We start from the raw sequence: 57,671 nt of genomic DNA, 5'->3' as shown, positions 1-57,671 counted from the left end.
CCGATTATGTGATCCCGGGTGTTCCGTTAATCATTGAAACAGCAGGCCATGTAATTAAAACCTATTTTTTTGACGTTATGAACACCTTGTCAGTAACCGTGCTGGGCCAGTGCATGTCGATTATCATGGCCTTTACCGTGGGGATTGCCGGCCGGAAGTCATCCTGGATCGGTTCTTTTATTAAGGTGACGGCCTATAATATACAGGCATATCCAATTGTTGCCCTGGCCCCAATTATTTTCATTCTTCTGGGGGATGGATTTCTTCCAAGGCTTTTGATTGCGTCCATGATCTGCTATTTTCCACTTCTTTTATCCGTGCTGGGTATCATGGCAACCCCGGTAGAAGATATTGAACATTTTTATATTGTCACAGGCCGGATGAGGTGGCAGCTTGAGGTAAAAATAAGAGCATTTGAAAATTTAAGCAAGCTGACGACCGTTATATCGGGAAGCGCAACCCTTGCCATGGCCGGAACCATTGTGGCGGAATTCATTGCTGCCAATGCCGGGATCGGGTACAGTATCAAGATTGCTCTGTATCAAAGCGATCTGGCTAAAATTCTGATCGCGTTATTTATGATCGGCATAATTATATCCATATACCAGGGAATGTTGGAAACAATGGGAGAACAAATTAAAACCAAATGGTCTATTTCAAAAAAAGGAGAGGTCTTATGAAAAAAAGCCATTTCATAGTACTGGTGCTTTTATTGTTTCTGATCTCTGCAACATCCGTACATGCAAAGCAAATCAAATTGAATTACAGGCTTAAATGGCTGTTTAACGCCAGTGTTGCAGGGGACATTTATGCTGATGCCAAAGGCTATTTTGCTGATGCCGGTTTAACCGTCAAGGTCAAGGAGGGAAGTCCTGAAAAAAACGCCATTAACGAATTGGAACTGGGACATGCCGATTTTGGCGTGGCGTCCGCAGACCAAGTGATTCGTGCCATTGACAAGGGGGCTAAAATCGTCGTTATCGCACAAATTTTCCAGGTCAATCCCATGCAATGGATTTACAGGGCGGACCAACCTGAAATCAAAACACTTGAGGATCTTAAAGGACGCAATATCGGCATCACGTTTGGCGGAAATGATGAAACCATTATGAATACCGTTTTTGCCAGGGCGGGCATTACAAAAAAAGATGTCACCATTACAGGGGTCAGGTTTGACTTTACCCCCTTTTTCAGGCAAAAAGTGGATGTCTGGCCGGTATACAGAAATTCCCAGGGAGTCATACTCAAAGATAAGCTGGACAAAGAGGGAGAAACCGTTTATTTTTTCAATCCAGCTGATTTTGGTGTAAATTTTGTGGCCAATTCCGTGATTACCTCGGAAACGATGCTGAAAAACAGGCCCGAAATGGTTGAAAAATTTTTAGAAGCTTTGCTCAAAGGCTGGGAAGCCGCCATGAATCCGGCAAACGAAGCCTCAGTTCTCCAAGAGATCAAAAAACTGGATCAGGGAACCAATGATGAAATCAGGCAACAGCAGCTTGTCGCCACAAGAACCCTGATCAAACCATCCGTATCAATCAAAATAGGCACCATTGATATCAATGCCTGGAAGCAGACCGAGCATATCATGTTCAAAGAAAAACAGATAAAAAACAAGGTCAATATTGCAACTCGTCTGATCCAAAACATTCGCAAACCAGTTGAATTTAAAAAATTTAATTAGTGAGTAATGATAATGAATCATCTCTTATGATGATCTGAACAGCATAATTTTATTTATGGTTATTTAATAAATAAGGAGTTCCATGAAAGTAGATATTGGTCCGGTAACCCGGTTGGAAGGTCATCTGAGTATCCATACAACGGTTGAAAATAATGTTATTACAGAGGCAAAAAGCATGGGAGAAATGTTCAGAGGCTTTGAAGCATTTCTCCGGGGCCGGGATCCCCTGGATGCACAGCAAATCACTCAAAGAATCTGTGGTGTCTGCTGCTATGCACATGCTGTAGCATCCTCTTATGCTCAGGAATCTGCATATAATCTTAACGTACCGCCAAACGGCCGTATTTTGCACAACCTGATACAAGGAGCAAACCATCTGTATGATTATTTGTTGCACTTTTATCAATTGTCTGCATTGGATTTTGTAGATGTTACGGCAATCCTTGAATATAAAGGATCGGATTCCGACCTTACAGTTCTCAGGGATTGGGTAAAAACAGAACTTAATTCAAAAACAGCTTTTCCGGCAGCACCCTTTTTGCCAAGACTGTCAGGGCGCTATCTTTCCGATGCACAAGTAAACATAGGGGCTTTGAAACATTATATTGAATCGCTTGAAATCCAAAAAAAGGCCAACAGGGCCTCAGCTATTTTCGGCGGCAAATTTCCACATGCCACTGCCATCTTTCCAGGCGGATGCACCCAGTCTCCAACTATTGACAATATTGCATCATACAGGTCATTAATTTTTGAAGTTCGAAATTTTATCCATCAAAAATATATCCCAGACATACTGGCTGTTGCCAAAGAATTTCCCGATTACTGGAATATCGGAAAAAGCCGGGGCGGTTTTCTGTCATATGGACTGCTGCCCCTTGGGCCGCAATTGGACAGCAAACGATTGTTTGCGCCAGGCGTCTTGTTTCAAGACAATTTTGCCCGTGTTGACTTTGATGCCATTCAGGAAGATGTAAAATATTCCAAATATTCATCCCCTTCAGGCTTAAAGGTAAGAAATGGGGAATTAACCCCATCCTCCCATAAAACAGGAGCATATTCATGGGTTAAAGCACCAAGATATCAGGAAAAAATGGTGGAGGTCGGCCCGGCAGCCAGGATATTGGTGGATTATCATCAAAACAACAACCCGGAAATCAAACAATTGGTGGATAAATTTGCCGGTTTGGCGGGCATCAAGGCCGAAAACCTGAACTCAGTACTGGGAAGACATCTGTGCCGTGCTATATCTGCCGCAGTTATTGCTGATTTTCTGCTGGAGGAGACGGAGCGTATTGATCTTAAAGGACAACACATGGCCCAATATAATCTTCCAAAATCAGGTGAAGGATTTGGTGCCACAGAAGCTTCACGGGGTGCCCTTCTCCATTATATTAAAGTTAAAGATTACAAAATAGAAAAATATGAGTGCGTTGTTCCAACCACATGGAACTGTTCGCCCAAAGATGATAATGATCAGCCCGGAGCGCTTGAGTCGGCTTTGATCGGAACCCGGGTTGAGAATCCTGATGAACAGATTGAGGCCAACAGAATTGTACATTCTTTTGATCCGTGCTTAGCCTGTGCCGTACATTAATAACCAGACAGATAATTACAACAGGCTGAAACTTTTTAATTTTTCGTTGAGGACAAATTTATGATAGATAGACGAGAATTTCTGAAAATGGCTGCATGTTTAAGTGCCTCCTTTGGTATTTCCAACTTCCCCGGAATTGTTAATGCGGCCTTGAAAAAGATCACTCCTGCAAATACTCCCCAACTTATTTACTTACAGGGCCAGTCATGCACCGGCTGTTCTATTTCCTTGCTGCAGGCAGAATCTCCTGATGCGGTTTCCATGGTGACCCAATATTCAAAACTTTCGTTTCATGCTGATCTGTCTGCCGCATCAGGCAAACAGGCTTTGAAACTCATTGAAGAATACATTTCAGGCAATGCCGGAGAATATTTTCTTGCAGTGGAAGGAGCCATCCCCTGGGCAATGCCCGAAGCTTGTGTGATAGGAGACAAGCCGTTTGCCGATTATTTGACGGCGGCTGCAAAAACCATGAACGGTGCCGTAGCAGTCGGCACATGCGCTGTACATGGCGGTATTCCTGCTGCCGAAGGAAATTTAACCGATGCCGTCAGTCTCAAAGAATTTTATAAACGAAAAGGCATTAACCCTTTGCTGATTGATATTCCGGGATGCCCGGTTCATCCTGACTGGGTATGGAAAACCATCATTCACCTTGCACAGGTAGGGTTGCCGGAGTTAATCAATGGCCGGCCCAAATTATTTTTTCAGCGCAAAGTCCATGAGCTTTGTCCAAGATATCATGATTTTCAACAGGAGATCTTTGCCGAAAAACTTGGTGATAAAGGATGTTTATTCAAGTTGGGCTGCCTTGGTCCCGACACCTATGCCGATTGTCCGACACGTTGGTGGAACGGTGGACAAACCTGGTGCATTGATGCAAATGCACCCTGTATAGGCTGTGCCTCATCTCAGTTTGCATCAAAAAAGAATTTTCCATTTTACAGATCATTTGAACAGGCGATGATAAAAAATTCGGAGGATAATAAATGAATCAGAAATTCTTTTCTCATCTCTCGGTAACTCACAGAGTTCTCTTTGTCGTACTTTTTGTTCTTTTTATTTCCCTTATTATAACTGTTTTATTGCTGAATGGATTTGTTGAAAGGCAAATGCGTCTCACATATACTGATTCGGTTCAAACACTTTTTAATGCATTTGAAGATGGCGTAAAGGGCTCTCTTGAAAGAGGGCAGATGAAAAATTTTCAAAAACTGTTGCATCATCAAAAAGAGATAAAAGGGGTGCTTGGAGTTAACCTGTATGATAAACAAGGCGACATAAACTTATCTTCAAATAATATTGCCAATGAAACACGGTTGTCTTCTGAACTGCTTGATCAGATTGATCGCTCCAAAACAGAACAGCTTATCTTTCAAACCGACTCAAGGCTTACTGTATATGCCCCGCAATGGGTGGTTCCCGATTGTATCCGGTGTCATCCTACCTGGAAAAACGGAGATATCGGAGGGGTATTGTCTCTTACATATAATCTGGATTCACTCAACAATGTTATTGACCGTCTGAAATATTTTACTGCCGGTGGATCTTTGATTCTCCTGTTTATTGTCAGTATTATCATATTTTTAGTGATGCGCAAAATGGTCAGCAATCCCATTAATAGCATCATTAACAACTTAAGCACCAGTGCAAAAAGTGTTGGTGAAGCCTCCCATATGACAGCTTCAAGCAGTGAATCTTTATCTAAAAATGCATCTCTCCAGGCATCCTCACTGGAACAAACCTCGGCATCTTTGAAAAAACTGGCTGAAATGACGCATATGAATACTGAAAATGCAGCCTTGGCTGATAATATAATGAGTGAAACAAGCCAGGTCATGATTGACTCAAATCAAACCATGGACGGCCTGAACAATGCCATGAAAAAAATTGAAGAAGCCAACAAAGAAACTGCATCGACTCTCAAGCTCATAGATGAAATAGCTTTTCAAACAAATCTGCTTGCGCTCAATGCCGCTGTTGAAGCAGCCAGGGCAGGTGAGGCCGGTGCGGGTTTTGCCGTGGTGGCGGATGAAGTCAGAAATCTGGCGTTACGGTCTTCAAAGGCAGCCAATACGATTAATGTGCTGATCAAAGGGTCTAATTCCAGGGTATCCAAAGGGGTTGAGTTTGCACAAAAAGCAGGGGAATCATTTGGCACTTCGGAAAAAAAGACCGGAGAAGCTGTTGCTTTGATAAATCAAATTGCTTGTGCATCAAAAGATCAATCCGCTGATATTTCTCAATTGTCCATTGCCGTCACTGAACTTGGAAAGGTGACTCAAAATAATTTGGGGGATTCAAACAAGGCATCTTCGGTTTCCAGTGAAATGGAATTACAGTTTAAAAAGTTAAGTCAAGATGTTGACAGCCTGATCAAATTAATAAGAGGAGAATCTGTTTTCAGGGAAGCAAATTTGAAATAAAAAACAGCATTAATGAAACTGCAAAAATGTTAAAATATGCGGATGATTTGTTTGCTTTTTGCATTAAACCGGATCATCATAAAAAATGCAGATGCAGTCAAACTGATGAGAAGGCCGTACCAGACGCCATATATACCCATATTGCATGTAAATGCCAGAAAATACCCTGAAGGAAGCCCTATCACCCAGTAAGCAACAAGGGTGATCAGTGTGGGTATTTTCATGTCGGTTATACCGCGTAAAATACCAAGCCCCACCGCCTGGGTCCCGTCGGAAATCTGGAAAAAAGCAACAATCACCAACAATGCTGCACTGATATCAATGACCTCTTTTTCGGAAATATAGAGAGTGGGCAAAAAAAAGCGGAATAATATAAAAATCAATCCGGCTGATGCCATAAAAACGGCACACAACAGTGTAGCTGAAAATCCTGCGATCCGTGTTGCGTGAATATTTTTTTGTCCCACAGCATTGCTTACCCGGATTGTGGCGGCAGAAGATATGCCCATGGCAATCATGAATGAAATGGAGGCAAGATTCAATGCAATCTGGTGGGCCGCGAGTTCAACCGTTCCCATCCAGCCGATCATGATTGATGAGGCCGTAAATGCACTGACTTCAAAAAAATACTGGAATCCTGCCGGAATACCTATGGCCAGAAGCCGCCGCATCATGGAAAAATCAATTTTCCTGTAATTCAAGGTGGGGTCAAACCTCTTCATTTTCGAAGATTTTCTGATGACAACCATCAGCACAATCGCCATGAATGTTCTGGAACTGATGGTGGCAATACCTGCACCTGTAAGGCCAAGGGACGGCATGCCAAGATGGCCGTATATAAAGATCCAGTTTGCCAGGATATTCACAATATTGGCTAACAAAGTGATAAACATGGCGGGTTTCAGATAGCTCACCCCTTCGGCAAATTGCCGATAGCTTTGAAACAGCATTAACGGTATCATGGAACCGCCCAGCACTTTCATGTAAAGAGATGCCGGACCCACAATTTCTTTTGGCTGATTTAAAAACTGAATAAATTCTGATAGAAGAATGGTGACACCGCAAAGCAGAATACCAAAAAAAACATTCACAATAAGGCCCTGTCTTAAGATAACACCGCATTGTTTGTCATTGCCTGCACCGTATGCCATTGCGGTTAAGGGGGTGACCGCCACGGTCAGTCCGAATCCGACAACCATAATCAATATAAACATGGCATTTGCAATGGATGCAGCAGCAAGAGCCTGGACACCTAATTTTCCCACCATGACGTTGTCCACAACCGACATTAACAATTGCCCTACCTGACCCACAACAATGGGCAGAGACAAAACAAGAATTTTTTTTATTTCATTTTGAAGCATGGTCTAATTCTCAAACAGCTTCAATGCTTGTTTGTCATTCATGCTCAAGGCACCATTTTTCGCGATTCATGCCGCTGATCTGTCCAATAATTTTCAAGGGTTTAGATTTCACCGATACACTTTAATTGAGTTGGATTTACAGGTCAAGCAGTTGAATAAAACTTCCAGTTGAAAGTCCATCGTCCACTGGAAGTTTTATTTTGTTTTTTTCTCTTATCAATCAGATTGGTTAAATCAGATTGGTTAAATAGATTTAAATTTCATGACTGATAATTCTCAACCCCTCCAGGGTGAGAGATTGTTCTACTTTTTCAATGGTTTTGGATAATCCTGATATCAAGGGTGCCAGGCCTCCCGTGGCAAGAACCAGGGGGGTGGACGACATTTCTTTGGTCATTCTTTCAACCATTCCGTCCACCATTGATGCATTACCGTGAATTATACCGGATTTAATACTGTCAATGGTGTCCTTGCCAATTACCTTTTCAGGGGCCTTGAATATTTCCACCCTGGGCAATCTGGACGCTTTCTGAAAAAGGGCATCGGCAGAGATCATAACCCCAGGTACAATTGCGCCGCCAAGATATTCTCCTTGCTCGGAAATAATATCAAATGTGGTGGCAGTCCCGAAATCAATAATAATGAGAGCTGTCTTATATTTGTTATAGGCAGCCACGGCATTGACGATCCGATCCGCCCCGACTTCGTTGGGGTTATTATAAAGAATAGGCATAAGTTTTTTTACGGAATCAGGATTTATCCATACAGGTGTTAAACCCAAATACCTTTCACAAAATGCATTCAGGATAGGAACGGCGGACGGAACAACCGAGGAAATAACAATTTTTTCAATTTTGGTGCGATTCACACCCTTATCTGAAAAAAGTGCGTTGGCCAGGACATTGAATTCATCTGCGGTTGCATCCCTTACGGTTCGAATCCTCCAGTCATGCTTGAGATTCTCACCGTCATAAACACCGATAACGGTATTTGTATTTCCTACGTCAATCACAAGAAGCATTGCTTTCTCCTTTATTCTATTTTTACTGTAAACACATGTGGAACCGCATCTGTCATCACCAGGCCAACCGGTATGTTAATATATGCATGCCGGGCATATACCCCTGGTTTTAAGTTCTTAAGGTCAATAAACGAATGTATTTGACCCATAATTTCGATATTATTTAAAGTTTCAAATGGACCCTTAACCCGAATCGTTATAAAAGACGGCTCAATAGTTACTCTGGATGTACAATTCCATACCTGGACAGGTATGTTTTCAATTGATTTTGAAACCAGCTGCTGCTGAATCGGAATGGTAACAATAATAATAGGATCTGACGAAGAAATAATGGATGAATTGTCCAGATCCAGAGGAATATTTTTTTTAAAATCTTCTTTGGCATTGTTAAGATCAATGGGTTTTGTCTTTAATTCCTTAATCGACAAAATCAAGGAAGCTGCACCGGTTAATTCCACACTGGCAGGTTCTGTGGCAGCATCCAGCGCCATATACCCTTTGGCAGGTTCTCCTGTGTAAGGGACCGATATTGTAAATTTTTTTTTTATTTTTTTTTCAATTTGAACACTTAAATACGAGGGATTAATCGCCAGGATTTTTATGGCCGGGTTCATGGGAATTCGTTTTTTTTCAACAGGAATCAAATACACTCCAGGTTCAATGGAATCTGAATCACCTGCCGGATCGAATTCAAGGTCAGTATACAGATCCACAGGGTAGCGTGTACTCTCCTTGTTGATACGTTCGATCAATTTCGGGTCAGCCTGGATTCTGATCTCTATTTTATCTGTATGAAAGTAGGTCAGCACCATATTGTCAGGTATATTGGAAAAATCCACAGGCAATAGAAGATCAGTCTGAACCGGGTCTGTGGTACAGCCGGAAATATCAAAAAAAACAGATATTAAAAAAAGAACAGATATTAAAAAAAGAACACGCGTGTTGCAAGATTGCTTATGCATTCCTGATCGAATCTATAATACGGGTAAAAGAGTTGACTTTTTCAACATCATGGACTCTGACAATGTGTGCCCCTTTCAGGATAGATGCTGCAACAGCCGCCAGGGTGCCATATTCGGTCTTTATATTATCCGGGCCAACCTGTACTTTTTCTTTTTGACTCAAAATATTTTGAATAAAAGACTTGCGGGACGGTCCCATGAGAACAGGATACCCCAACGCCGTAATCTTATCCAGATGGTTGAGGATGACCAGATTATGTTCAACGGTTTTTCCAAACCCAATGCCCGGATCAAGGATTATATTTTTCTTTTGTATTCCTTTTTCCATGGCATGGGCCGCTCTTGACTCAAGGTAGCGCGTTATTTCAAGCATCAAATCATCATAATTGGGGTCCACCTGCATGGTTTCCGGGGTTCCCTTCATGTGCATCAGCACCACGGGAACCCCTTGCCTGGCAGCAAGGTCGGCCATGGCAGGGTCTTTTTCAAATGCGGAGATATCATTGATTATGGCGGCTCCGGCATCCAGAGCCTCTTTGGCAACAACAGATTTCACCGTATCAATGGAAATAGGCACGTCAATTTGTTTTGCCAAAGCTTCAATGACCGGAATGACCCGGTCAAGTTCTTCTTGTTCCGATACCGGCTCGGAAAATGGCCTTGTTGATTCTCCGCCGATATCAAGGATATGTGCCCCGTCTTCAACCAGTTTGATGCCCTGAGTTACTGCTTTGTCAACAGTGTTGAAACGACCGCCGTCGGAAAAAGAATCCGGTGTGGCATTTAAGATTCCCATAATACAGGTATCAGAACCCAGTTTGAGATGAAATCGGTCAAAGTCAAGTGTGAATGGCTTCATGATACTCCCCTACTACGATTCACGTTTATCAGTGTCATCCGTATCATCCGAAGTCTTGTCATCTGCTTTGGAAGAATCCTGATTATCAGATGTTTCAGCTTCGTCATCCCTCTCAATGCCGTCCGTGCCATCTTTCCCGGAGGTCTCCTGATTTTCAGGCTCAATATGCTGTTTCGGCTGGATATAAATATTTTTTTTGCCAAAAAAATCAAACTCAGGCCGCATGGAGGCAATCATATTATCCAGCTCAGGCCCTAAAATAGTTTCTTTTTCAATGAGCAGTTCCGTCAATGCGTGGAGAATATCAATATTTTCTTCAAGGACTTTTTTCGCAGTTTTATAAGCCTTGTCAATGATCAAGGAAACCTCTGCATCAATTTTTCTGGCGGTTTCTTCTGAGTAGGCTTTGGCCTGGGTCATTTCACGACCGATAAAAATATTGTCATCATGATTCTCATAGGACAGGGGGGCCAGATTATCACTCATGCCAAATGTTCTGACCATGCTGTTGGCAAGCTTTGTGGCCTGTTTGATATCATTGGATGCACCCGTACTGATGCGTTTAAAAATAAGATCTTCCGCCACACGTCCGCCAAAGGCAATGGCAAGCTCATTTTCAAGCTGGTCCTTATATTTAAAATCCCCTTCTTCAGGAAGAAACCAGGTAACCCCGGCAGCCCTGCCCCTGGGAATAATGGTAATCTTGTTAACGGCATCTGTATTGGGCAAAAACCTTGCCACAAGGGCATGCCCGCCTTCATGATATGCAGTTGTTTTTTTGTCTTCGTCCTTGATGACCTTGGATTTTCTTTCAAGACCCATGTAAACCTTGTCTTTTGAATCTTCAAAATCTTTCATGGTCAGTTTTTCATGGTCCTGTTTGGCAGCCAGGAGTGCGGCTTCATTCACAAGGTTTTCAAGGTCTGCACCGGAAAAACCAGGGGTGCCTTTTGCCAGAATCACCGGATCCACATCATTGTCCAGGGGGGTTTTTTTCATGTGAACCCTTAAAATGCCTTCACGGCCTTTAATATCAGGCATGTCCACCACGACCTGACGGTCAAACCGCCCCGGACGAAGCAGGGCCGGGTCCAGAACATCCGCCCTGTTGGTGGCTGCCATGAGAATAACGCCTTCATTGGATTCAAACCCGTCCATTTCCACCAGCAGCTGGTTCAGGGTCTGTTCTCTTTCATCGTGGCCTCCGCCCAGGCCTGCGCCTCTCTGGCGTCCAACCGCATCAATCTCATCTATGAATATAATACAGGGAGCATTTTTTTTACCCTGGGCAAAAAGATCCCTCACCCTGGAAGCACCAACTCCCACAAACATTTCAACAAAATCAGACCCGCTGATGGTAAAAAAGGGAACCCCTGCCTCACCTGCAACAGCCCTTGATAAAAGTGTTTTTCCGGTTCCTGGATTTCCAACCAGTAAAACACCTTTTGGAATCCGTCCGCCAAGCCTTGTATATTTTGAAGGGTTTTTTAAAAAATCAACAACCTCGGTCAATTCTTCTTTGGCCTCATCAATTCCCTGGACATTGGCAAAGGTGACTTTTTCTCCCTTATCATCTATGAGTCTTGCCCGGCTTTTTCCAAAGGACATGGCTTTTCCGCCACCTGCCCCCCCCTGCATCTGGCGCATAAAAAAGATCCACACACCAATGAGTACAATCATGGGCAACCAGGATACGATAATTGACATAAACCAGGAGTTCTCAGCCGGTGGTTTTGCTTTAATGGCAACCCCTTTGGAACGCAGAAAACTGATCAGTTCTCCATCGTCCGGCGCAAAACTTTTATACCTGGCACCGCTTCCATCGGTCAGATATAAATCCCGGCCCTGGATCACCACACTCTGGACGCGTCCGTCTTCAACCATTGCAAGGAACTCTGAATACCCAACTTCCACCTGCCCGGTCTGTTGCTGATTGAAAATATTGTAAAGCATGACCATCATCAGAACAATCACCAGCCACAGGGAAATATTTTTATAAAATTGATTCAAGATTTTTCCTTTCCTTAATTCTTAAATAACCCAATCATTTTTCAGAAGCCGGTTCGGCCTGTTTTGATTTCAAGGTTCCTGCGCTTAACCGACAACTGTTTTTATCATTAAAAAACACCCTGATCCATAAACATAAATCAAAGTATACAAGCACATATTAAACATGAAATATGAATATACAAGAAAAATCTTAGCCTTAATGACCTTGTTTTTCCCTTGCTGTTCGCCTTGATTGCTTCTCTTTGTTTCCGATTTGCCTTAAGGGTTTATCTTCTTTTTTGATTATAATGCTATCCTTGTTTTTGTAAACCCTTATCTGACCGGGCAAATCCAGGCTGATGCCCGAGGGACGATCAAAGCAAAAATGTATCATATCCTCTATATGGACAAGACAAATCCGCTTTAAATCTTTTTTAACCTTCCATATTGCCTTTCTGAAGACACGGTTTAAAATCGCCGGATGAAGCTCTGACATTAAGTTTTTTGACAAGGCAACAGCATGATTGTCTGTTTTGATCAAACACCTGTTAAACTGCCTGTCGGTTTCCATGTCCCAAAAATCTTCTTCCTGTCTTAATATCCGGCTCAGCCTGTCAAGGGCATCAATGATTTCAGGATTGTATTCCGACTGGAGCCGGGGAAGCAACCGGTGGCGGATATTATTTCTTAAATAGGCCATATCCGTATTGGACGAATCAACCCTGTAAGCCTGTTTTTTATCTGTTAAAAAATCAAGGATCTGGATTTTTAAAACCCGGATCAAGGGCCGGATATATCTGTTGTTGCGTATGGCCGGGATTCCTGAAAGCCCTTTGGAGCCTGCTCCCCTTAGCAGGTTCATCAATACCAGTTCAACGTTATCGTCTTTGGTGTGACCGGTGGCAATTTTTGTATACCCATGAAGTTTGGCTGTTTGTTCAAAAAAACGGTATCTGACATCCCGGCCAGCCTCTTCAATTGATAGACGATGCTGTTTGGCATACTTTTTTACATCTGTTTGCTCACCATGAAACAACAGGTCAAGATTGTGTGCAAAACTTTTTACAAAAATTTCGTCTGCTAAAGATTCATCTTCTCGAAGCATGTGATTCATATGGGCAATGCCGATATTTAAGCTGTATTTTTTTTTAACGGCCAGCAACGACAACACCAGGGCAACGGAATCAGGGCCGCCTGATACGGCAACCAATACCTTGTCTTCCTGTTCAAGCAGGTTAAATTCATGAACAGTCTCTGCAATGATGTCAATAAATTCTTTTTTCATACACATCCTGGTGGTTGCGTCAGCATGCAAACAAAGGCATCCTGGAGTTTTCAATCAATCCTGATGCCCATGCTTTTTCAAAAAAGGTTATGATGGCGGCTTCCCCGTTTTTCCCAATATCTTTTGAAAAATCATTTACATAAAGTTCGATATGCTGTTGGATCACATCTTCATCCAGCTCCTGGGCATGAGTTTTAATATAATCATAGGCCATGGCAGGATTTAAAAAAGCATGGTCAATGCTTTGGCGAATCAGTTGTTGAATCGTGCAGACCACCTTGGGGTCCATGTCTCGCTTGACGGCAATACAGCCAAGAGGGATGGGAAGGGAGGTTTTATCTTCCCACCACTGACCCAGGTCTGCTTTTAATTCAAGCCCCATATTTTGATAAACAAACCTGCCTTCATGGATAATAACCCCGAAATCAGCTTTGTTTTCCATGACTGCGGGCATGACTTTTTCAAAAGGCATGGGCATGACCTGCATGTCTTGGCCCTTAAAGAGATCGTCCATATAAAATTTGAAAAGATGGTAAGCTGTTGTGCCAAGACCGGGCACGGCAATCACGGGCCTGGCCTTATCATCCAGGGACCTGCCGGGATTTGATATGATCAGCGGGCCGCAGCCCATGCCCAGGGCAGACCCGGTTCGCAGCAGGGCATATTTGTCCATGAGGCTGCCAAATGCGGCAAAGGACAGTTTGGTAATATCATATGCCCCTTTGGCTGCATTCTGGTTCAAAGTTTCCACATCCTCAAGCACGATGTCAAATGCGTATCCTTGAAGATCAATCAATTGTCCGGCAATAGCCTTGAAAATAAAAGTGTCGTTGGGACAGCTTGAATAGGCCAGGCTGTATGTCTTGTTTGGTTTCATTCTTTTCTTATTATCAAAACAAGCACCATAAAAGCAATTTGATTTTTAATATTGACCTAACTTTACTTTTATCTCTGCCATGATTATCGTTTCTGGACATGGGATGAATCAAAACAGCAGATCAGGAGTATATAGAGTCTTATGAAAAACAGCGGTTCAATATGTGTATCACTGATTGAGACAGAAGATGCAGATGAAAGCATCTTGGGTTCAACTTCCAAGGAGCTTGACAGGATTATAGTCAAAGGAGCCAGGGAACATAACCTTAAAACCATTGATGTGGACATCCCCAAAAAAAAGATGGTGGTGTTTACCGGGGTATCCGGGTCCGGCAAATCCAGTCTTGCATTTGACACCATTTTTGCCGAAGGTCAGCGAAGGTATGTTGAATCGCTTTCCTCCTATGCCAGACAGTTTATCGGACAGATGGAAAAACCCAAGTACGACACCATCCGGGGGCTTTCCCCCACCATTGCCATTGAACAAAAGGCGGCCAGCAAGAACCCCAGATCCACTGTGGGAACCATTACGGAAATTTACGATTACCTCAGAGTGCTGTTTGCCCGGGTCGGGACCCAGTACTGCTGTACATGCGGACAAAAGGTGGGCAGGGGCCATGCCCAGAGCATGGTGTCCCAGATCCTTTCTCTGCCCGACGCCTCAAAAATCCTGATACTTTCTCCAATTGTGGAAAACCGGAAAGGTGAACATAAAGAGCGGCTTGAAGAGCTGAAAAAACAAGGATATGCCAGGGTCAGGGTGGACGGGGTGGTGCAGGATCTTGAAAATGTCCAGACCCTTGCAAAAAATAAAAAGCACCACATAGAAGTGGTGGTGGACCGCCTCAAGGTGACCAATACCCAGGCGTTTGAGAAGCGCTTGACCGATTCGGTGGAGAACGCCCTCAAGCTGGGCAGTGGCCAGATCATTGTTCATATGCTGGGACGCGAAGACCTTAAAATGAGCGAGGCCAGATCCTGTTGCGGTATTGCATACCCGGAACTTGCTCCCCAGATTTTTTCTTTTAACTCCCCTCTTGGCATGTGCCAGGAGTGCAATGGGATTGGAACGCTTCTGTCCATGGACCCGGATAAGATTGTCCCGGACAAAAACTTGAGTATCAGGCAGGGCGCAGTTATACCTTGGAAAAATTATTTTATCAAAAATCCCCGGTATGCCAATGACAATTCCTGGGGAATGAGCCAGCTTACGGCCATGGAGCAGCAATGGGGCATCAACTTTGATATTCCCTGGAAAAAACTGCCCAAAAAAGACCGTGATCTTCTTTTGTACGGTTCCAAGAACAAAGAGATGACCGTCAACTGGAATTCACACAAGATCCAGGGTGAATTCACAAGAACCCATGAAGGATTGATCCATACCCTGATCCGGCGGTACAAAACCACTCAGTCGGAAGGACAAAAAAAATATTACGCAAAGTTTATGACGGCCAGCACCTGTCCTGCCTGCCATGGTAGACGCCTGAAAGACGAGGTTCTTAATGTCCATATCCAAGGGCAGTCAATCATGGATGTGACCGCCATGACCGTCAAACAAGCTTATGAGTTTATAAACACACTGAACATGACCGGAAACAAGAGGCTGATTGCCCAGGAACTGCTCAAAGAGATCTCGGACCGGCTGGGGTTCCTGGTAAATGTAGGTCTTGATTACCTGTCCCTTGACCGGAGCGGCCCGACTTTGTCCGGTGGCGAATCCCAAAGAATTCGGCTGGCTTCCCAGGTTGGATCGGAACTGACCGGGGTTCTCTATATTCTGGATGAACCGTCCATTGGCCTGCACCAGCGGGATAATATCAAGCTTTTGCAAACCCTTCATCATCTGCGGGATATCGGTAACACTCTGATTATTGTAGAGCATGACCAGGAAACCATGGAAGAATCAGACTGGATCGTGGATATCGGCCCGGGCGCAGGACACCTTGGCGGCCAGATTGTGGCTCAGGGAACTCCGGAACAGATCCGGCGCAACCCTGCCTCCATAACAGGTAGGTTTTTAACGGGAAAAGAACGGATCAATATCCCTAAAAAAAGAAAAAGCCCTGAAGCCAGAGGCGGCAAATGGATCTCCATTGTCAAGGCGGAAGAAAACAATTTAAAACAGATAACGGCAAATATCCCCCTGGGGCTGCTTGTTGCGGTTACAGGAGTGTCTGGTGCGGGAAAATCAACCTTGATCAATCAGATTCTGTACCCTGCCCTGGCTGTCAAGCTGCACAATTCTCAAATGACAGTGGGCCGACATGGCAAGATCAAGGGGCTGGCCCATTTGAACAAGATTATCAATATCGACCAGAAGCCAATCGGCAGAACTCCCAGGAGCAATCCTGCAACCTATACCAAGGTGTTTGATCATATCAGGGAATTTTTTGCTCTGCTGCCCGAATCCAAGGCGCGCGGGTACAAAAAGGGACGATATTCTTTTAATGTCAAAGGCGGCCGGTGCGAAGCCTGTAAAGGCGACGGATATATCAAGGTGGAAATGCATTTTCTGGCCGATGTATTTGTTCCATGTGACGTGTGTTGCGCAAAGCGATTCAACCGGGCTACACTTGAAATTGCCTATAAGGATCATTCCATTTCAGATATTCTTGACCTGTCTGTGCTGCAGGCAAGGGATTTGTTTGCAAGTCACCCGAAAATCACAAACATACTGGATACCCTGATGGATGTGGGGCTGTCCTACATTAAGCTGGGACAGGCAGCCACCACCCTTTCCGGCGGGGAAGCCCAGAGGATCAAGCTTGCCAGGGAACTTGCCAAACGGGATACCGGGGACACTCTCTATATCCTTGACGAACCCACAACAGGCCTGCATTTCCAGGACATAAGGCTGTTATTGAAGGTTTTGTCCCGCCTGACAGTCTCGGGCAACACCGTGATCATTATTGAACACAACATGGACGTTATTAAAACTGCCGACTGGATTATTGATCTTGGGCCGGAAGGGGGCAGCAGCGGGGGAGAAATCATTGCTGAAGGTCCGCCTGAAAAAATTGCACAATCCTCTAAAAGCCATACCGGCAAGTATTTGAAACAAATATTAAACAATTATAAAAGCTGAAAGAATCTCATGTCTCTTTTTAGATGGGTCATCCGCCCGTATCTGTATAGCCAGTATATGTTTCAGAAGCTTGCCCGGAAAGGCACGTTTGGTGGAGATCAGGCAATTTATATTAAAACCGCATACAAAAATACTGGTAATGGTTTGAAAGACGGATTGTTCCGTCACCATGTCAAGCAGTTCCATGAAGCCTCCTGCTCGGTGGCATCGGTTGTGTCTGTGGTGAACACCCTTCTTGACAGACAAGGCCATTTGAACGGAACACCGTTATGCCAGCAGAATTTGCTCGAATCTGTTAGAACCGCGCACTGGAAGGAGCGGATGAGTGACAACGGCTATAACGGGCGAAGAGGGCTTCCGCTCCAGACCCTGGGCCAGGTGGTCGAAACCAGCCTCAAAGTATATGGAATTTCATATCAATCACTTGAGACGGTCCAGGCAAGTCGTGATCCAATCAAGTCAAGAAAAATCAAAGACCGTCTGCGCGCCAGGCTTGAACAGTTTGAAACAGCGGGCAATTGCCTGATCATTTCCCATTTTGACCAGGGATGCTTTGTCCGGGATCTTCACATCCCCCATATTTCACCTGTGGGCGGATTTGACCCTGAATCCGGAACCGTGACCCTCCTTGATGTTGATCCGTCCCAAGAATGTCCCTACCAGGTTTCCTTTGATCTGTTTTACAAAGGATTGTCCAGCAATTATAATCCCATCTTCAGAAGATTCGGATATGGAGAAGGCGGATATGTTTTTATCCGGGTTTAAGGCTTATTGTATGAAAATACATTTTTAATGTTTTAAAATCAAACTGTTTTCATGCTTATAGTGGCAGGATAATCAGCTATAGAGAGATATGCAAAAAGATCAACATAAAATGCACTGCTGCATATTTTCTAATCTCAATATGCGATTTTTGCGATCTTAGTAGTCTAAGATTAAAGGGTTTTTGGATGTATTATGCATTACTGCATGCATAATGCACATATGCATGAAGCATTTGTTGTTTCAAACAAATTAATTTTCACGCCATCCCTGTCTTTAAAGGTTTTAAGACTAATACAACCATTCCATTAAAAAACAATCCAAGGCATATAATTTGCTTTATTAATAAAGTTGCCATTGGAGTTGATAAGACTTTCATATCAATGCCACAGCCAGACCGCATGTTTGGCGGTTTTGCCCACAGACATAATGAAAGTCGGGGGGTTTTGTTTGCAAAATTTTTTCTATAAAAAGGAGAATTCATTTGTCTGAAGAATATCTTAACAAAAAAATTTATGTAAACGGCATTCCCCGGACCATAATCGCAGATGCAAAGGCCGGCCTTGCCGAAGTAATCCGTCAGAATCTCGGGCTTACCGGCACAAAAGTGGGCTGCAACAAAGGACAATGCGGTGCATGCAATATTATTCTTAACGGTAAACTGGTACGTTCATGTATTACCAACTGGGATAGAGTTCCAAATAATTCTGTAATTGTTACTATTGAAGGTTTAGGTGATGCAAACAAGCTTCATCCCCTTCAATGGGCTTTTGCAGTGACCGGTGCCATACAATGCGGTTTCTGTACCCCGGGTTTTATTATGAGTGCAAAAGCGCTTCTGGATAAAAATCTTGAGCCGACAAGGCAGGAAGTTCGAACATGGTTTCAAAAACACCGCAATGCTTGCCGCTGCACTGGATACAAACAGATTGTTGATGCTGTCATAGATGCTGCAAAGGTTATCAGGGGCGAGCTTGAAATGAAAGAATTTTCATCTCTTTTAGGTAAAAAAGGCGAAGTATGGGGAACCTCTTATCCAAGACCCAGTGCGGTTTATAAAGCAACCGGCACCTGGGATTTTGGCGAAGATTTCAGGAATAAACTCCCTGATGACACACTTTATGGCGCAATGGTACAATCTAAACTTTCCCATGCCGTCATAAAAAAAATCGACCTGTCAAGGGCTGAAAAAATGCCCGGAGTTTATAAGGTTGTTACGGCAAAGGATGTTAAAGGCACCAATAGAATTACAGGACAGCCGACCTTTTGCCAGGATGGATTTGACCGGCCCATATTTTGTGATGAAAAAATTTTCATGTATGGCGATGTGGTTGCCCTTGTGTGTGCCGACACTCAGAAACATGCGGATGCAGCAGCCAAAGCCGTCATACTTGAGCTTGAAGAACTGCCGGCCTACATGTCCGCCATGGATGCCATTGCAGAGGATTCCATACAAATTCATCCGGGAACCCCAAACCTCTATAATGAAAAAAGAATCGCAAAAGGCGAAGAGACCGCACCCCTCATGGAAAAATCCGCCCATGTAGTGGAAGGGGATTATTATCTTCAGCGCCAGCCACACCTTGTTATGGAGCCTGATGTCGGATTTGGTTATATTGATGAAAAAGGGCGTCTGACCATTCAGTCAAAAAGTATATGGATCTATTTTCACCAGGCCCAGATGGCTCCGGGGCTTGGACTTGAGGCAAAGAATATCAGAATAATACAGAACAATTCAGGCGGGTCATTTGGATATAAATTAAGTATCACCTGCGAGGCAATCATCGGCGCTGCAGTACTGGCAACGGGAAAACCGGTATTCCTGGCCTATAACATGGCCCAGACCATCAGCTACACCCCCAATCGTTCCCCTTTTGACATGCACATGAAATTAGGTGTGGATAAAAATGGGAAAATCATCGCAATGGAGACAAAATATTATGTGGATCACGGCCCCTATTCTGAGTTCTCAGAGCGCCTCACACAGCGTGGAACACAGTTCATGGGTGCAAACTATGCAATTCCCAATATCCGCGGTATAGGCCATACCGTCTGCACAAACCAGACCTGGGGTTCTGCATTCAGGGCTTTTGGAGCGCCCCAGGCCTATACTGCAACTGAAATTTTAATGGATGAGATGGCAAAAAAGATCGGCATTGATCCCCTTGAGTTTCGCTATATGAATGTGATCCGTGAGGGAGATACCTTTCCTTTTGGGCAAAAACCGGATGTCTATGTTTACCCCCTTATGATAGAAACCATACGGCCAAAATATCAGGCTGCCCTTGAAAAAGCAGAACAAGAATCCACTGAAACGGTTAAAAAAGGCGTGGGCATTGCCCTTGGTGTGTTTGGCGCAACCCATGACGGACCGGATACAGCGGATATTATAATTGAGTTGACCCAAGAGGGCATCACACTTTACAACAACTGGGAAGACCATGGCCAGGGAGCTGATATTGGCGCGCTTGGAACGGCTCATGAAGCTTTACGGGAACTTGGGTTAAAACCCGAACAGATTAAACTTGTGATGAACGATACTGCCCTGGCTCCGAATGCGGGTGCAGCATCGGGAAGCAGTTCCCAGGTTGTAAAAGGCAATGCTATTTTAAACGGGTGTGAGATTCTGCTTGATGCCATGAAAAAAGAAGATGGAAGTTTCAGAACCTATGATCAGATGATTGCCGAAAAAATTCCGGTCCGATATACCGGGACATGGACAAACACCGGCGGCACCATGTGCGATGAAAACTGCCAGGGAAACCCATTTGGGGCATTGATGTACGGCCTGTTTATGCCGGAGGTGGCCGTGGATATTACAACGGGAAAAGTCAAGGTTGAAAAATTCACTTTTGTTTCAGATATCGGAAAAATAAATAACATTGCCAATGTGGAAGGACAGATGTACGGAGGCCTTGCCCAGGGCATCGGCCTTGCTCTGTCTGAAAATTTTGAAAATATTAAAAAGCACTCGTCTTTGAGTGGAGCGGGACTGCCTTATATTGAAGATATTCCAGATGACATGGAACTGATACACCTGGCCGTGCCCAGAAAACAAGGCGGGCCTTTCGGCTCCTCCGGTGTTGGTGAGCTTCCCCTTACAGCGCCCCATCCCGCAATTATAAATGCCATATATAATGCATGCGGCGTTCGCATTCGAAAACTTCCTGCATTACCTGAAAAGATACTCAAAAAATTAAAATCAATGTAAGCAAAGAAATTGTCCGGTTTTTTAATTTTCAACATTGAGTGTCGGTTTTGCGGCAATTTGCATTACCTGCCGGGTTGTAAGCATTAGAAGAATAAAGCTTATAACCCGTCAGAAATCAGGCAAACATTATATGCTGAAATTAATAATCTTGATTTTTTTGAAATTTTCAGTGTCATTGTTCTATAAGAAGGGTTAAAATAAATAATATTTTAAACACGAAGGAGATCAGACAGATGAAAAACAGTGGGCATGATAAAGGCAAAAGCAAGCAGGACTATTGAGTCTCATGAGAATTTTATAGAAAGGACATCGTATTATGGAACAACTTGACCAGATCATTAAAACACTTTCATTGACCATGGGTGCGGCCTGGGCAAGCGGGATCAATTTGTATGCTACAATTCTTGTGCTGGGCTTTCTGGGCTTAACAGACAATATTGTTTTGCCTCAAAAACTTGAAATTCTAATGAACCCCATGGTTATGAGTGCTGCAGGACTCATGTACTGTGTTGAATTTTTTGCAGACAAAGTTCCGGGTGTGGATACGGGATGGGATACGCTTCATACCTTTATCCGTATTCCTGCGGGTGTGCTTTTGGCAGCAGGTGCCGTGGGGGATGTAAACCCTGCGGTTGCAATGGCGGCAGCGATTATGGGCGGCGGCCTTGCAGCCGGCAGTCATGTGACCAAGTCAGGCACCCGTTTGCTGATCAACACCTCGCCGGAACCCTTCAGCAACTGGACCGCATCAATAGTTGAAGATGTCGCTGTTATTGCCGGTGTCTGGGCTGCGTTACAGCACCCCGTAATTTTCCTAGTGCTGCTGGCTGTTTTTATCTGTCTTGCTCTCTGGCTTCTTCCAAAAATCTGGAGCGGAATAAAAAAAATTTTTCGTTTTCTGGGATCTATTTTCAAAAAAAAAACAACACTTGGTACAATTTCCTCTGATGACAGAACTGCAAAAAAGTCCGGTCAGGTATAAAAACCGGAATATCCGGATGGATCTTGCGTCTTTTGCAATATTCCGATACCCATCCATATGAATGGGTCATGTGAAAAAAAAAGATAAAGAAAACAAAAATGAAAAAATGGTGTCTGATTTTAGTTGTGTGCCTTCTATGCTTTGGTCTTATAGGCTTGGCTCTTGGGGGAGTAATCTATGGTCGTTTTTCTCAATTCAATACAGTAGTACAAAAAAAATTTGAGGGCAGGTTATGGGAATTGCCGGCCTGGGTTTATGCCCGTCCCCTGGAACTATATCCTGGCATGCCCCTGGCCCCGGATCTGTTTGAAAAAGAGTTGATCCTCATGGGATACCAGCATGCCGGGAGCGTGAATGATTTGGATGCCCCGGGCAAATATGTCCGCACAGCAAACAGGTTTGAACTTTTTTGCCGGTCGTTTGATTTTGGTGATGAAAAACTTCCGGAGCGCAGGTTTAGCATTACAATTGAAAACAACCGGGTGGTGAACTTACAAACTTTCCAGGACCTTACCGACAAAACAATACAGCGCCTGGACCCGGTCATTGTCGGAGGTTTTTATCCGTCATCCATGGAAGACCGCATCCTGGTGACGCTTGACCAGACCCCGCCGTTACTGGGAAATACTATCGTTTGTGTCGAAGACAAGACCTTTTACTCCCACTACGGAATTGATCCCAAATCAATTTTCAGGGCCATGCTGGTCAATTTAAAAAACAGGCGCATGTCCCAGGGTGCCAGCACCCTTACCCAGCAATTGGCCAGGAATTTCTTTTTAACCAAAGAAAAAACCTTGATCCGCAAGATCAATGAGATGATCATGGCTGCCGCGCTGGAACTTAATTACAGCAAAGCCGATATCCTGGAAGCATACATGAACGAGGTCTACCTTGGTCAGGACGGCAACCGGGCCATTCACGGATTCGGGCTGGCCGCTGATTTTTATTTTGGAAAATCCCTGTCGGATCTGAGGCCCCATGAAATCGCTTTACTGGTCGGAATGCTGAAGGGGCCTTCGGTTTATAATCCCAGGCGATATCCTGACCGGTCCATAGACCGCCGCAATCTTATTCTGGAAATGATGGAAAAACAGGGACTTGTCTCCCAACCCCTGCTGCAACAATCTCTGGCAGCCCCTCTGGATATTATTGACAACCCTGTCCGGGGTCATTCCCCGTTTCCGTTTTACCTGGATCTGGTCAAACGGCAGTTGCTCAGGGAATACAAGGAGGCCGATCTTAAAACCATGGGCATAAGGATTTTCACCACCCTGGACCCCCAGGTTCAACTGGCCGCAGAACAGAGCGTGGCTGATTTTTTAAAACAAACCACGGACAGGGGCAACCTTGAAGCCGGTGTCGTGGTCACTTCCAGGGCCAGCAACGAAGTACAGGCCCTGGTGGGAGGAAAGGACTTCAGATACAAGGGTTTTAACCGTGCCCTGGATGCAAAACGACCCATTGGCTCCCTGATAAAACCGGCGGTATTTCTTACGGCACTGGAACGTCCCGGCACCTATACCCTTGTCACACCGATTGATGACAGCCCTGTCAAGATGCCGAACCCGGACGGCAGTTACTGGAGCCCTGAAAATTTTGATAAAACATACCACGGACAGGTTAAGCTGTATAAGGCCCTGGTTCATTCCTTTAATGTATCCACCGTAAGACTGGGCATGGAACTGGGGGTTGAATCTGTTTTAGACACGCTTGGAAAAATGGGTCTTGACCATAAAGTCCCTGTCTTTCCTTCGGTTCTTCTGGGCAGCCTTGAGATGTCACCGGTCCAGGTGGTCCAAACTTACCATACCCTTGCATCCGGCGGTTTTTTTACACCGATCAAATGCATCCGTTCTATTTACAGACCGGACGGTCAGGTACTTCAACGATATCCGCTGACCATTGAACAACGTCTTGATCCGGGAGCTGTTTTTTTATTAAACAAAATGCTTCAGGCTGTCGTAAAGGAAGGCACCGGCAAATCCCTGAAAAAATGGGTATCCGATGATCTGGGCATAGCCGGAAAAACCGGAACCACCAATGATCTTAAGGACAGCTGGTTTGCCGGTTTTTCAGGGAACCGGCTGGCGGTCGTATGGATAGGCCGAGATGATAACCGGTCTGCCGGACTTACCGGATCATCCGGGGCTTTGCAGGTTTTCGGGCGTCTCATGAGTTGGATTCCGAATGTTCCCCTGGATCTGCCGGTACCTGGAAATGTGGAGTGGGCTGTCATTGATGCCCAAACAGGTTATCTAACCCAAAAGACATGCCCCGATGCCATGGCGGTTCCTTTTCTCAAAGGGTCAACGCCAACCCTTTTGCATTCATGCACTTCAGACGCCCCCCCCCGGTATAATGATCAAGAAACAGCAAAAAAGCCAAACATTTTGATGGACTGGCTGAAAGAGATTTTTAAATGAAACAAAATCCTTGTTTTGAATGGGTACTCTGTATTTTTATGACTCTTTTTATGATTTCCTGTGCACAACATCGGGCCTTAGAACCGCCCTCAACCCTTCCGGCTGAAAATTTGCCTCAAATCGGAACCCGGCAGCCCGCGTCCCCCCGGAACACCCCCCGGCCAGCCGTTCTTTCAAAAATGATTCATACGGCTGAAAATCAACTTCGATCCAATAAACCCGAAGCTGCGTTTCAAACACTGGAACGCGCCCTTGATATTGACGGCCAGGACCCTATCATCTGGCATCTTATGGCCAAAGCTCAACAGATGCAGAACAATTTTCAGCAGGCAAAATATTTTGCCGGAAAATCCAATGCCATGGCCGCACGCATGCCTTTCCTAAAAAAAAGAAACTGGCGGATCATAGGTGATGCGCTGAAAAAACAGGGCCGGATTCAGGAAGCTGAAGCCGCCTATGAAAATGCACGGTAAAACAGGATACACAGGCACCTGAAATGTTTTTTAAATCCCCTTATTTTTCAATTCCTTTTGAAAAATAAAAAACAGTTTTTGACGGCAGTTTATTTGTTCTGAGTTTAAACATTAGATCCCTTTTAACATGTGCAATGGATATAAATCCCTGATCAGCAAAAAAGGATTTACAAAAAACTTCATTCCAGTCATTCACATAGAGAGCAGTGTAATGTATAATTTTTTTCTGCTTTTCAGGCACATAAAAATTAACCGACACAAAAAGGGCTTTTTTATTTGGGTATGCAAGCAGTTGGTCAAACCCGACAGCTGATTTTATCAGAGGATAGAAAAAATCATGGATATTTTCATACAGATTCTTAATTTCATCAAAGGTAACATAGCAGGGATTGGGAACAAGGTTAATAATAGTATTTTTTGAATACAACCCGTTTACAATCAGCCATGCCCCTATTTCTTCAATAGTTTTGGCTCTAATCAAAGTTTCTTCATTATCATGCAAAGCTTTAGGATTTTTATTGAACAAAAGCCATTCACCATTAGAGGAATCATTATTAATGAATTTCAAATAGAGCCCATAAAAATGCCTGTCACTCCTGGAAACAAGCAGTATTTTCCGCACTTTCATTGGCTGGTCTGAAAATTCGATTTTAACCTTGTGTTCCAAGACTGTCCGGTCTTCATGGGAAATCATTGAGCTTTCGCGGATGTTATGTTCAAATGATTTTTTAACTTTTTTGTATTTTTGAAGAATATATTTTTCAAGGGAGTTTGAAAGCCTGACAATATTTTTATAGGGCCACTTTCTAAAATTACCAACCTCAAAAATTTTGTTGATATCCCAATTCCATGTATCCATACATTTTAGAAACAAAATTTTTCTTAAACCAAAAACCGTATTTTCAATCTGATTTTTTTTTGCAACACCCAGTTTAAGGAAAAAACAGGTCAGTAAAAGATTGACGGAATGTTTGTCATCAATTTTTTGGTAAAACGCCACAAGATGTTTCATTAAAAAATAATAAGAATCGTTCTGCGCAAGTCTCAAATAGGAACCGGTATTCATCCATTCGTTCTTATATCGGTTGCACAATAAAAGTTCTTGGCCGGAATCAAAAATATATTTTTCCAAAAGGGCCATTTTGATAACGGATTTGAATGGACTTTTAAGCCATTTGAACATTTGCCATATTGACGCGCCAAAGTATTCACCCGGTGAAATCTCATGGATATCTCCAAGATCAACATACCTGTCCTGGGGATCATTTGTGGAAATTTTACCTCCAATATCAGCGTAATAATTAAGGCTTACGGCAGTAGGCAATACCGACCAGAGTGGAATCTTTCCGGCTAAATAAATCATGGTCCTGTAAAATTCTTCTTTTAACAGGCCGGCTTGTGCTGATCCTGAACTTTCTATGGTGGAATCTCCAAAATCATTGTTTTTAACCTTTGTTACATCCACGATAAAAAAAGTTACCTGAATATTGAATTTATCCCATGCCATTTTTTCAAGCATCAGCAGTTTTTTTTCTAATAGTTTTATTTGAGCCGGCGTTAGAACTGATTCTTGAATGCAAACCCAGTAATCAATATCCGATTCAGAAGTTTGGGCAATGGACCCTACACTGCCGATTGTAAAAAGGCCCTGGATGGCTGGTTCTGAATGCCGCCTCACGATCAGCTTTGCATTGTTCATATAACTTGTACAGACCGACTGGGCTTCAAGGGACGGCACATAATCTGAAATGCCACACGGCGTCTGCTCAGGAACAATATCGAGCAGGGGAAAATCAATGTTTTCATGGATCAGAATCGGGATAATCCTGAACAGGTCTGCCTGTTTTGGTTTGAATATGTCATAAGCCGTCAACAGGCTGAGCTTGTTCTGTTTTAGAAATTTTAATTCACCATAATGCGTAAATTCACAGAAAATCAGCAGATTAATTTGAGATAAGATCGTATCATTAATTTGGGGGATATCCTCAAATGTGAGTTGATATTTTCGTGCATTATAATCTATGGCTTCCGTCGTTGTAACGGTTCGGTTGCTGTGAGGAAAACGGGAAAACCTGGCCTTGACACCGGAAAAATCAACCTGGTTAATATTGGCTGTTGAAAACGACACCCAGGAGATTTTTGAATATGCAAAACACGAATACGACAAGTCGGTATTATTAAAAAAAGACTTTGATATAACAGCTTCTATAAAAATACCGTCTTTGATCTTGGCATTGTTAAAATTAGAATTAAAAATTGAAGCGGCATGAAAGCTGCAATTTTTAAATACCGCCCCTTCTGCATCGACATTGATCAAAACAGCGTTATCAAATGAAACATTTTCAAAGGTTGTATTTCGCATGTCGACATCATAAATCACACAGCTATTAAAAAAGGCAAAAGAAAAACACGCATCAGACAGGTCACAATTTTGAATCGTGCTTTTATTAAAAAATATGGGAGAAGATTTAAAGATTTTTTCCGACAAGTTTTGAAACGATATTTTGCCCCCTTGAAAATCAATACTCTTGGAAGATATATTTTGTTTTAAAATTCCAAGTTTCTTCTCAACCGGATCTTTAAAGAATTTATGAAACAGACGTTTGTTGTTTAATGTTTGTTTTTCATTGGAAACAGTTGAAATGACCTGTAAGAAATCCGACTCCATATTTTTTTTTTCATTTGACAACAGGGTTTTAATTTTATTGACAAATCTGATCACTTCTGTTTTCGAGATATCTTTTGAGTCAGTGGCAGCCTTTTGAAAAATTCCCACCATTCTTTCCGGCCGTTTTTTAATCATGCCGAAAACACAGGCAAGATTTATGTCAAGATTTACTCCTTTGGTATAGTGTTCTTTGTTCAGCGCAATATCCTGGATAAAAAGAAAAGACATTTTTGACAAGGTGGAAATTTCATTCTTAATAACAGGAAGCAAGGAAGGATAAAGCTCTTTGACTTTTTCCAGCAACTTGTATATTGGCAGTTTGCCGGTCGCTACCATTGCCTTGAATGCGTGCATTGTTTCATCTGCTTTGGACTGCGCAAATAATTTCAATATTGAATCAAAAAGATCTGAGTATGTCCCTATGGATGAATTTTCAACAATGTTATAAATAGCAATTCTGACATCAATTTTTTCTTCCGGGTTCAAATAAACCAGCAATATTTTTGAAGGAACCCTGTTTAACAGCATGGACAATGCTTTGAGACCCTGTATTTTTTTTGTTGACTCTTTTGAAACCATTTCTTTTTCCATTATGGTTTTAGGATTTCTCAAAGGTATTTGAATGTTTTGTAAAAAAGGGTCTGCATCCTGATGCCGGTCAAATAATGACGCATAAAATTCAACCACAGAAGATCTTGATGTAATGGAATTTAAAATATTTTTAAAGGCCTCTCCATACTTCAACCTCACTGACGGTCGAGCCTGCAGGTACTGGTCTACAAAAGCGAAGCGGTCGGTTTCCGAAACATCTGCAATACTTTTTTCCATGGAATTAAAATTAATATACCCTTTATACAATGCCTTAAAAGCAAAGCTTGGACCCTTTCCACCCAACTCCAATAATATTTTGAAAAAGGAATTCAACTCTTTGGAAGGTGTTTCAGGCGACATCCGAGCGTAAATCCTTGCACTGACAAGAGCAGATTCTTTCATACCTTCTTTATAACGGGACGGACTTGCTTGATCAGACAGAAGTATCCCAATTTTTTTCAGCAGGAATTCAAGATTGGTTACTGCATAATTTCTTATCAGGACGGAATTGGAAAAAAAACCGGCCAATACCGGAACGATTACAATTGAGGGATTGAAATATCTGGATTGTTTAATAATTTGAACCTTCTGCTTTTCATTTGAATGCTCCCATTGGGCTTCAAAATTCTCAACATCAAAATAAGTGGCAGAAGATTCCATAGAAGTGCTTTTCCTAATCAAGCTTGCCTTTTAATAAATCTCCCAGTCCGGCAAACGGATTGGTGGTGCCCCCTTTTTCAGATGACCTGTCAGACGGTTCGTCTGCATAAGCATCGGCAACCTGGTCCCGGGAATGTTCATTGTCATGGCAGTAAATGCACAACAGCTCCCAATTGCTGCCGTCCGGAGGATTATTGTCATGATTATGGTCTTTATGGTGTACGGTCAGCTCTCGCAGGCGTTTCCCTTCGAACTCGCGACCACAATGAGCGCAAATCCAGGGGTACATTTTAAGCGCACGCTCCCTATAAGTTTTTTCACGCTCAAGCCGGCTTGTTTGAACCTCTGAAATAATACGTTTGATATTGTTATCATCTTTTGACATATATGGGGTTCTCCTATTTTTTGATCCCAAATTACCTGAAAAAATATCATCAATTTTTTATTTGTCGCTCATGCTCTTCATAATGAGTTGTTCTAATTTTTTTAAGGATTTGGAAGATTTCCCGGTTATTTTCTCATTTTTGGCATTTCTCATAAGTTGCCTCAACCTCTGACGATCCAGTCCCGGACAGGCACAAATAAACTCTTCCATGACAGCCGGGTCATCCGTTAATAGCCTGTCCAGCCACCTCCGGGTCTTTTTGACAATTTCAGATTCAATGGGAAGGTCGGAATCTGTTTGCAGCAATGCATGACGGATTGGTTCCGGGTCAACATCCCGCATCAAGGTTCCGATAAATTGCCTCTGCCTTCTGCCTGCAATCTTCGATTTAATAGATCTGGCTTCTATCAGTGCATCCCGCAGATCATCGGGAAGCTCCATGCGTTCCAATTGCCGTATAGGAAGTTTGATGAGCTGTTCTCCTAGTTTCTGGAGTTTTTCAGCCTCTTTTTTTATCTGTGTTCTACTCTTGTCTTGAATATCTTTTTCCATGGTTTCCGCCGATAATAAAAGCCTGAAATATCAGGCTGTAAAATTATAAAATATAGGACAGGACATCCGTTTTTGTCAAGGAAACTACGATGGTATTGCAAGCTGCCAACAAGTAAATGGTGGATCTGTATATCATTCTCAAGCAGGCCTTGTAAGCCCATTTGAAAAGAGTTGTCAATCATTGACATATACTTTTCTTGCTCTCTTGAGTCTTTTACTGACATATCCGGCGATTTTTTTTTCATATTCTGCAACGATTTTGCGGATCAGAGGAATGTTCGGTGAATCAAGTTGAGTATTACCAATAGAGCGTACCGGGGTGACATCCACTGTCGTGCCGGTAATAAAGGCTCCCTGGATATCGGCAAGATTCCTGGTATGGACTGTTTTTTCCAACACTTCCAATCCAAGCCGGCTGCAGATTTGCATCACATGAGTTCGTGTCACACCCTTTAGTACGCTTCCGGCAGGTGAGGTGTAGAGTTTGTTGTCTTTTCCCATAAAAAAAACATTGGAGCGTGAGCCTTCAGTGATGTGCCCGGATTCATTAACGAGCAGGGCTTCATAAGCGTTTGACGACTCTCTAACCGCCTTAACCTGCTCTCTAAAAGAGCCTTTTATGGTCTTAATGTTTGGACAGATCCGTTCTCCTGAGAATAAAATGGTATGAACGCCTTCCAAACGGGCCTTGCTGTCCAAAAATTCAGCAGGGATAAAATAAACCAGAAATATTTCTTTTTCGTTCATCAAGGCTGATACCAGCTTAACGTTGCCATGGTCGCATTTGTTTTTTTCGACCAGGTCTGCAATATTATGCAGAATCTCTGCTTCTTTTTTTGGAATCCGGGTTCCGACAAGGGAGGCTGACATCACAAATCTTTCCAAATGCGCCTCGAAAAAAAGAGGTATACCCTGGCGAATCTGCATCACTTCATAGATGGCCGTGGCTGGAACCTTGTCAAAAATCGCCATATCCGCAGTGGACTGTATGGTTTGGTCTGCAACAAAAAAATTGTGAATCGCTTCTCTTTTCATAACCGTTTCTCGCTTTCAACCTATTGATTTTTTTTAATATTATTTGCCCTGACAGTGGATTGCCAAATTCATGCCAATGCTAACCCACCGTATATTGCCAGGCGGCAATCCACAATGGCATCATCAGTATGCAGATTAAATACTGTATAAACATCATGCTGCTTATGGATTGAGTGTCACCTCCATAATTTTTAACTATTAAAATCAGATTGGTTGCCGGAGGTGCTGCAGCCTGTATCATCATCAGACTGCAAAACAAGGGCATTGAAATATAAAATTTTCCATAATAAAGAATTGCAAAAACAGTTGAAGGCACCAGAACAAATTTTACAGCTGTCACAATTAAAATATCTCTTAATGGCGGCATATCTTTAAATGAAATTGATCCAATGGTGGCTCCCAGAATAAAAACAGCCAAGGGGACTGTGGCCTGGCCGAGCAAATCTATTGATGCAATTACAGATTTTGGTATAAAAGTGGAAAGATGTGTAAAAACGGCTGCAACGGAAATAAAAATAGCAACAAAAGGGGGAGTGATAAAATCCTTCCAATGAATTCTGCTCTCTTTTTTTCCTGAGATCATAACCTTTCCTATACTCCACATGACGGGAGTTAAACCCAGCACAAGAAGAAAACAATACAAAGCAAACAGATCGAACTGATCTGCAAAAAGAATCTGACCGATGGGGAGAACTATATAAACGGCATTCTGCATGCTGGACAGTATCATTAAAGGTTTCTTCTCCGGTTTCAGTTGAAAAGCAAGTCCACTGAAAGCAAGCCCGATCATAACAATTAAAATTCCCGATACAGGCAGAATCCACCAGTTTGTAAAGTTTTCAGGATGAAACCGGATTAATGTTTTAGCAATGATCAGGCAGGGAAGAAAAATATTTACAGTAACAACTGATAAAGCTTGGATCTGTGATTTTGAGATAATATTCCTTCTGACCAGAATGCCTGCGGCAAATGAAATAAGAAACAATTGAAAAATTGCACTAAAAACGGTTATTCCTGTTTGTATAAACATGTATCCGCCTGTTTGCATGTGTTTTATCACACAAAATTTATTTTGAAACTTTTGTCGGACAAATCCATAAAAGCACTCATAAAGCGCAACTGCTGTATGAGGCTATATGTTTTAAGTCTTTATGATTGTCATTCATAGTGCATATTTCCATCCAGAATGATTATTATTTGTCCGCAGTCCGTTATTATATAATATTTAAGTTGGAAAATCTTTGTTTTTAAAGCAAGTATGTCTTTGTTTCTTTTATTTAAACATCAAAATCACAACCATAACAATCTTTTTGTATGGCTGATGGTCATCTCCAATGTAATACGAGCATCAATAACGGTCTCTTTGTTATAAAATTTTAAATTTTTGTTGTTTTTTAATTTTATTTTTAATTCTATTGTTTGACAATATGAGTTCAAATCGATATATTCTATTCTAACGATTCAATAAAGAGGTTTTATGCAAAGCATTATACGAATCAAATTCAAAAAACATAAAACCTTTATTGCAGGGTTTGAAAACACCTTAAAAGAATCAGGCCCTAACAGAATCAGCAATTGACAGGCAGGAGATAATCATGAAAACGTTCATTAGAGTTATGAAAGCATTATCAGATCCTAACCGGGTTAAAATGATGAAAATGCTTCAAACACGTCCCTTATGCGTATGTGAAATAAAAGAAGCACTCGGCATTGCACAGTCCACCGCCAGCAAACATTTAAAAATTCTTGAAGATGCTGAACTGGTAAGAAGCTTTAAGGATGGTTTGTGGGTGAACTATTCTCTTTCCGACGGAAGTAAATCGCCCTATTCAGCCAGCATGATTGGAAACTTGAAACATTGGCTGGATAATGAATCGGAAATAAAGGAGTTGAATCAAATCCTGCCGGGTATTGATCGTCATGAAATTGTTGGAAAATAATTGAATATCAAAAACTATACATTTATATAGTATCGTTAAATGACCACATATAATAAAGATAGGATGGAAGAAATCATGAATTTAAAAGTTGCCAAAACCCCTTCGGCTGGGAAAAAAGAAAATATAATGATGGGTCTGAATTTGATGATGGGGGCAGCAGGTGTATACCTGTGGTGGCTTATTTACAAAGCTCTCCCCGGCTTGTCCAAATGGCTCTCATACAATCTGTTGAACATTGAACAAGGCTCCCACCTGGGCGCTTCTGTTGAATTTTTTCTTTATGACACGCCAAAAGTCATGATGCTGTTATTTTTGGTCGTTTTCGGTGTCGGAATTATCAGAAGTTTTTTTACACCGGAAAAAACCAGGGCATTTCTTTCAGGGAAAAGTGAGTTTGCCGGCAATGTTTTTGCCGCGTTATTAGGGATTATCACACCTTTTTGTTCATGTTCCGCTGTTCCGCTATTTATTGGTTTTGTTACGGCTGGAGTTCCCTTAGGCGTTACTTTTTCTTTTTTGATTGCCGCACCCATGGTCAATGAAATCGCCCTGGGACTTCTTTATGGTCTTTTAGGCTGGAAAGTGGCGGTCATCTATATGGGGACGGGTCTTTTTATCGCCATCATTGCCGGTTGGGTGATCGGCCGTTTAAAACTTGAACATCATATTGAGGATTGGGTCACTCAGGCCAATATGGCCGACATTAATATGGAAGATGAAAAAATGACCTGGAACGACCGGTTTGTATATGGATGGGATGCCGTAAAAGAGATCATCGGAAGGGTCTGGATTTATGTGATTATTGGTATTGGCGTAGGAGCCGGAATTCACGGGTTTGTCCCTGAAGGGGTGATGGCCTCAATTATGGGCAAAAGCTCCTGGTGGTCTGTTCCCCTGTCTGTTCTTATCGGTGTTCCGATGTACTCAAATGCTGCCGGCGTCATCCCGGTTGTTGAGGCACTTTTAGGCAAAGGAGCCGCCCTGGGTTCTGTCCTGGCGTTCATGATGAGTGTCATTGCACTGTCCTTACCTGAAATGGTGATTTTGCGGAAAGTATTAAAGCCTAAACTTATTGCCGTATTCATAAGTGTTGTTGCTTGCGGCATCCTTTTTGTAGGGTATTTATTTAATTTGATTTTATAAAAAATACAACTGAACAACTGCCACGGGCAGACCTGGTCTTTCGCTCAGATTTGCCCACAACAAAACATGAAAGTTGCTGTTTGGATTTTTTGAAGACTTTCATATAAAAATTGAAACAATCATAAATTTAAAAGGAGTTTTATCATGGAAATAAAAGTATTAGGTCCTGGCTGTGCCAAATGCAACAAAACTGAAAAACTGGTTCAAGAAGTGATCAAAGAAACCGGAGCAGATGCAAGTGTAGAAAAAGTCACCGATATGATGCAGATTGCTTCTTACGGTGTGTTTGGCACACCGTCGGTCATTGTGGACGGAGAGGTCAAATGCAGTGGCAAAGTGCCCAAAAAAAAGGATATCAAAACCTGGATCGGAAAATAGATCAAAAAAAATATGAAAAACATACGCAATTGCTTAACATCGTGTGTGTTTAATATGTTTTTTAAAAGAAAACAAAATTCTTTGGTAAAGGAGATAAATCATGTCCCAGGAAAACTGTGCTTGTTCAAAAGACATCATGATTTTTGCTTGCTCCGGAGCGTCCAATCTTGGGCAACTTGCGAACCAAGCCGCTGTTGAATTGACTCAGGAAGGCTTTGGAAAAATGTTTTGCCTTGCTCAAATCGGGGCAAATATTGGCAAATATGTCCAGTCCGCTAAGGTTATGGATGAAATAGTTGTCATTGACGGGTGTGAAAAAGCATGTGGAAAAACTGTTCTTGAAAATGCCTTGATGCACATGAAAAAACATATAGTGATCTCCCGGTTGGGAATTAAAGAAAAAAACAATTTTTTTAATAATCCTGATGACCTGGCGGCAGTAAAACACAAGGTAAAACTTGCTTTTCCATATCCTATTAAAGTTACTTTTCCATCGTCAACACCGCTTTCACCAGGAGACAGGGCAAAATCAAGACAGTTAGGCGGCAAGTGCTGCTGACAATTATTACCGATCCTGAAATCGAAAAAAAATAAAAATTTAAATATAGACAGCCAGGACCTTGAAAAGATTAAAGACAATGGCAGCTTTAGCTGCCACAACAAAAAACAAAAGAATCTGTAAGATAATTACAGCGATTTTACCAAAGGAAAACAAACAATGATACAGATCCCTAAACAATTGAGTCTGCTGTGTATTATTCTGATACTATGCTTTACCTTCCATACAGGTGTGTTTGCAGAAGATTTTTCAAATGTGCCTGCCAAAGGAAAAGTGACAATGATTGATCTGGGTGCAAAAACATGTATTCCATGTAAAATGATGGCTCCAATTCTTGTCAAACTTGAAAAGGCATACAAAGGCAAAGCGGATATCGTTTTCATTGATATACGAAAAAATCGTCAGCAGGCATCAAGGTTCAAAATCCGGGCGATTCCAACCCAGATTTTCTTTAATGAGCAAGGAGAAGAAGTTTACCGTCATGTGGGATTTTTAAATGAAAAATCCATAATCGAACAAATGGCACAAATGGGTATAGAAAAACCAGACCCGGCAAGCAAAGGATAATTTAATGCTGGATACGTTATTTTTAACGATTAACCAATGGATGACCGGCGGGACTGCCTTTGCCGCATTTGGATGCTTTTTATGGGGCTTGATCAGCGTGCTGTTCAGTCCATGCCACCTTGCTTCAATTCCCCTGATAGTCGGATATGTCGGTGGCCAGGAAAAAATGGTCAATCCCAGGCAGGCAGGATTGTATTCAGTCTTGTTCACATCGGGTCTTTTTCTTACAATCGCCTTGATCGGTTTTATTTGTGCCTTGCTTGGAAGAATGCTGGGCGATGTGGGAAACTATTGGCAGATTCTGATCGGTATTATTCTGATTTGGGTTGCACTGGGAATATTAGGCGTTGAAAAATGTTCAATGTCCGGAAGTCTGCTATACAAAATGAATCTGAAAGGTAGGTTTGGTGCCTTTGCACTGGGCCTTGCTTATGGCGTTCTGTCAGGATCTTGCACCTTTGGTTTCATTGCTCCTATTTTGGCTATAATCACTGTACAGGAAAAAATAGCTACTGGTGTTCTCTATATTATCCTCTTTGCATTGGGACACTGCCTTCCCATTGTCATTGCAGGAAGCTCGACAGCCGCCGTAAAGAAGCTGCTTGAAAACAGTGCATGGAACGGGATCGGAATGTGGTTTAGAAAAATTTCCGGATCAACCATAGCGGTTTTAGGAGTTTATTTTATTATCACCCCTTTTTTCAAATAACGGCCATGGCAGATTGATCTGCCACAGCAAAGCATGAAAAATATTTGATTCCAGCAGGTTAAAAATTCTTTAATATAACTGCCACGGGCAGACTTGGTCTTTCAGATTGGTTTGCCCACAACAAAGATTGAAAGTAACTGTTTTTATTTTTGAAGACTTTCATATAAAATTATTCAACATTCAAGAAACAGGAGGAAGACAGCATCATGCTTTTAAAAAAATATACTTTGGAAATATTCAAATCAAAATGTCAGGCCGATGCAAAAGGTGTGCATTGCTTTGCACACCTGGAACAGGATGTAAGTGATACTATCCCGTATCTGAACACAGTTCTCGGCGGATTTGAATACCTGTCCGATCCACCGGCGGTTACATTCAAAGCTCAAGGCAAGCTGATTACGGTCCACGGACGAAAGATTGCAGTTAATGCACTCAAAGATGAAAAAGAAGCAAGAAAAATTGTTGAGTGGCTGAAAAATGAAATCAACACTGTCTGGGAGACAAAAGATGATATTGAACCATGCTACACAGGAATGCCAAGGCCGGGTATCATTGAAATCCTGAAGCTGTTGCCAAAAACCAACTGTAGAGAATGCAATGAAGCCACATGCATGGTTTTTGCCACAAAAATCGCCGAAGGTGCCAAAGGGCCTGAGGACTGTCCCCGGTTGGGAGAAGATGAAAATAAAAAATTAACTGAATATATGAGCCAATTCAATTTAGATCTGTAAACAAACGTTGATTATAGATATTTTCAATACATTTTGATTTTCGCAGTCTTATTAACGATTTGATTTACTGTTTAAACCTTATTAAAGGAGTGTAAAAAATGTAATCTATCGAAAAAAGGAAAACTGTTATGAGCAACGAATATATTTCCATGTGGAAGGATTTGGGATTGAATCTTGAATCTCATGATGCTTTGTTGAGCGTTTTGGGAAATGCCTATACAGACATTTATCTGGCCCAGAAAGACCGCCCCGAAGGAATGGGATACTTTGATTTTGTGATGAGTGAGGTGCATGGCCTCAGGATCAAGGAACTGCTGGATGAAAAAAAACAGGGCCGTAAAATCATTGGCTCCTATTGTGTATTTGTTCCCGAAGAAATCGTTCTGGCAGCCAATGCAACCCTTGTGGGGCTGTGTTCAGGTGCGGATTTTGCCATGGAAGAAGTTGAAAAATATTTGCCGAGAAACACATGCGCCCTGATCAAATCCGCATTCGGGTTCAAGCTGGGACAGGTATGCCCCTACCTTGAGGGGGCGGACATGGTTGTGGGCGAAAACACTTGTGACGGAAAGAAAAAAGCCTATGAAACCTTGGGAAGCCTTATTGACAACCTGTATGTGATGGATCTGCCCCAGATGAAATCAGTCAATGGACGCGAACTTCTGAGATCTGAATATGATCGATTTAAGACAGCCGTTGAAAAGCTTACAGGGGTCGCCATTACCTTTGACTCTTTAAAAACCGCCATTCAAACCGTTAACGCAAAACGATCTGCTCTTCACCGTCTGTATACCTTGAGAAACAATGATCCTGCACCCATTTCAGGACTGGACGCCCTTCTGGCAAACCAGGTTTCCTTTTATGATAATCCGGTCAGATTCACGCAGTCTCTTCATAAAATCTGCGATGAACTGGAAACAAGGATAGAAGAAAAAAAGGGTGTCATGCAGGAAAAGACGCCCCGTATACTATTGTCAGGCTGCCCCATGGCCGTTCCCAATTGGAAACTGCCATGGATTGTTGAAACATCGGGCGCAGTGATTGTGGGAGAAGAATCATGCGTGGGAGAGCGGGGAACAAGAAACCTGACAGATGATTCCGGTGACACAATTGACGCCCTCATGGATGCCGTTACCGACAGGTATTTCCAGGTGGACTGCGCGATCTTTACACCCAATTCGGACCGGCTGGAAAATATTATGCAAATGGCCCAGGCCTATAATGCCGATGGGGTTATCCATTACGGACTCCAATTTTGTCAGCCATATCTGATGGAATCCATACCCGTGGAAAAAATGCTGGAAGACAAAGATATTCCATGCCTGCGCATTGAAACCGATTATGGAATGGAAGATGCCGGACAACTCAAAACACGGGTGGAAGCATTTATTGAGCTGCTTAAAGGATAAACAAAAGGAAATGGATGAATGAAATGTGCAGGAATTGATATCGGTTCGCGTACCATTGAACTGGTTGTCGTGGAAAATGGCCGGATACTTGAAACCCGGAAAACAGATACCGGGTTTGATCCGATCACTCAAGCAAAAAAAATCCTTGACGGGGTTTGTTACGACGACATCATGGCTACCGGATACGGACGAGGCCTGTTTGAAACCGTTTTTGACCATGTAAAAACCGTTACGGAAATCAAGGCACATGCAAGGGGAGTGCAGGCCTTTTTTGATACGGCAACAACCATCCTGGATATCGGCGGCCAGGACAGCAAGGCGATTGCCCTCAACAAAAAAGGACGTGTGAAAAAGTTTGAAATGAATGACCGCTGTGCCGCAGGAACCGGCAAGTTTCTGGAAATCATGGCCACAAATCTCGGGTTTGAGATCGACCGGTTTGGCCCGGCAGCGCTTTGTGCTGAAAATGCCATGAGCATCAACAGCATGTGTACGGTGTTTGCAGAATCAGAAGTCACATCACTTATTGCAAAGGGAGCAGACAGACAAGAAATTGCCCGGGGCCTTCATCTGAGCGTCGTTAAAAGGGCCTCGGCAATGATCGCAAGAGTTTCTTCCCAAGGGCCGATTGTTTTTTCAGGTGGTGTGGCGCAAAATCCATGCATACGCGAATTGATATCTGAAAATCTTGACAGGCAAGTTGTCGTCCCGGACAATCCCCAGATGATGGGGGCTTTGGGAGCAGCGCTTATACTTGAAAAGGAAAACTTCTGAATTACCTTTCAATTGTTTGGCATGAGGCGGTATACCTTCTGGTTAAATGCATTTAGCCGTTTTACGAACATCAATGCGAACTAGCCTGATTGTTCAGATCAGATATCGGTATTGAGTTTTTACACAACTAATGGCGTTGGCCTTGAATTTAAGCGTAAGTGCATAGAATAATCATATAGCACAATTTTTACTGCTGTCCAATTTTTCTATTATAGTTATAATCTCTTTACAATACCTTCACCAACTCAATTTTTGATCAAATACCAATCTATATAATGTGTTTAATTCAATCAGGACAAGCAATATATAGCATGGTATTGATTTATTCAAAAACCAGTTTGAAAATTTGGTAAAGGTATTGTCTTTAATATTCAAATATTTATTCAAAAAAAGCAGAATAAAACTACGATACCTGGGTTGCTATAGGATATTTCTATAGTTTTACCATGATATTATCAATATTATAATTTTGACTTCTATATCACTACCTTGTAATCAACACCTGGCATTGCCAATTGTTTATAATTATTATGACTGATTTTGCTAAAGGAGTAAAATGTTTATCGGAATTGATATCGGTTCAAGAACAGCCAAAGGAATTGTGTTTGATGGAAAATCAATTGTCGGCAGCTCTGTTTGCGACACTGGTATTCGTCCCAAGGATTCAGGTGAAAAAATACTCGGGCAACTCCTGAAAACAACCGGATCAAAAGAATCAGACATTAAGAAAATTGTCGGGACCGGTTATGGCAGGGTTTCTCTGACCATTGCAGATAAAACAATAACCGAGCTTTCCTGCCATGCAAAGGGCGCTCATTTTATCTGTCCTTCCGCACGCACAGTTATTGATATCGGCGGACAGGACAGCAAGGTGATCCATGTCAATGAAACCGGCGGTATGAAAGATTTTTCCATGAATGACAAATGTGCTGCAGGTACGGGCCGTTTTTTTGAAATTGCAGCAAGGGCTCTTGAAATGGATCTGGATTCATTTTGCAATATTGGTCCGGCAGTGGCGAAGTCCTGTCAAATTAATAATATGTGCGCGGTATTTGCAGAAACAGAGATCATCTCATTGCTGGCAAAGGAAATCCCTGTGGAAGAAATTGCTTCAGGAATCAACCAGGCCTTTGCAAAACGAATTGCAGGTCTGGCCAAAAGGTTGGGTGTCTCCAATGATGTTTTGTTTGTAGGGGGTGTTGCAAAAAATGAAGCTTTGAAAAAAGCGGTTTCCCATGCCCTTGATATTGAATTTTATCCGTTCACAACAGATCCCCAGCTGATGGGGGCTTTGGGCGCAGCTATTTTTGCCAGTCAACTTTAAAAAAAGGAATCAAACCAATGGAATTAAGCGTAACACAAACCATACAGGATCTGAGAACAGACCTGGCCATGGAACTTGAGATGGCAAAAGATGAAGGCAAAAAAGTTGTTGGCTGCCTATGTTCTTATACCCCCATCGAACTTATACTGGCTGCCGGTGCAATTCCGGTGGGACTGTGCGGTTCCACCCAGACTCCCATCCTTGCTGCAGAAGAAGTCCTTTCCCCTGACCAGTGTCCAAAGGTGAAAGCAACCTATGGCAGGGCAATTTCCGGAACCTGCCCTCTTTTTCCCCTGGCAGACTGCATTATATCGGAAACCACCTGTGACGGCAGGAAAAAAATGTATGAGCTTCTGGCCAGGGAAGTGCCGCTTCTGGTAATGGATCTGCCTCAAAAACCGGATGAACAAGAAGCATTGACCCACTGGATCGCTGAAGTTGACAAGGCAAAATCATTTCTTGAACATCAGCTGGATGTTGTTATTACATCAGAGAATTTGAGAGATGCCATCCAACGGGGTAATCGGAGAAGACATAGCCTTACCCGGCTGTTCATGGCAATGGGATCAACGCCGCCGCCGGTCACAGGCGTTGAGTTTATGGAAATCATGTCCAAGATCGGCCATTATGTGGATTATGACAAACATATCAACTTGTTGAGCCAGCTTTTACAAACACTTGAAAACACAGTGACAGATAAAATATCACAAGTTTCAACCAAGCGCCATAGAATTCTCTGGACAGGACTTGGCAACAGCCTGGGCTGCAGCAAGGTGCTTGAACTGGTGGAAGAAAGCGGTGGTGTGGTGGTTTGTCAGGAAGGGTGCGGTGGCATTACACGGACCGAAGATTTAATTGATGAAACAAAAGATCCCCTCCACGCGATTGCCGAACGGTATTTGCGGGTGACCTGTGCCTGTATGACCCCAAACGCTCAACGATTTAAAGATCTAAAAAGACTGATTCAAGAATTTAAAATCGATGGGGTGATTGATCTGGCCTGGCAATTTTGCCAGCCCTTTGAAATCGAATCTTACAGAGTGGGCGAGCTTGTCAAAAAAGAAATGGGACTGCCTTTTTTACATATTGTTACCGATTTTTCCCAATCTGATGTCGAACAACTCAGGGTTCGTATTGAAGGGTTTATTGAGCAGATCAGCGAGAATAAAAAATATGCCCGTCATTAAAGCAAAACATCTCAGAAAGATCTTTAATGAAAACCAAACCAATTCCCAGGTTGTTGCAATTGATGATTTCAGCCTTGATATAAAAAAGAATGAATTCGTTGCCATTGTAGGACCCAGCGGCTGCGGCAAATCAACCTTTTTACTAATGGTTGCAGGGCTTGAGAAAGCAACATCCGGGACCCTGCTGCTCCATGACAAGCCTGTGGGAAAACCGGAAGCCAGCCGGGCTATAGTTTTTCAGGAATATCTGCTGTTTCCCTGGAAAACGGTCAAGTCAAACATTGAATTCGGTCCTTCCTTACAGAAGATACCTAAAAAAGACCTTGAGAAAATAGGTCGTCATTATATTGATATGGTTGGTTTAAACGGGTTTGAAAATCGTTTTCCCCATGAGCTTTCCGGGGGAATGAAGCAGCGTGTGGCCATCGCCCGCGCCCTTGCCAATGAACCTGACATACTTTTAATGGACGAACCTTTCGGCGCACTTGATTCGCTGACACGGGAAAGCCTTCAAATGGAACTTTTAACTATCTGGCAGCAGACCACATGTACAGTTCTTTTTGTTACCCACAGCATCACCGAAGCCGTCTATCTGGCGGACAGAGTGGTGGTCATGAGCAAACGGCCTGGAAGAATAAAAGATATCATTCCAATTAATCTGGAACGCCCGCGTTACAGGGAAATGTACGTTTCTAACGAATTCAGGGAATATGAAAACATGCTGAAAGAAATTGTTTGGAAAGAAGTTGGAGACACGGTTTTATGAAACACATAAATATCAAGAAACTCATCTCCCCTATTATCCTTCTTCTCTTATGGGAATTGATTGCCAGAATCGGGTGGATACCGAACTGGTTTTTACCGGTGCCGTCAACGGTTTTACAGGTGCTGTGGGAAATGATTTTATCCGGTGAGGTTCCAAAACATACCGGCATCAGTCTTTTAAGGGGTTTTACCGGGTATGGGTTTGCCGCAGTATTTGGTATTGGTCTGGGGCTGTTGATTGCCTGGTCAAAAATTATTGAAAATATTTTTGACCCGCTCATTGAGTTGATTCGCCCCCTTTCAACATTTGCATTAATCCCGATTTTTTTTCTCTGGTTCGGCATCGGCAATACCTCAAAAATAATAATTATTTTCAAAGCCTGTTTTTTCCCCATCGTGATCAACACAATATCGGGTATTAAAGGTGTGGACAGCAAACTGATTCAGGCTGCCCGCTCCCTTGGAGCTACGGAACGGCAATTGTGGACAAAGGTATTCATTCCTTCGGCTCTTCCCATGATTATCACGGGCATGAGAATATCCACGGCTATTTCAATCATGGCCCTGGTGGGTGTAGAAATGCTGGCCGGTGATTCAGGTATAGGATTTTTGGTGATTGATGCCCAACGTACCTTTGACACTGAGCGCGTTTTTGCCGGCATTATCGTTTTATCAATTCTTGGGTTTTCTCTGGATCGAATTGCAAGGATGATCCAGTATAGAATCCTTTCCTGGCATACACAGACGTCTTTGGAGGGAGGACGAACATGACCGGGTTACCAAAAACTATTTTAAACATAAAAAACATAAAAGGAAAACAGATGATAAAGATTGTTAGATTGATTTTCCCGTTGCTGCTGATGGTATGCCTTTTATGGCCACCGATAGCCGGCTCAGAACCGATGAATCCAGACAAAGAAAATTGTCCGGATTGCCAAAAGACCGAGCCCATTAACATAGGCGATGTGCTTGTCACCGCATTTCACGGTGGTGCCGTTACAATTACGCCCACAAAAACAGTTATAGACATCGAAAAATTCAACAAAAGCGGAACTGTGGACCGTGTGGAAGATATTTTGATGCATTTGACAGGTATTGATGTATTGCGAGGGACGGCAGGCGCTGATCCACAGCAGATGATCATGATGCGTGGATTTGATGACAGCCGATTTACCATTGCCATTGACGGCAGAACAATTACTGCTCCAACGGCAGGTGCTGACACCTATGTTGACTGGTCAAGCCTGACCACGGGTGATATGAAAAAAATTGAAATCATCCGAGGTGCAGCATCAGTCCAATATGAAAATTCCCAGGGCGGTATCATCAATATCATTACCCAAAAGGGAAAGAAACAAACCACCCTTGTTCCCCAACTGACAGTCTCTTCCGAATATGCCAGATACAATACATGGGCACACCGGGCAACAGCAGACGGCGGTATTGGCGACTTAACCTATTTTTTAAACTATGGAGACAAGGAGTCGGACGGCTATTTAAGAAACAATGATTATAACGGGAACGATTATTCAGCCAGATTTGCTTATACCTTTGCATCTGATGGCATCCTGACGCTTTCCGCAAAAGGATCGAACCTTACTATGGGATATACAGTTGCCAATGATCCTGACGGCATATATTCCGACTATGACCCTTCCTACCCGGTTGTACCTGAAGATGCAGATACCCTCCGACGTTACAGGGACATGTCCTTTGCCGGGGGGGACAATTACAAAGAAAAAGAATCTCTGCATAAAGACATCAGCTTTGAACAACCATTTGGCAAAAATACCTTAAAAGTCCAATTATATGAAACAACAGGCGAGGAAAGCAGTTATTATTACACCCTTGTCAAAAACAAAGCATATGACTCGACCATCGACCCACCTGAAGATCAATATAAACTGACCCAGAAATTTTCCGGTGATGATGGCCGCAAGGAGAGACATATCGGCGGAAGGCTCCAGTATCGTATGGAGCTGTGGGATGACCACTCCCTGGTAATGGGGTATGACCAGAGACGGATGGAGGTTGACTCCATTAAGGATATCTGGCGGATGCAGGCAGGTTATCTTGAAGACAACTGGCAAATCACCTCGAAACTATCTGTGCTTCTCGGTATGCGGTATGCCCATATTCTTGAAAATACCTATCCCTATGCAGATCCAGGTACAATTGAAAAATACAGACACAAACTGACAACACAGCTTTGGTTGCCCAAATCCACACTGACCTACCAGTTCACACCAGACACATCAGCCTTTGTTTCTGTCAACAAGGACTACCATGTCCCTGGCTGTTGAGATCGATCTGCTTGGGCCAGTTTTGGCTCTGATGAAAAAGGAAATGAGATTGAAACAGAAACCAGTATGCACTACGACACAGGGCTTTTCCATAAATTAAACGAGAAGATCGATACCCGGTTGTCAATATATTACATCGCCATAGACAATTATATTGTAGCAAATTCAGGTGATTCCCACCATGCATCAAGCAGTTACGGCTACAATGTCGATAAAATTGCTTTTTACGGTTTTGAAGCGGAATTCAACGCGGCACTGTCTAAAAAGGTGACACTTTTCGGTAACTACACTTTTAGACAAATCAATTATGACCAGGAAGATATCCTGGCAGATGCCATCCTGCTGGAACTATCTCCAGAGCATAAAGCCAATCTGAGTATCCGCTACAAAATGTTTGAAAACACTCGTTTGACATCGGATATCAGGTATGTCGGGGAGCGTAAAACTGAAGGCAATGTTTACAACCTGGATGATTTCATCACGGTGGATGTGGGAATTGAACAAACCCTGTTCAAAAAAATTGCCCTGCGCGCCTATATTAGTAACCTTTTTGGAGAAAAGTACCAGGAAGTATATGGCTATCCATTGCCTGAGCAGACCTTTGGTATTCGTGTAAAAGTTACATTTTAACAATACACAGGAGTAAAAAAAAATGAAGTTGTTCTTCAGATCAAGTGTAGCCACATTCGTTCTGTTATTCATATTTTTACCGTCCCAGTTGCTTGCGGATTCGCAAGCAACTGAAAAAAGGCCGACGGTCAAATTAACCTATTGGAAAAGCATTGACGACCTTCCCTTGTATGTGGCCAAGGAAAAAGGCTATTTTGAAGAATCCGGTGTCAATGTAGAACTTCTGCACATTAAAGGAGAACAAAATGCGCTTGCCGCAGCATTGAGAGGAGATGTAAATGGCGGATATATTTCGCTTGCTTCACTGATCAAGCTGGCTGAAAAAAAAGTACCGATAAAAGTGGTAATATGGATGGGACATGCCCATAAAGGAACCAAATGCGGTATACACGTAGGTACACAGACAACGTATCAGCAATTGACTGACCTTAAAGGTATCCGCCTGGCAACCGGTGGCAGCATCAACACAAAGACCATGCTGACCCATGCTCTTTACAAGGGAAATCTAGGATTAAAAGATATCCGAACATTATGGGGAGGCACACCGGATAATCCCATGCAATATGAAGCAGCTCTCAGGTCAGGCGGTGTTGACGCATTTATTGTTTGAGACCCCCTTGCAGCCATGCTGGAATTGCATGGAGCAAGTAGGATATTAGCTTCTTTTCATGATATTGTACCCAATTGGATTTTTGCAGGCTTATATTTTTCAGACACCTTTTTAAAAAAGAATAAAGAAAGTGTAAAAAAAGTGCTGCAGGCTATTGAAAAAGCATTTGTCTTTATCAAAGAAAATGAAATTCAGGCAAGAGAGTATCTGCCAAAATATACCGGAATCAAAAGGGATATCTGCATGATAGCGGCATTAAGGGAATATGGTGCAGCAAAAGAACCCATAGAACGCATCAACTTTCAACGAAACTTGATGATTAAATACGGGTATATTAAAACAAATACCCCAATAGAACACATGATCGATTATCAATATTTATCTCAATAGGGGATTATCTTATGAAAAAGTATCTGTTTCTAATGCTGCTGGGTTTATTGTTTTTCAGCCCAGCCTCCTGCTTTGCAGGTGATGCCACCTCCCTTTTTTCAGATGGGTTCAAAAGAATCCCCAAACAAAGCACTTCCAAATTACTTTTTATACAACTATGTATGATTATTATATGTGTTTTTTTTGCTGTACCTCTGCGGGCAGAACAGAGGATCGAAAAAGATCTGGATGAAGACGGAATAGTGGATCAGGTGCTTATCTATAATGATAAGGGTACCATTATAAAGGTAGAGACAGATCAGGATCAGGATGGTTTTGCCGAACGACTTCTAATTTATACCGACGGCAACTTGGCCCGCATTGAACGGGATACTGACAAGAATCAAAAAATGGACAGCCTGGATTATATTGAAAATAACCGGCGACTGCGGCAAGAAAGGTTCGATCCTGAAGGCCGTTTGTTTCAAGTAGTCATATTTGACGAGGATGAACGTATTTTAAAAATGAAAAAAGACACCACCGGAAACCAGCAGTTTGATACACACTATCAGTTTTCAAACGGCAATCTGGTATCATCCACCAGAGATACGGACAACAATAAACAGATCAATGTCTGGACAAACTATAAGAATCAGCTGCCTGTTCAGCAACAAGAAGATAAAAATGAAGACGGGATTATGGACCGGGTATTGACCTTTGATGACCAGGGTCAGATACAAAAGATGCTAAAAGATCCCTTTGCAAAAGGTCAGTTCCAGACCATTGATTTTTTTGAAAATGGTCGGATCAAGACCCGGCATAAGGATAAGAACCAAGACTTAAAGATTGATGAGATTACCCTATTTGACAACGACAACCCCATTGAACAGCAAAAAGACAGAAATTTTGACGGCAAGTTTGATGCCATTACCCTGTTTAAAAACGGTCATTCCAAATCACAAAAAAAAGATAAAAATTTTGACGGCACCTGGGATTATTTTGCTGATTTTGATGCAAAAGGGGAACTGCTTAAAACCAGAGAAGACACCTCTGGCAATGGAAAAGTAGACCGGATACGATTTTTCAGGGCATCAGAGCCCTATAAGGTACAGACAGATACAAATGGGGATGGTTTTTTTGAAACCGTATCATTGTTGAAAAATCAAAAAATTGTAAAAAATATGATTGATAAAAATCAGGATGGGAAGACCGATGTAACAGTCTTTTTCAATAAAGATGAGGAAAAAGAAAAACTGATCAGTGATACAAATCTGGATGGTAAAAAAGATTTATGGCAGTTTTATGCCAATAATCATTTAAGCCGCCTTCTAAAAGATGAGAATCATGATGACCGGGTAGACCTGAAAGTAACCTATAAAAATGGAATCAAAGCCATATTGGAAAAGGATTCGGACTACGACTGTGTTTTTGAAATAACACAAGTTTACACAGATCCTGCCTGGACACTTATCGTTTCACACGATTTCAATGCAGATGGGAAAATGGATATTCAATCCTTTTATACTGGCAAGGTCTTGCGAAAAAAGCAAATGGATGAAGACCTGGACGGCCTTTTCGATATTGTGGAATATTATTCACAACAGGCCGCCCTTGAAAAAATAGAAGAAAAAAAAGAAGGCAAACCATGGATGATCTGGTTTTATGGTGCAAATGAAGAGTTGATTCGCGGTGAAGAAGATAAAAACCAGGATGGCAAAAGTGATGTCTGGTATCTGTATGACAAGGGGGCACTTGTTGAGGTGCAGGAAGATACCAACCATGATAGTAAGGCCGATTTGTGGGAATACTATGATGAAACACAGACTGTGGTCAAACGCCGGAAGGATCTGGATTTTGACGGCATGTCTGATTTTACGGATCAAATAAATCACGCTGAAACAGACAGCTGAAGAACTGGAGGAAGAGATGCTCGATTTTTTATCAAAAGGTGGAATGCTGGTTATACCAATCATATTTTGTTCTGTCATTGTCCTGGCAATTTTTTTTGAACGGATCATTCGATATGCAGTCAATCGCAATCGGGGGAAAAACATTGAACATCAGGTGACTCAATTGATGAAACTGGGAGATACAGACCAAGCGCTGGCCGTCTCAAAAAAAAGCCGATCGCCCATGGGCCGGGTGTTGGAAAAAGCCATTGATGCAAGAGATATGGAAAGCGACGTACTGGAATCGGTTATTGCAAATGCCACGGAAAATGAGGTCAGGGGACTGTCTTCATATCTTCAAGCCCTGGCAACTATTGGTAATATAGCACCGCTGCTCGGGCTTTTGGGTACGATTATCGGCATGATAAAGGCTTTTATGGTCATCCAGCAGATGGGGGGCAAGGTCAATGCCGCCGTGCTGGCCGGAGGGATATGGGAAGCCATGCTTACCACTGCGTTAGGATTAGCCGTGGCACTGCCCACCATGGTGGCGCATTCATATTTAATTGCCAAGGTGGACATGTATGAAGCACGGCTTCAAAACGGTTCCATCCTTTTTTTAAAAGCAATTTCAAAAAAGGTGGCGTAAGATGCCGGTGTTTAAAAAAAAAAGAGACCGATACCAGATTCAGCCGCCCATGACCTCATTGATTGATATCGTGTTTTTATTGCTCATCTATTTTATGTTGACCACCAATTTTATTGTGGAAGAGGGTATTAATATCAAACTTCCCAATGCCAAAGCCTCTGCCCCCCAAGTAAAACAGGAAATCACCATTTATATAGATAAAAGAGGAACCATCTACATGATGGAAAAAGAAATTCCTTTAGATATGCTCTATGCACAGATCAAAGAGATGATTGGCGGGGCGACAGATCGCCTGGTTGTGGTAAAAGCTGACAAGACAATTGTCTTAAATAAAGCGGTCCGGGTAATGGATATCGCAAAAGCGGCCGGTGCATCCCGGCTGTGCCTGGCTACTGAAAAAGGATTATAAATCGTGACAGCACAAGAACAAAATACATCCAATTGGCTGCTGCGCGGATTTATATGTTTGTCAATGGTGATCCATTTTTTTATTTTTCTCCACATGGCAGGTATTTATAAAAACAATGCCATGTCATATATTGAATTCACCATGCACGAGTTTTCCAAACCCAATATTCGACATATTCCAACCCCGCGGATGCGACAGAAAAATCCGGATATTTCCAAAGTTCAACAAATTAAAACCAGAAAATTGATCATCCCCCAATTTAAAATGGAAAAGGTCCAAACTCACCAGATGGACAATAGTTATGAAAAAATAAGCATGCCGGGCTTTACAGACACGATAAAAATCAGTGATATGACTATTAACAGCATTGCAGATATCAATGCCTTTCAAGAACCGGTTAAATTCACCACTGCAAAAGAATATTTTGAGATGCTGAATCTGCGTATAAACAGTGCAAAAGAATATCCGGAATATGCAAAATCCCGCCATTTAGAAGGCCGTGTTACAGTGGAATTTGTGTTGCAAAAGGACGGGGTACTGAACAATATCAAAGTTGCAAAAAGTTCCCGCCACGAGCGCCTGGATAATGCCGCCATTGAGGCTGTAAAGCGTGCATCACCCTTTCCCAGACCCCCTTCATTTTTATTCAAGACACCAATAACTCTTCAGGTTAATATTATGTTTGAAATGGCATAAAACTAAGATGCATTGATAATTATTGAAAAATAAAACAGAATAAAAATGAACTATTGTTTCAGATTGAGCTTTGAAGCAATCATTTGAACAGGTCCGGCTTCTTGCCCCGGAAATCCGGGACAAGTGGATCTAAAGCCTATAGGGTATAAAGGTTTTTTGATGCAAAGACCGGATCTGTTGTAAGATTCACCCCAAGGCGTCTGAGTCCCTCTTCATCGCCCCTGGAGGGCATATGGGTCATATGCATTTCACAGCCCCGGAACGATTTGAGCCCTTCCATGGCCAGTTGGACGGCATGGTTGCCGGTGGCGCTGATGGCAAGGGCAATCAGGGTTTCCTGGAGATCCAGGCTAAGGCTTTTTTCGCCCAGAACCTCGGTTTTCATCCGGGTCACGGAATCACAGATATTTGCCGGCATAATATTGATCTTGTTGGGAATACCGGCCAGATGCTTGATGGCCCGGACAATGGCGCTGGATGCGGCATGCATGCGGGGAGAGTTGCTGCCCGTGATAATTGTTTTATCTTTGAGTTCAATTGCAGCACCAAAGAAAACCCCGTTTATTCCCAGGCGGGGATCATTTTGGGCTTCTTGTGCTGCCTGACGGGCCGGAAGAACCACAGCCCTGTCCTCTTGTGTCAGATCAAACTCCTTCATCAGCAGTTCCGAGCGCTGGACAGTCTCCTTGTCCGTAAGGCCCAGGATGTATTCGCAACGATATCTCAAGTATCTTCTGATCAGCTCCTGTTTGGCTGCCATCCTTGCCCCCTTGTCATCGGTAATGGCAAATCCCACCCGGTTGACCCCCATGTCCGTGGGTGAGAGGTAACACGATTCATTTCCGGTGATTTTTTCAAGAATCCGCTTTAAAACAGGAAAAATATCCACATCCCGGTTGTAGTTCACTGATTTGGTGTTATAGGCTTCCAGGTGAAACGGGTCGATCATGTTGATATCCCCCAGATCTGCAGTGGCTGCTTCATAAGCCGCGTTCACCGGATGCTTTAAGGGAATGTTCCATACGGGGAAGGTTTCAAACTTGGCATAACCCGACTGGATACCGTGGCGGTGGTCATGGTAGAGCTGGGAAAGGCAGGTTGCCATCTTGCCGCTTCCCGGTCCGGGTCCGGTAACGACCACCAATGGCTTTTCAGTCTTGATGTAATCGTTTGCCCCGTATCCCTCTTTGCTGACAATTAGTCCCACATCAGTGGGATACCCTTTGGTGTAGTAATGGGTGTAAACATTGATGTTGCGCCGTTTCAGTTTGTTTTTAAAAATCACTGCCGCAGGCTGGTTTTCAAAACGGGTGATGATGACCCCCCTGACACTGATCTCCCAGCTTTTCAGGTCATCAATGATTTTCAAAATATCTGTCTCGTATGTGATACCAAAGTCGGCCCGGATTTTCTTTCGCTCAATGTCACCGGCATAGATGCAGATGAGTACCTCGGCCTGATCCCTGAGTTCATGGAGAAGACGGATTTTTATATTGGGGTCATACCCCGGCAGAACCCGTTCCGCATGATAGTCAAAGAGAAGTTTTCCCCCGAATTCAAGATAGAGTTTATTGTTAAAGCGATTAATGCGTTTCGTGATTTCAGCAGCCTGTTCCTTTAGGTAGCGTTCATTGTCAAAAATTTTCTTTTCCTGCATATTCTTCCCCTGATCAAAAAAAATCAGCATCCTTTTAAATTTTTAAGCGATTATTCCAGGTTGCCGTGTCATAATAGATGCAAAAAACTTCACACATACGCCATTTACCACAACTTGCTCTCTGTGACAAATACTGCTTTATATGCGGACTGTAAAAAAATATGAGTTTGCTCTTGTAAATTCCATTGTTTCTTACGATACTTCCAGGCATGAAAAAAAACACATATAATATTGACCATGCTTTGAAATTTAAGGGCTTGACTGTTTTGAGTTGCCTGTATTTGCCATGAAACCCAATGTGAAAATTATTTTATTTTTTCTGCTGACGGCTTTTGTTGCCGTGCTTGGAATTCTTCACACCCTTACACCGGGGCACATGATTTTTTTTCATGATACCTACCGGCGGCTGAGCTATTTTCCCATTACCATTGGTGCCATACTTTTTGGAATCCGGGGAGGTATTGTTCTGGCTGTCCTGTCCTGCATGGCCTTTGTCCCTCATCTTTACATGTTCTGGGCAAGGGGACCGCAAGCTTATTACAGCGAATTATCGGAAATTGTCTTTTACCTTGCTGCCGGGGGGGTGGTCGGGCTTATTTCAAGCCGGGAAAACAAATTAAGAGAAAAATATAAAACGCTTTCGGAAAAACTGGCCGGATCATATAAACGCCTTCATGAACAGGCATTCCAGCTTGTGAAAGCCGAACAGCAATTGGGTCAAAGCCAAAAACTTTCCATGCTTGGGCATGTATCGGCATCCCTTGCCCATGAAATCAAAAATCCCCTGGCATCCATCAAAGGGGCGGCTGAAATCCTGGCGGATGAAGTCCCCCAAGGCCATCCCAAACATAAATTTATCGAAATCATGCGCCTGGAAATTGCAAGGCTTAATAATTCAGTGGAAGATGTCCTGACATATTGCCGGGGCAGGCAGCATCAAGACAGAGGCAAAAAACAAACCGTTGAAAAGATTGTCAACCGGGTGGTTACGTTGCTTGAAGCAAACATTAAGGAAAAATTCATAGGCGTTGATATCCGTCCGAAACCCAGCATTCGTCCATTTTTGACAAACGAAGCTGCCATGATTCAAGTGTTGATGAACATTATTATTAATGCAATTGATGCTGTTGAAAAAAACGGCAGAATCCTCGTTGACATTGGCGACTATGAAAACGGCTGTCTCATCAAGATTTCCGACGACGGCCCAGGCATAGATGAAGCCATGGTTACCAAAGTGTTTGAGTCCTTTGTCTCCTTCAAGGAAGGCGGGACAGGCCTTGGACTTTCCATTTCAAAACGGATAGTTGAAAGCCTGGGTGGAAAAATCAGTGTTGAAAAATCAGAACTTGGCGGTGCAGGGTTTTTAATATTTTTACCTGAAAAAACATTTTTAAATAACGGCCATGGCTGATTGACCTGCCACAACAAAAAAATGAAAGATATCTGATTCCAAGAAGTTAGAAATTCTTTCACATAAATGAAAGTATAAAACATGTCTGATCTAATATTATTGATTGATGATGATCAAAGCTTGAGAAGGGTTACCGAATACAATCTGGGCGCAAAAGGGTTTATAGTCGTGACTGCTGCATCAGGCAAAGAGGGGCTTGAATCATTTGAGACAAACACACCTGATCTTGTGGTGACGGATGTTAAATTAGGGGACATGAGCGGGCTTGATATTCTTGCAACCATAAAAGAAAAAGCCCCTGATATACCCGTGATTATCATGACGGCATTCGGTTCCATTGAAATGGCTGTCAAGGCCATGCACAAAGGCGCGTTTAATTTTATCACCAAACCCTTTGACCGGGAAACCCTGATTCAATCTTGCAAAAAGGCATTAGAGCTTAGCAAATTACAGTCCCGGACAAAACTTTTGTCTAATGAAGTGAACCGGCTGACCGGCACACAAGGCATTGTGTCTGCAAGTTCCGTCATGAAAGAATTGTTGGAAACTGCGTCCAGGGCTGCAAACAGTGAAGCAACAATTTTGATATCCGGAGAGTCGGGCACAGGCAAAGAGGTGCTGGCAAGGCTGATACACCAGAACAGCCCCAAAAGAAACGGTCCCATGGTTGCTGTCAATTGCGCGGCCATTCCTGCCGGACTGATAGAAAGCGAGTTGTTCGGCCATGTAAAAGGGTCTTTTACCGGAGCCATAAAAGACAGAAAAGGACATTTTCAAACAGCTGCCGGCGGAACCCTTTTTCTGGATGAAATCGGCGAACTGACAACGGATATACAGGTCAAGCTGTTGCGGGCAATCCAGGAAAAAGAGGTGCAGGCCGTGGGGTCGGAACGGGTGAAGCGTGTTGATATCAGAATTATTGCCGCCACCAATCTTGATCTTAAACAACAAATTACCCAAGGCAAATTCAGGGAAGATTTATATTACAGGTTGAGCGTCATTCCGCTGTTTATTCCGCCATTAAGGGAGCGAACCGAAGACATTCCAGCCCTGGTAAAACATTTTTTAAAAAAATTTGATGCCCCACGGGATGTTGGGTTCTCTTCACAGGCCCTGGCAATATTAAAAACCTATCACTGGCCAGGAAACATAAGGGAAATGCAAAATATTATTGAAAGATGCATTATCTTACGCAAACAAAGTGTGATTGAGCCTGAAGACCTTCAATTGCTCGTTAACAAACCCTCATCTTCAGCACTTACACCGGTTATTCCTGATGAAGGAATTGCACTTGAGGATATTGAAAAAAGCTATATTTTAAAAGCCCTTGAAAAGGCAAACCAGAACCGTTCAAAAGCTGCCAGATTGTTAAAAATACCTCGGCACGTTCTGTTATACCGGCTGGAAAAATATGGCTTGTAAACTTGTAGAGTATTCTACACCTCTTTGTTGAATACTCTTTAACTTCCTTTCTTTTTAATCAACTCTTTCTTTTTATTCAACTCTTTCTTTTTTCACAATCAAATATTTATCTTGTATTTTAAAGCTATTAGAAGCTAATTCACTCAAACGCAACCTATTGGCACAACTTTTGAAATATCAAGTTAAAAATATTAAGTTGAAAATATCAACGCAAGCAGTGTCAAAAAATCAAAACAGGAGAATACTGTGAAAAAAACAAAGCATATCATTTGGGGTTCTATTGGACTCATAGGCTTGTTGCTGCTGATAACGGCAGTAGCGGTTATGGCTGAAAAACCAGAAACCCGAACCCTCAGCCGGGCGGTTTTAAAAATAGACAGTTTATCCTGCGGAGGATGCTTTTCCACGATCAGTTCAGGATTTGCACCCCTCAAAGGATATTCAGGCATGGGAACCAATTTATTCAGAAAATTGATTGCAATTGATTTTGCCGAACCATTAACAATTGAAAAAATATCCAGCAAACTTGCTCAAGTCGGATATCCTGGAAAACTCAAATATGTTGATAATATTTCACAAAAAGAATCCTTTGCATATATTGACGCAAAAAAAAACAGGGGTTCATCAAATAGTGGCAGTTGCTGCAGCAGTGGTGCAATCCCCGACAGCCGCAGCATTGACCCTGGATCATCCGGCCTGGCAGAACCACCGTCGGGCGGGTCATGCTGCACACTGCCGGATGTTTCTCAATCGACAAAAGCACTTTAATTTTTATAAAGGAAACTATAATGAAAGTATTTCAGAAAACAATCATCGCCATCACCCTTTTTTCGATCCTGCTTTTGGCAGGTTCCAACGCATATGCGCTGTTTGGGGGCAAATTTAAAACTTTGACGCCCAAAGACGGGCATCTTCAGATTCCCATCAAACAAGTGAATGACGGCAAAGCCCATTATTTTCAGACAACGGCTGATGACGGACCCGATGCTGGAACCAGGGTGAATTTTTTCCTGGTTCAAAGTATGGATGGTGTGATCCGCGCCGCCATAGATTCTTGTGATGTCTGTTACCGCTCCGGTAAAGGTTATGTTCAGAATAACAACGTCATGGTCTGCACCAACTGCGGCCGTCAGTTTGCCACTGACCGGATCAATGAGATCAAAGGCGGATGCAATCCTGCTCCTTTAACCAGGATGATCAACGGAAAAAATATTGTGATTTCCATGCAGGATATCAATGCCAATGCCTGGTATTGCAAGTTTAAGTAGGAGGCAGTGTCCATGTCATATGATCCTGAAAAATACCGGAAAAAAAGAGAAAAAGTCCTTGGCATAAAAAAAAGGGGGGTGGGATTTGGAACCCTTGCAACGCTTGTATCATTGGTTATCGTAACAGTTTTAAGCATTGTGACGATTCCCCAGGCCATATCGTACATGGCCACACGCCATCTGGATGATGCGATTTTCAAGCTGGAATCAAATCCAGCCTGGCCAAAAAGTATCATTACAGGGATAAACGCCATTGACGGGGTTAAAACTATTGCGAATGACACGCACAACACCCGCCTTGTTGTTACCTATGATCGGCGCATGGTCAAGCTTTCCAACATCACGGCATTGTTTGACCGACAGAATCTGAATGTGACGCTGCTCAACCAGGTTAACCATCGCCAGCATCAGAACACATTGAAAAAAGAGGAGAAAGACCTTGCGACTCCATGATATCTCGTTGGGAAACATTAAGCGCAGAAAAGGCAAGATGCTGTTTCTTGTGATGGGGCTTGTGATCGGTATTTCAACGGTTGTCACCCTTCTTTCCATTACCGAAAGCATGACCCTGAACATTGAAGAACGGCTCAACCAGTTTGGTGCAAATATTGTCATGGTTCCCAAAAGCGAGAACCTGTCACTCAATTACGGGGGCATTGATGTGGGCGGAGTCAATTACCAGGTTCAAGAATTTGAACAGGAAAAGCTGGCCGACATCAGAACCATAAAAAACAGCAAAAACCTTTCCATTATTGCCCCTAAAATCCTGGGGTCCGTCACGGTAAAAGATAAAACTGTTCTGTTGATTGGGGTTGTGTTTGAAGAGGAACTGGCCTTGAAAACCTGGTGGCACAAAGCAGCAGGAACATTTGCCAAAAAAGAAGATGAAATCATGCTGGGTTCCAGGGCAGCCGACCTGCTGGGGTTTAATGTGGGGGACACCGTACTTGTTTCAGGCAAATCCTTTAAATTGTCAGCGATTTTAAGGCCCACTGGGACTTCCGAGGATGATGCCGTTATTGCAAGCCTGGGCGCGGCCCAGACACTGCTGGGAAAACAAGGCAAGCTGTCAATGGTGGAGATATCGGCCTTTTGCCAGGGATGTCCCATTTCGGAAATGACATTGCAGATTGCCGAAAAATTTCCCAATGCAAAGGTTACTGCCATGAAGCAGGCCGTGATGTCCAAAATGCAGTCCATTGACATGTTTAAATCCTTCAGCCTTGGGGTATCCATTATCGTGATTCTCATCGGTTCTCTGCTGGTCATGGTCACCATGATGGGATCAGTCAACGAAAGAACCCGTGAAATCGGAATCTTCAGGGCCATTGGGTTCAGAAGGGGGCATATCATGCAGATTATTTTACTCGAAGCCCTGCTGCTGGGGATCATTGGCGGTATCCTGGGATTTGGCCTCGGGAATTTGATTGCCTGCAGCATCATTCCAATAGTGATCAAAGACGGGGGATTTGCCGGAATCAATTTGACCCTGGGAATCATCTCCATCCTCATGGCCGTGGCTTTAAGTCTTCTGGCAAGCCTTTACCCCGCATTTAAAGCCAGCAACATGGACCCTAGTCAAGCATTAAGAGCCCTTTAAAACAGAAAGGAAATCAACATGAAACAGATTAATCATTTGATCGAGATTCACGAATTAAAAAAAACATATCAAAGTGGCGACACAAATGTGGATGCCATAAAACAGATGAATTTTTTTATTGACGATCAAGAGTTTGTCACTCTCATGGGACAGTCCGGTTCAGGCAAGAGTACATTGTTGTCCATTATGGGGGGGCTCAATCATCCGACACAGGGAAAGGTTCTTGTGGATTCCCTTGACCTTTATGATTTAACCGCAGAACAGCGGGCGGATTTCAGGAGTGAATATATTGGATTTATTTTTCAGTCTTTTCAGCTTATTCCCTATCTGACTGTGCTGGAAAACGTCAAACTTCCCATGGCTGTCACGGGCCTGAAAAAAAAGA

51 protein-coding genes (2 of these 51 cut by a window edge) are annotated in these 57,671 nt (G+C 42.8%); 38 read left to right on the top strand and 13 right to left on the bottom strand.

Translation table 11 applies throughout. From position 1 onward, the window contains the following. From BLT94_RS15435 to BLT94_RS15415, 5 genes are all read left to right on the top strand, one after another. Nucleotides 1–680: the 3' portion of an ABC transporter permease gene (locus BLT94_RS15435; RefSeq protein WP_092235972.1), read on the top strand. Its footprint begins 88 nt before the window's first position; only the last 680 of its 768 coding nucleotides appear in the window; the start codon falls outside the window, past its left edge; its stop codon occupies nucleotides 678–680. Beyond that, the gene (locus BLT94_RS15430; RefSeq protein WP_092235969.1) at nucleotides 677–1,684 is read left to right on the top strand and encodes an ABC transporter substrate-binding protein; all 1,008 of its coding nucleotides are present in this window, start codon (nucleotides 677–679) and stop codon (nucleotides 1,682–1,684) included. Before BLT94_RS15435 ends, BLT94_RS15430 begins: the two co-directional genes overlap by 4 nt. An 82-nt stretch (nucleotides 1,685–1,766) precedes the next feature. Continuing rightward, a complete protein-coding gene (locus BLT94_RS15425) occupies nucleotides 1,767–3,278 on the top strand; it encodes a nickel-dependent hydrogenase large subunit (RefSeq protein ID WP_092235967.1) in 1,512 nt (503 codons plus the stop codon). Between the two features lie 60 nt (nucleotides 3,279–3,338). Continuing rightward, nucleotides 3,339–4,271, top strand: a complete 933-nt coding sequence (locus BLT94_RS15420; RefSeq protein WP_092235963.1) for a hydrogenase small subunit — start codon at nucleotides 3,339–3,341, stop codon at nucleotides 4,269–4,271. Then, nucleotides 4,268–5,704, top strand: coding sequence for a methyl-accepting chemotaxis protein (locus BLT94_RS15415; protein WP_092235960.1), 1,437 nt, complete (start codon nucleotides 4,268–4,270; stop codon nucleotides 5,702–5,704). The genes BLT94_RS15420 and BLT94_RS15415 overlap by 4 nt, the downstream gene beginning before the upstream one ends. Nucleotides 5,705–5,733: 29 nt before the next feature. Here the strand turns inward: BLT94_RS15415 and BLT94_RS15410 are convergent, their stop codons facing one another. The 7 genes from BLT94_RS15410 to BLT94_RS15380 all read right to left on the bottom strand — a co-directional run bounded on the left by BLT94_RS15410 (nucleotide 5,734) and on the right by BLT94_RS15380 (nucleotide 14,061). Then, complete coding sequence (locus BLT94_RS15410; RefSeq protein ID WP_092235958.1) at nucleotides 5,734–7,068, bottom strand: MATE family efflux transporter; 1,335 nt, start codon at nucleotides 7,066–7,068, stop codon at nucleotides 5,734–5,736. Nucleotides 7,069–7,321: 253 nt separating this feature from the next. Beyond that, nucleotides 7,322–8,089, bottom strand: coding sequence for a type III pantothenate kinase (locus BLT94_RS15405; RefSeq protein WP_092235957.1), 768 nt, complete (start codon nucleotides 8,087–8,089; stop codon nucleotides 7,322–7,324). Between the two features lie 11 nt (nucleotides 8,090–8,100). Next, the gene (locus BLT94_RS15400; protein ID WP_092235954.1) at nucleotides 8,101–9,051 is read right to left on the bottom strand and encodes a CdaR family protein; all 951 of its coding nucleotides are present in this window, start codon (nucleotides 9,049–9,051) and stop codon (nucleotides 8,101–8,103) included. After that, the gene (gene folP, locus BLT94_RS15395) at nucleotides 9,044–9,910 is read right to left on the bottom strand and encodes a dihydropteroate synthase (protein WP_092235952.1); all 867 of its coding nucleotides are present in this window, start codon (nucleotides 9,908–9,910) and stop codon (nucleotides 9,044–9,046) included. Before folP ends, BLT94_RS15400 begins: the two co-directional genes overlap by 8 nt. Nucleotides 9,911–9,922: 12 nt before the next feature. After that, nucleotides 9,923–11,920 (bottom strand): ATP-dependent zinc metalloprotease FtsH, encoded by a 1,998-nt coding sequence (gene ftsH, locus BLT94_RS15390; RefSeq protein ID WP_092235948.1) that lies wholly within the window; start codon nucleotides 11,918–11,920, stop codon nucleotides 9,923–9,925. 196 nt (nucleotides 11,921–12,116) lie between these two features. Beyond that, nucleotides 12,117–13,184 carry a tRNA lysidine(34) synthetase TilS gene (gene tilS, locus BLT94_RS15385; protein ID WP_175530371.1) on the bottom strand — a complete coding sequence of 356 codons (1,068 nt, stop codon included), beginning with the start codon at nucleotides 13,182–13,184 and terminating at the stop codon, nucleotides 12,117–12,119. Nucleotides 13,185–13,203: 19 nt separating this feature from the next. Further along, nucleotides 13,204–14,061 (bottom strand): menaquinone biosynthesis family protein, encoded by an 858-nt coding sequence (locus BLT94_RS15380; RefSeq protein ID WP_092235942.1) that lies wholly within the window; start codon nucleotides 14,059–14,061, stop codon nucleotides 13,204–13,206. Between the two features lie 141 nt (nucleotides 14,062–14,202). Here BLT94_RS15380 and uvrA point away from each other — a divergent pair, with 141 nt between their 5' ends. From uvrA to BLT94_RS15345, 6 genes are all read left to right on the top strand, one after another. After that, complete coding sequence (uvrA, locus tag BLT94_RS15375) at nucleotides 14,203–17,145, top strand: excinuclease ABC subunit UvrA (RefSeq protein ID WP_092235939.1); 2,943 nt, start codon at nucleotides 14,203–14,205, stop codon at nucleotides 17,143–17,145. A gap of 9 nt (nucleotides 17,146–17,154) precedes the next feature. Then, nucleotides 17,155–17,910, top strand: a complete 756-nt coding sequence (locus BLT94_RS15370; RefSeq protein ID WP_092235936.1) for a phytochelatin synthase family protein — start codon at nucleotides 17,155–17,157, stop codon at nucleotides 17,908–17,910. A gap of 481 nt (nucleotides 17,911–18,391) precedes the next feature. Then, entirely contained in the window at nucleotides 18,392–21,118 is a 2,727-nt protein-coding gene (locus BLT94_RS15360) for a molybdopterin-dependent aldehyde oxidoreductase (protein WP_092235933.1), read from the top strand. 316 nt (nucleotides 21,119–21,434) lie between these two features. Then, a complete protein-coding gene (locus tag BLT94_RS15355; protein WP_092235930.1) occupies nucleotides 21,435–22,100 on the top strand; it encodes a DUF4126 domain-containing protein in 666 nt (221 codons plus the stop codon). 98 nt (nucleotides 22,101–22,198) lie between these two features. Continuing rightward, nucleotides 22,199–24,523 carry a penicillin-binding protein 1B gene (mrcB, locus tag BLT94_RS15350; protein WP_092235928.1) on the top strand — a complete coding sequence of 775 codons (2,325 nt, stop codon included), beginning with the start codon at nucleotides 22,199–22,201 and terminating at the stop codon, nucleotides 24,521–24,523. Next, nucleotides 24,520–24,996 carry a tetratricopeptide repeat protein gene (locus tag BLT94_RS15345; protein ID WP_092235925.1) on the top strand — a complete coding sequence of 159 codons (477 nt, stop codon included), beginning with the start codon at nucleotides 24,520–24,522 and terminating at the stop codon, nucleotides 24,994–24,996. The genes mrcB and BLT94_RS15345 overlap by 4 nt, the downstream gene beginning before the upstream one ends. A gap of 40 nt (nucleotides 24,997–25,036) precedes the next feature. Here the strand turns inward: BLT94_RS15345 and BLT94_RS15340 are convergent, their stop codons facing one another. The 5 genes from BLT94_RS15340 to BLT94_RS15320 all read right to left on the bottom strand — a co-directional run bounded on the left by BLT94_RS15340 (nucleotide 25,037) and on the right by BLT94_RS15320 (nucleotide 31,917). Beyond that, entirely contained in the window at nucleotides 25,037–28,915 is a 3,879-nt protein-coding gene (locus BLT94_RS15340) for a class I adenylate cyclase (RefSeq protein ID WP_092235922.1), read from the bottom strand. Nucleotides 28,916–28,928: 13 nt separating this feature from the next. Continuing rightward, nucleotides 28,929–29,300 carry a YajD family HNH nuclease gene (locus BLT94_RS15335; protein WP_092235920.1) on the bottom strand — a complete coding sequence of 124 codons (372 nt, stop codon included), beginning with the start codon at nucleotides 29,298–29,300 and terminating at the stop codon, nucleotides 28,929–28,931. 57 nt (nucleotides 29,301–29,357) lie between these two features. After that, a complete protein-coding gene (gene yjgA / locus BLT94_RS15330; protein ID WP_092235917.1) occupies nucleotides 29,358–29,852 on the bottom strand; it encodes a ribosome biogenesis factor YjgA in 495 nt (164 codons plus the stop codon). A gap of 174 nt (nucleotides 29,853–30,026) precedes the next feature. Beyond that, complete coding sequence (locus BLT94_RS15325; RefSeq protein ID WP_092235913.1) at nucleotides 30,027–30,887, bottom strand: aminotransferase class IV; 861 nt, start codon at nucleotides 30,885–30,887, stop codon at nucleotides 30,027–30,029. 79 nt (nucleotides 30,888–30,966) lie between these two features. After that, on the bottom strand, nucleotides 30,967–31,917 hold the full coding sequence (locus tag BLT94_RS15320) for an AEC family transporter (RefSeq protein ID WP_092235910.1): 951 nt from the start codon (nucleotides 31,915–31,917) through the stop codon (nucleotides 30,967–30,969). A gap of 565 nt (nucleotides 31,918–32,482) precedes the next feature. Here BLT94_RS15320 and BLT94_RS15315 point away from each other — a divergent pair. From BLT94_RS15315 to BLT94_RS15215, 20 genes are all read left to right on the top strand, one after another. After that, on the top strand, nucleotides 32,483–32,827 hold the full coding sequence (locus tag BLT94_RS15315) for an ArsR/SmtB family transcription factor (RefSeq protein ID WP_092235907.1): 345 nt from the start codon (nucleotides 32,483–32,485) through the stop codon (nucleotides 32,825–32,827). A 75-nt stretch (nucleotides 32,828–32,902) separates the two neighbouring features. Then, nucleotides 32,903–33,970, top strand: a complete 1,068-nt coding sequence (locus tag BLT94_RS15310) for a permease (RefSeq protein WP_245743144.1) — start codon at nucleotides 32,903–32,905, stop codon at nucleotides 33,968–33,970. Nucleotides 33,971–34,114: 144 nt separating this feature from the next. Further along, nucleotides 34,115–34,348: a thioredoxin family protein gene (locus tag BLT94_RS15305; protein ID WP_092235902.1), complete on the top strand. Its 234-nt coding sequence runs from the start codon at nucleotides 34,115–34,117 to the stop codon at nucleotides 34,346–34,348. 100 nt (nucleotides 34,349–34,448) lie between these two features. After that, a complete protein-coding gene (locus tag BLT94_RS15300; protein WP_092235897.1) occupies nucleotides 34,449–34,907 on the top strand; it encodes a putative zinc-binding protein in 459 nt (152 codons plus the stop codon). A gap of 159 nt (nucleotides 34,908–35,066) precedes the next feature. Continuing rightward, the gene (locus BLT94_RS15295) at nucleotides 35,067–35,474 is read left to right on the top strand and encodes a thioredoxin family protein (protein ID WP_092235894.1); all 408 of its coding nucleotides are present in this window, start codon (nucleotides 35,067–35,069) and stop codon (nucleotides 35,472–35,474) included. Between the two features lie 4 nt (nucleotides 35,475–35,478). Further along, complete coding sequence (locus tag BLT94_RS15290; protein ID WP_092235891.1) at nucleotides 35,479–36,183, top strand: cytochrome c biogenesis CcdA family protein; 705 nt, start codon at nucleotides 35,479–35,481, stop codon at nucleotides 36,181–36,183. Nucleotides 36,184–36,389: 206 nt separating this feature from the next. Then, the gene (locus BLT94_RS15285) at nucleotides 36,390–36,914 is read left to right on the top strand and encodes a (Fe-S)-binding protein (RefSeq protein ID WP_014959286.1); all 525 of its coding nucleotides are present in this window, start codon (nucleotides 36,390–36,392) and stop codon (nucleotides 36,912–36,914) included. A gap of 128 nt (nucleotides 36,915–37,042) precedes the next feature. Next, the gene (locus BLT94_RS15280) at nucleotides 37,043–38,323 is read left to right on the top strand and encodes a double-cubane-cluster-containing anaerobic reductase (RefSeq protein WP_014959287.1); all 1,281 of its coding nucleotides are present in this window, start codon (nucleotides 37,043–37,045) and stop codon (nucleotides 38,321–38,323) included. Between the two features lie 18 nt (nucleotides 38,324–38,341). Beyond that, nucleotides 38,342–39,097, top strand: a complete 756-nt coding sequence (locus BLT94_RS15275; protein ID WP_014959288.1) for an acyl-CoA dehydratase activase — start codon at nucleotides 38,342–38,344, stop codon at nucleotides 39,095–39,097. Between the two features lie 556 nt (nucleotides 39,098–39,653). Next, a complete protein-coding gene (locus BLT94_RS15270; protein WP_014959289.1) occupies nucleotides 39,654–40,421 on the top strand; it encodes an acyl-CoA dehydratase activase in 768 nt (255 codons plus the stop codon). A 17-nt stretch (nucleotides 40,422–40,438) separates the two neighbouring features. Continuing rightward, nucleotides 40,439–41,608: a double-cubane-cluster-containing anaerobic reductase gene (locus BLT94_RS15265; RefSeq protein WP_092235888.1), complete on the top strand. Its 1,170-nt coding sequence runs from the start codon at nucleotides 40,439–40,441 to the stop codon at nucleotides 41,606–41,608. Continuing rightward, nucleotides 41,595–42,374 carry an ABC transporter ATP-binding protein gene (locus BLT94_RS15260; RefSeq protein WP_092235886.1) on the top strand — a complete coding sequence of 260 codons (780 nt, stop codon included), beginning with the start codon at nucleotides 41,595–41,597 and terminating at the stop codon, nucleotides 42,372–42,374. The genes BLT94_RS15265 and BLT94_RS15260 overlap by 14 nt, the downstream gene beginning before the upstream one ends. Continuing rightward, nucleotides 42,371–43,144 (top strand): ABC transporter permease, encoded by a 774-nt coding sequence (locus BLT94_RS15255; protein ID WP_014959292.1) that lies wholly within the window; start codon nucleotides 42,371–42,373, stop codon nucleotides 43,142–43,144. The genes BLT94_RS15260 and BLT94_RS15255 overlap by 4 nt, the downstream gene beginning before the upstream one ends. Before the next feature lie 50 nt (nucleotides 43,145–43,194). Then, on the top strand, nucleotides 43,195–45,306 hold the full coding sequence (locus tag BLT94_RS15250; RefSeq protein ID WP_456072998.1) for a TonB-dependent receptor, CU motif-type: 2,112 nt from the start codon (nucleotides 43,195–43,197) through the stop codon (nucleotides 45,304–45,306). 22 nt (nucleotides 45,307–45,328) lie between these two features. Beyond that, nucleotides 45,329–45,916: an ABC transporter substrate-binding protein gene (locus BLT94_RS15240; RefSeq protein ID WP_014959294.1), complete on the top strand. Its 588-nt coding sequence runs from the start codon at nucleotides 45,329–45,331 to the stop codon at nucleotides 45,914–45,916. Between the two features lie 15 nt (nucleotides 45,917–45,931). Continuing rightward, on the top strand, nucleotides 45,932–46,306 hold the full coding sequence (locus tag BLT94_RS15235) for an ABC transporter substrate-binding protein (RefSeq protein WP_041279662.1): 375 nt from the start codon (nucleotides 45,932–45,934) through the stop codon (nucleotides 46,304–46,306). A gap of 11 nt (nucleotides 46,307–46,317) precedes the next feature. Continuing rightward, nucleotides 46,318–48,195, top strand: coding sequence for a hypothetical protein (locus BLT94_RS15230; RefSeq protein ID WP_092235877.1), 1,878 nt, complete (start codon nucleotides 46,318–46,320; stop codon nucleotides 48,193–48,195). 16 nt (nucleotides 48,196–48,211) lie between these two features. Next, complete coding sequence (locus BLT94_RS15225; RefSeq protein WP_014959297.1) at nucleotides 48,212–48,823, top strand: MotA/TolQ/ExbB proton channel family protein; 612 nt, start codon at nucleotides 48,212–48,214, stop codon at nucleotides 48,821–48,823. Between the two features lies 1 nt (nucleotide 48,824). Next, the gene (locus tag BLT94_RS15220) at nucleotides 48,825–49,232 is read left to right on the top strand and encodes an ExbD/TolR family protein (RefSeq protein ID WP_014959298.1); all 408 of its coding nucleotides are present in this window, start codon (nucleotides 48,825–48,827) and stop codon (nucleotides 49,230–49,232) included. 3 nt (nucleotides 49,233–49,235) lie between these two features. Continuing rightward, nucleotides 49,236–49,928: an energy transducer TonB gene (locus BLT94_RS15215; RefSeq protein WP_092235875.1), complete on the top strand. Its 693-nt coding sequence runs from the start codon at nucleotides 49,236–49,238 to the stop codon at nucleotides 49,926–49,928. 136 nt (nucleotides 49,929–50,064) lie between these two features. Here the strand turns inward: BLT94_RS15215 and BLT94_RS15210 are convergent, their stop codons facing one another. Continuing rightward, entirely contained in the window at nucleotides 50,065–51,585 is a 1,521-nt protein-coding gene (locus tag BLT94_RS15210; RefSeq protein WP_092236179.1) for a DUF1846 domain-containing protein, read from the bottom strand. A 298-nt stretch (nucleotides 51,586–51,883) separates the two neighbouring features. Between BLT94_RS15210 and BLT94_RS15205 the strand changes: the two genes are divergently transcribed. The 7 genes from BLT94_RS15205 to BLT94_RS15175 form a co-directional block, all read left to right on the top strand. Then, on the top strand, nucleotides 51,884–52,996 hold the full coding sequence (locus BLT94_RS15205) for a two-component system sensor histidine kinase NtrB (RefSeq protein ID WP_175530370.1): 1,113 nt from the start codon (nucleotides 51,884–51,886) through the stop codon (nucleotides 52,994–52,996). Between the two features lie 81 nt (nucleotides 52,997–53,077). Further along, complete coding sequence (locus tag BLT94_RS15200) at nucleotides 53,078–54,418, top strand: sigma-54-dependent transcriptional regulator (RefSeq protein ID WP_092235869.1); 1,341 nt, start codon at nucleotides 53,078–53,080, stop codon at nucleotides 54,416–54,418. Between the two features lie 246 nt (nucleotides 54,419–54,664). Continuing rightward, nucleotides 54,665–55,186: a heavy-metal-associated domain-containing protein gene (locus BLT94_RS15195; RefSeq protein WP_092235866.1), complete on the top strand. Its 522-nt coding sequence runs from the start codon at nucleotides 54,665–54,667 to the stop codon at nucleotides 55,184–55,186. A gap of 20 nt (nucleotides 55,187–55,206) precedes the next feature. Beyond that, nucleotides 55,207–55,686 (top strand): DUF2318 domain-containing protein, encoded by a 480-nt coding sequence (locus tag BLT94_RS15190; RefSeq protein ID WP_092235863.1) that lies wholly within the window; start codon nucleotides 55,207–55,209, stop codon nucleotides 55,684–55,686. Between the two features lie 12 nt (nucleotides 55,687–55,698). Next, complete coding sequence (locus BLT94_RS15185; RefSeq protein WP_092235860.1) at nucleotides 55,699–56,139, top strand: hypothetical protein; 441 nt, start codon at nucleotides 55,699–55,701, stop codon at nucleotides 56,137–56,139. Continuing rightward, nucleotides 56,126–57,286, top strand: coding sequence for an ABC transporter permease (locus BLT94_RS15180; protein WP_092235858.1), 1,161 nt, complete (start codon nucleotides 56,126–56,128; stop codon nucleotides 57,284–57,286). The genes BLT94_RS15185 and BLT94_RS15180 overlap by 14 nt, the downstream gene beginning before the upstream one ends. 18 nt (nucleotides 57,287–57,304) lie before the next feature. After that, nucleotides 57,305–57,671: the 5' portion of an ABC transporter ATP-binding protein gene (locus BLT94_RS15175; protein WP_092235855.1), read on the top strand. Its footprint extends 329 nt past the window's final position; the window shows 367 of its 696 coding nt (coding positions 1–367); it begins with the start codon at nucleotides 57,305–57,307; its stop codon lies beyond the right edge, outside the window.

The sequence above is a fragment of the Desulfobacula phenolica genome, from assembly GCF_900105645.1.
Lineage (GTDB): Bacteria > Desulfobacterota > Desulfobacteria > Desulfobacterales > Desulfobacteraceae > Desulfobacula > Desulfobacula toluolica.
Note: the sequence above shows the minus strand (reverse complement) of the source record. Positions and strands in the feature narration are given on the sequence as shown.

Excerpts from the sequence above, each read along its gene's own strand:
- BLT94_RS15410 (WP_092235958.1), bottom strand. The coding sequence starts at position 7,068 with ATGCTTCAAAATGAAATAAAAAAAATTCTTGTTTTGTCTCTGCCCATT.
- mrcB (WP_092235928.1), top strand. The coding sequence starts at position 22,199 with ATGAAAAAATGGTGTCTGATTTTAGTTGTGTGCCTTCTATGCTTTGGT.
- tilS (WP_175530371.1), bottom strand. The coding sequence starts at position 13,184 with ATGAAAAAAGAATTTATTGACATCATTGCAGAGACTGTTCATGAATTT.
- BLT94_RS15255 (WP_014959292.1), top strand. The coding sequence starts at position 42,371 with ATGAAACACATAAATATCAAGAAACTCATCTCCCCTATTATCCTTCTT.
- BLT94_RS15325 (WP_092235913.1), bottom strand. The coding sequence starts at position 30,887 with ATGAAAAGAGAAGCGATTCACAATTTTTTTGTTGCAGACCAAACCATA.
- BLT94_RS15260 (WP_092235886.1), top strand. The coding sequence starts at position 41,595 with ATGCCCGTCATTAAAGCAAAACATCTCAGAAAGATCTTTAATGAAAAC.
- BLT94_RS15380 (WP_092235942.1), bottom strand. The coding sequence starts at position 14,061 with ATGAAACCAAACAAGACATACAGCCTGGCCTATTCAAGCTGTCCCAAC.
- BLT94_RS15265 (WP_092235888.1), top strand. The coding sequence starts at position 40,439 with ATGGAATTAAGCGTAACACAAACCATACAGGATCTGAGAACAGACCTG.
- BLT94_RS15225 (WP_014959297.1), top strand. The coding sequence starts at position 48,212 with ATGCTCGATTTTTTATCAAAAGGTGGAATGCTGGTTATACCAATCATA.
- folP (WP_092235952.1), bottom strand. The coding sequence starts at position 9,910 with ATGAAGCCATTCACACTTGACTTTGACCGATTTCATCTCAAACTGGGT.
- BLT94_RS15320 (WP_092235910.1), bottom strand. The coding sequence starts at position 31,917 with ATGTTTATACAAACAGGAATAACCGTTTTTAGTGCAATTTTTCAATTG.
- BLT94_RS15400 (WP_092235954.1), bottom strand. The coding sequence starts at position 9,051 with ATGCATAAGCAATCTTGCAACACGCGTGTTCTTTTTTTAATATCTGTT.
- BLT94_RS15305 (WP_092235902.1), top strand. The coding sequence starts at position 34,115 with ATGGAAATAAAAGTATTAGGTCCTGGCTGTGCCAAATGCAACAAAACT.
- BLT94_RS15420 (WP_092235963.1), top strand. The coding sequence starts at position 3,339 with ATGATAGATAGACGAGAATTTCTGAAAATGGCTGCATGTTTAAGTGCC.
- BLT94_RS15200 (WP_092235869.1), top strand. The coding sequence starts at position 53,078 with ATGTCTGATCTAATATTATTGATTGATGATGATCAAAGCTTGAGAAGG.
- BLT94_RS15310 (WP_245743144.1), top strand. The coding sequence starts at position 32,903 with ATGAATTTAAAAGTTGCCAAAACCCCTTCGGCTGGGAAAAAAGAAAAT.
- BLT94_RS15340 (WP_092235922.1), bottom strand. The coding sequence starts at position 28,915 with ATGGAATCTTCTGCCACTTATTTTGATGTTGAGAATTTTGAAGCCCAA.
- BLT94_RS15345 (WP_092235925.1), top strand. The coding sequence starts at position 24,520 with ATGAAACAAAATCCTTGTTTTGAATGGGTACTCTGTATTTTTATGACT.
- BLT94_RS15210 (WP_092236179.1), bottom strand. The coding sequence starts at position 51,585 with ATGCAGGAAAAGAAAATTTTTGACAATGAACGCTACCTAAAGGAACAG.
- BLT94_RS15295 (WP_092235894.1), top strand. The coding sequence starts at position 35,067 with ATGATACAGATCCCTAAACAATTGAGTCTGCTGTGTATTATTCTGATA.
- BLT94_RS15370 (WP_092235936.1), top strand. The coding sequence starts at position 17,155 with ATGTCTCTTTTTAGATGGGTCATCCGCCCGTATCTGTATAGCCAGTAT.
- BLT94_RS15355 (WP_092235930.1), top strand. The coding sequence starts at position 21,435 with ATGGAACAACTTGACCAGATCATTAAAACACTTTCATTGACCATGGGT.
- BLT94_RS15285 (WP_014959286.1), top strand. The coding sequence starts at position 36,390 with ATGCTTTTAAAAAAATATACTTTGGAAATATTCAAATCAAAATGTCAG.
- BLT94_RS15230 (WP_092235877.1), top strand. The coding sequence starts at position 46,318 with ATGAAAAAGTATCTGTTTCTAATGCTGCTGGGTTTATTGTTTTTCAGC.
- BLT94_RS15300 (WP_092235897.1), top strand. The coding sequence starts at position 34,449 with ATGTCCCAGGAAAACTGTGCTTGTTCAAAAGACATCATGATTTTTGCT.
- BLT94_RS15235 (WP_041279662.1), top strand. The coding sequence starts at position 45,932 with ATGCTGGAATTGCATGGAGCAAGTAGGATATTAGCTTCTTTTCATGAT.
- BLT94_RS15405 (WP_092235957.1), bottom strand. The coding sequence starts at position 8,089 with ATGCTTCTTGTGATTGACGTAGGAAATACAAATACCGTTATCGGTGTT.
- BLT94_RS15335 (WP_092235920.1), bottom strand. The coding sequence starts at position 29,300 with ATGTCAAAAGATGATAACAATATCAAACGTATTATTTCAGAGGTTCAA.
- BLT94_RS15240 (WP_014959294.1), top strand. The coding sequence starts at position 45,329 with ATGAAGTTGTTCTTCAGATCAAGTGTAGCCACATTCGTTCTGTTATTC.
- BLT94_RS15190 (WP_092235863.1), top strand. The coding sequence starts at position 55,207 with ATGAAAGTATTTCAGAAAACAATCATCGCCATCACCCTTTTTTCGATC.
- BLT94_RS15315 (WP_092235907.1), top strand. The coding sequence starts at position 32,483 with ATGAAAACGTTCATTAGAGTTATGAAAGCATTATCAGATCCTAACCGG.
- BLT94_RS15220 (WP_014959298.1), top strand. The coding sequence starts at position 48,825 with ATGCCGGTGTTTAAAAAAAAAAGAGACCGATACCAGATTCAGCCGCCC.
- BLT94_RS15275 (WP_014959288.1), top strand. The coding sequence starts at position 38,342 with ATGAAATGTGCAGGAATTGATATCGGTTCGCGTACCATTGAACTGGTT.
- BLT94_RS15280 (WP_014959287.1), top strand. The coding sequence starts at position 37,043 with ATGAGCAACGAATATATTTCCATGTGGAAGGATTTGGGATTGAATCTT.
- BLT94_RS15185 (WP_092235860.1), top strand. The coding sequence starts at position 55,699 with ATGTCATATGATCCTGAAAAATACCGGAAAAAAAGAGAAAAAGTCCTT.
- uvrA (WP_092235939.1), top strand. The coding sequence starts at position 14,203 with ATGAAAAACAGCGGTTCAATATGTGTATCACTGATTGAGACAGAAGAT.
- BLT94_RS15430 (WP_092235969.1), top strand. The coding sequence starts at position 677 with ATGAAAAAAAGCCATTTCATAGTACTGGTGCTTTTATTGTTTCTGATC.
- BLT94_RS15425 (WP_092235967.1), top strand. The coding sequence starts at position 1,767 with ATGAAAGTAGATATTGGTCCGGTAACCCGGTTGGAAGGTCATCTGAGT.
- yjgA (WP_092235917.1), bottom strand. The coding sequence starts at position 29,852 with ATGGAAAAAGATATTCAAGACAAGAGTAGAACACAGATAAAAAAAGAG.
- BLT94_RS15270 (WP_014959289.1), top strand. The coding sequence starts at position 39,654 with ATGTTTATCGGAATTGATATCGGTTCAAGAACAGCCAAAGGAATTGTG.
- BLT94_RS15290 (WP_092235891.1), top strand. The coding sequence starts at position 35,479 with ATGCTGGATACGTTATTTTTAACGATTAACCAATGGATGACCGGCGGG.
- BLT94_RS15415 (WP_092235960.1), top strand. The coding sequence starts at position 4,268 with ATGAATCAGAAATTCTTTTCTCATCTCTCGGTAACTCACAGAGTTCTC.